The organism is Bradyrhizobium sp. GW821-FHT13H06, assembly GCF_058803975.1.
Genome location: NZ_JBXAPN010000004.1, coordinates 627,263 through 684,578, shown reverse-complemented (window position 1 = coordinate 684,578; position 57,316 = coordinate 627,263). Strand labels below are relative to the sequence as shown.

Sequence of the window (57,316 nt, the reverse complement as noted above, 5' to 3'; positions counted from 1 at the left end):
CCGAAGCGAGCGAAGCCAACCGCGCCGCCGGTGAGTTGCCGGCATTGGGTGCCGACCATCACGAAGCAGTCCGTGTCGGTGACGATCAAAAGATACATCACCTGCGCGACCGCAAGTGTCAGCAGCGCGGTATAGGCGCCGCTCAGCCGCAGGCAGGCCGCCCCGATCACCAGGCTGAATAGCACGGTGGCAACAGCCGCGAGCGGCATCGCGGCCCAGATGTTGAGGCCGAAATAGAAGCACAGCATCGCGGTGGCGTAGCCACCGAAGCCGAACAGCGCCATCTGCGCCAGCGAGAAAACGCCGGAGAAACCGAACAGCAGGTTCCACTGCGAGGCGACGATGGCATAGAACAGGCCCAGCGTGACCTGGCCGATCACGTAACGGCTGTCGACATAGAACGGCAGCGCGATCGCCGCGGCGAGGACGACGAGGCCGACCAGGAGATGGGCGAGATCTTCGCGTTTCACATGGACCTCACAGACGCCGCACTTCAACCCGGCCGAACAATCCGCCCGGCCGGCGGATGAGCACCAGGATCACGATGGCGAGCAGAGCAGGGAAACCCCATCGCGCGCCGGCCAGGAACTGGACCAGCGCCTCGACGATCGCGAGACCGAACGAGGTGATGATCGCGCCCGGCAGATTGCCGAGCCCTGCCACCACGCACATGATGAAGGCCTTCAGCATCGGATCGGCGCCGAGCGAGGGAGAGAGCTGGGTAATCGATGACACCAAGACACCGCAGACACCGGCGAGCATCCCGGACAGGATCAAGACCTGCAGATAGACCCGCGCGACCGGCACGCCCATCAGCTTGGCGGCATCAGGGTTCTGTGCGGTGGCACGGATGGCGCGGCCCGTTTTGGTGCGGGTCAGGAACAGCGCGGTGGCGCCCATCAGTGCGATGGCGCTGACGACGATGATGAGGTTCTGCCAGGGTAGCGCGAAGCCGCCGAGATTGATCGCGCCGCCAACCGAGAGCGGTTGCCCCAGCGGCTGGCCGCCATAGAGCCGCAGCACGGCATTCTCAAGCGTGAGTGCGACGCCGAAGGTCGCGATCATGATGGTGGTCTCAAAGGTCTCCGGGCTGCGGCGCGACAGCGGGTAGGCGACCAGCGCGAAGATCAGCGCCCCGATCACGCCGCCGACCGCGGTAGCGGCAAGCACCGCAAGCGGCACCGGCAATCCGAGCTGGCTGGCTGCCGTGAAGGCCGCGTAACCGCCGAGCGTCAACAGTGTGCCATGCGCCATGTTGAGCATGCCGAGCGAGCCCCAGACCAGCGACAGACCGAGTGTCGCCAGCGCGTACAGAGCGCCGGTGGTGATGCCAGAGACGAGTACGGGTCCTATGATCTCCACGTCGTCAGCCCCCGAGATAGGTTGCGAGCAGCTCGTCGCGCTGCAGCAGCACGGCCGGCTCGCCCGACCAGACGAAGGCGCCGTTGTCGAGCAGATGGATGCGGTCGGCGATGTCGGCGACGCGGGCGGGGTTCTCCTCGACCAGCAGGATGGTGCGACCGCTCGCCTTCAGCCGCGCGATCACCTCGTAGATCTGCTCGATGATGATCGGCGCGAGGCCGAGCGACGGTTCGTCGATCAGCATCACCGAGCCGTTCATCATCAAGCCGCGGCCGATGCCGACCATGCGCCGTTCGCCTCCGGAGAGGCTGGCGGCAATCTGAGTCTGGCGCTCGGCAAGCTTGGGCAGCAGGGTGAACACCCCCTCGAGCCGCCGCGCCACTGCCGCCTGATCGGAATCGAGATAGGCGCCCATCAGCAGGTTCTCGAGCACGCTCATCCCTGCAAACAACAGATCGCCCTGCGGCACATGGATCACGCCGCTGGATGCCACGCGATGCGCCGGTTGGCCGGAGATCACGCGGCCGTTCAGCGATATCGATCCCTTGCGCACCGGAAGCAGGCCGGAGATCGCACGCAGCAGGGTGGATTTGCCGTGGCCGTTGGGGCCGACGACGGTGACGAGCTCACCCGGATCGACCGACAGCGATACGCCGGTGAGGACGTTACGGCCGTCGTAGCCGGTGACGAGCCCATCGACGACGAGACAGGGAGAGTTCGACGGTTCAACCATGTGCGCTCATCTCGGGCTGTTTGACGAAAAAGGCCTTCAACCGGCTGGTCGCGGCCTTGCCGAGATAGGTCTCGACCACGGTCTGGTCGTCGGCCACCGCCGCGGGCGCGCCTTCGAAGATCGATTTACCATGGTGCATGATCACGACGCGCGTCGACAGCGAGAGCAGGAAGCGCATGACGTGCTCGATCAGCAGGATCGCAATCCCCGAGGCCGAAAGCCGCTTCACGACGTCGGCGATCCGGTCGACCTCTGACGGGCTGAGGCCGCCGACCGGCTCGTCGAGCAGCAGCAATTGCGGCGAGGTCGCAACGGCGCCGGCAATCATCAGCAGCTTGCGGTCGAGCACCGGCAGGTCACGTGCGATGCGTTTGCGCCCTGCAAGGCCGACGAGATCGAGCGCTGTGGCGGCGCTCTGCCTGGCGACACGACTGATGGCAAAACCGGGAAAGCGGCGTTCGCTATGGCCGAAATGCGCGGCCACCTCGATATTCTCCTGCACCGACAGGCTGTCGAAGGCCGCATTGAGCTGAAAGGTACGGGCGATGCCGGCGCGGCACACCTCGTGCGCCGCAAGACCGGTGATGTCACGTCCCGCAAACAGGATGCGGCCGTCGGTGATCGGGGTGACGGCAGTGACGACGTCGAAGAAAGTCGTCTTGCCGGCGCCATTCGGCCCGCCGAGGCCGACCACCTCGCCGGGCCGGACGGTCAAGGAGAGACCGTCCACCGCGCGGAGCGACCCGAACGTCTTGGTCACGTCCTCGCAGACGAGCAGTGGATCGTTCGTCTGGTCAGGAGAGGTCACCGCGCCAGCCTCTCACGCCTTGATCCACGGCGGCAGCTTCATCGCGTCGATGGCGTAGAGCGAAGGCGCGATCAGCTTGGGATCGGTGCGATAATCCTGGTGTTGCAGGAACTGGTGCGCCATCCCGAGCGAGGGATCCTTGACCTGGGTCGGATAGCAGAACGCGGACTGACCCTTCGGATCGGCGTGATAGATGCCGTTGACGCCGCGATAGATCAGCCGCTTCATCGCTTCCGAAACCTTGCGGGTCTGCTCCTTGTTGTTGGGCTCGCTGGCGCCGCCGGCGATCGCTGCCGACAATGCGTAGTGCCAGAGCCCGTCATAGGTCTGCGAGCCCGTGATGAAGGCAGCTTTGGCGCCGAACTTCTCACGATAGGTCTTGCGGTAGGCCGCGGAGAATTCATCCGGCAGGCAGCCGATTACGGTGGAATAGATCACGCCGTTGACGGCTTCCTTGCCGATCTCGCGAAACGCCGGTAACGAAGGTCCGTACTGCATGTAGACCAGGCTCTGCGTCGGCTCGGGCAGGAACTGGGTCATGAACTGCGCCAGATCCTGCGGTAGGAAATGCGTCACCGCAATCGCAGCCGGCGGATTCTGGCGCAGCTTGGCGAGCGTAGGTCCCCACTGATTGGTCGGGAAGGGCACCGTCTCGTAGAGCCCGAGCTCGAAGCCGAACTCCGTGAGCCGGTCGCGGATCGCGTTGGCGATCACGATCGAATACTCGTTGGCCGAGGGGATGATCGCGATCTTGTTGTTCGGCGGATTCCACTGCTTGCTGTCGATCAGCGACTTCAGAAACAGCAGGAAGCCGGGGCCGTAATAGAATTCGGGCGGGTCGCCTTGGAAGCACGAATAATAACGCTGCGGGTCGCTGAGGAACTTGGTGTTGTGCGAGATCAGCGTGTTGTAGTGCACGAAGATGACGTCGTTGTCGGCGGCGACATCCATCTCCACCATGTTGGTGCCGACATTGTAGCCGTTGATGATGGCGCCGGCCGAATGGCGATCGATCAGGCGCTGCATCGCCTGGGTGACGATGTCGGCGCCCATCTCCTTGGTGTCCTCGATCTCGATCTGGATCGGGCGTCCGAGGATGCCGCCGGCGGCGTTAATTTCTTCGGCGGCGAGCGTGAGGCCGTTCTTGAACTCGATGCCATCTGCGGCGGCAAAGCCCGACATCGGCAGTGCCGAGCCGATCTTGACCGGTGCTCCCGCGGCGTGAGCTCCACCGTTCAGGCTCGCCAGCATTGCAATTGAACCTGCGCCGGCGGCAACGCCGCCGAGAAGTGAACGTCGGTCAATCATGATCGTCAGTACCCTTCGTCAATGGCGCGGACAATCCGACGCCTCCCTCTAAAGCAAGAGATGCACGGCGGTCGTTGCTGCACGAACCATGCCATGGCATCCGGCAATCCCGTTCATCGACAACACCATCGAGTGAACTCAGCGCGTGGCAGGAAGCTGCGCCACCAGTGCGGCGGCGGCCTCGATCACTGCGGCTTGATGCGGCTGCAGATCGTTACCGCCCCATGCGGCCATCAGCGGCTCCCAGGGATCGGCCATATGTGTCCGCACACCCGACAGCTCCTCGAGCACCGCAAGCCCGCAATACGGCGCATACATCTCGGAATAGCCGCCTTCATGTGTCATCAGGATGCGGCCGTTGCACAAGGTTTTGGCGGCGGCGAGCAGCATGCGCGTCATCTCGCGATAGGCCGCCGAGGACAGCATCATGCGGCCGAGCGGATCGACACCTGACGCATCGAAGCCCGATGCGACCACGATCATATCTGGCGCAAAGCGATGCAGCGCGGGCAGCACGACGCGCTCGAACGCCGCGCGATAGGCACCGATGCCCGATCCCGGCGGCAGCGGCACGTTGATGTTGTAGCCTTCGCCGGCACCAGCGCCGTTTTCAGCGAGCGCGCCCGAGTTCGGCGGAAATAGATTGTCCTGATGCAGCGAGACGGTGAGCACGCTGGGGTCTTCGTAGAAGATCGCCTGCGTCCCGTTGCCGTGATGCACATCCCAGTCGACGACTGCGACGCGGCCGACCTTGCCCGTCGCCTGCAGATGGCGGATTGCGACCGCTGCATTGCCGAACAGACAGAAACCCATGCCGAGCTCGGGGCGCGCATGATGTCCGGGAGGGCGGACCAGTGCATAGGCATTGGTCACAGCGCCGGATGCGACCGCTTCGCCCGCGACGATCGCGCCGCCGGCCGCGAGTAGCGCGATCTCGTAGCTGCCGGCGCCGAGCGGCGTCAGCTCGCTGGCATCGCCGCCGCCCGCATCGCTGAGGCGCTTGATATGCGCGATATGCTCTGACGTGTGGACGCGGGCGATCTCGGCGACCGTAGCCGAACGCGGCTTGATCTGCACGAGCTCATCGAGCAGGCCGCTGACCTCGACCAGATTGCGGATGCGGCGCTTGGTCTCCGGATTTTCTGCATGGGTCCCTGGCTGGATCGTCAATCCCGGCGGAAACACCTGAGCCCAGTTGCCGGTGTTGTGCCACATGTAAAGTTCATGGCAGACAAACCCAGTAGCCATGCATGCAATCCTTCGTCCTGGCGCGCCGCCCTCGTGTTGATCTATTCGACCGCGCTGATCGCCTCGTCGAACGTGTCCGCAATCTTATCGGCATGTTCGGTCGTAAAGGTGAGCGGCGGGGAGATGATGAACGTATCGGCGAGGTTGCGGATCAGGATGCCCTTGGCAACGCATCTCTCCCAGATCCGCTGGCCGAAATTCTCCGCCAGATCGAACGGCCGCTTGGTTTCAGGATCGGCGACCAGCTCGATGCCGATCATCAGTCCCTTGCCGCGCACGTCACCCATGTTGGGATGGCGCTTCTGGATGTCCTTCAGCCGAGCCAGCAGATAGGCGCCGACCTTGCCGGCATTGGCCGGCAGTTCTTCCTGCTCGACGATGCGCAGATTGGCGATCGCGGCCGCGCAGGCGAGGGGATGCCCGGCATAGGTGTTGCCGTGCATGAAGGCGCGCGGCGTGAACTGGGACTTGTCGTCGGACTGGAAGGCCGCTGCAACCTTCGCATTGATCAAGGTCGCGCCAAGCGGGATGTAGCCGCTGTTGATCCCCTTGGCGAACACCATGATGTCGGGCTTCACGCCCCAGGCGCGGCTGCCGAACATGCTGCCGGAGCGGCCGAAGCCGGTGACGACCTCGTCGGCGATCAGCAGCACGCCGTGGCGATCGCAGACCTCGCGCAGCAGCGGCCAGAAATTCGCAGGCGGCACGATCACGCCGCCGGCGCCTTGCACCGGTTCGGCCATGAAGGCCGCGACGCTGTCCGGACCCTGATAGATGATCTCGCGCTCCAGCAGCTCGGCGCAGAGCCGGCCGAGTGCCTCCGGATCCGACGTGAAGGGATTGCGATAGACGTGCGGTGTCTCGACCTGGAAGAAGCCCGGCAGCAGCGGCGTGAATTGCTCCTTGTAGACATTGACGCCGCCGGCCGACAACGCGCCGAGCGTCACGCCATGATAGGCGCCGCGCAGCGAGATGATCTTGGTGCGCAGCGGCTGGCCGGCGAGCCGCCAATACTGCTTGGCGAGCTTGATGGCAGCTTCATTCGCCTCCGAGCCGCCGGATGAGAAGAATGTACGGACCATGCCTTCCGGCTCGGCGAGCCGGCAGAGCCCGTCCGCGAGCGCGACCGACGGGCTGTTGGTGGTGTTGCCGAAGGTGGAATAGAAGCTGAGACGATCGAGCTGTTCGATGATTGCCTGTTTGATCTCGGGCCGGCCATGCCCGACATTGACGTTCCACAACCCGGCCTGTCCGTCGAGATAGAGAGCGCCCTGGCCGTCCGAGACATAGACACCGTCACCGCCCTCGATGCAGATTGGCGGGTTCGCGGCGAGGAAGTTAGCATTCGCGAAGGGGTAGACGACGTGACGAGTCAGCGTGTCGTTGTTGCGAGCGGCTGCTGTGGTCATGTTCTCGTTCCTTTTTTCCCCGCAGCTTCGATGTTCCCCTGCCTCAAGGATAAACACAGGAGCCAAAACTGGTCAAATGACCAATTTTGTGCAACATGCAAATTTGTGCGCCACGGGATAGACAATCGCGCGCGCATTGGAGAGACGGATGACAACTGCGGCACGTGAGCAGGTCGGCGCCAAGGGCGAACGGACGCGACGCCAGATCATCGTCGGCGCCTTGCAGGCGCTCGCGACCGGGGGCGTCGCGGCGACGACGACCCGCGACATTGCGGCCGGTGCCGGCGTTCGCCTCGCCACGCTGCACTACCATTTCGAGAGCAAGAGCGCGCTGCTGCTTGCGGTGCTCGAACATCTGATCGATGAGACGACCACGGCGCTGCGCGAGGAGACCGGCGAGGCGGCTGACATCGCAAGCTGCATCCGCGGGTCCCTGCGTGCCGGCTGGCGCTATCTGACGCGAACGCTCGAGCTGCAGATCGTGCAGTACGAGCTAACCTTGTACGCGCTCCGCCGCGACGATGCAGTCGGGCTCGCGGGTTATCAATATGATGCATATATCAAGGTCTATCAGGACATCCTGCAGGGCGTTGCTGGGCGCACCGGCGAGCTCGATGCGGCTGAGTGCGCCGACGTTGCGCGGTTCATGCTGGCCGGTATCGATGGACTATTGTTGCAGGAGCTGGCGAAGCCGAACAGGACCAGATCATCGCACGCGATCGAGACGCTGATCGCGGCGACTCAGGTATTCGCAAGCGGGCTGTCGAACAACCGTAAAGCGCGAAAGGCGCGGAGGCCCGCGACGCGGGGATGAGCGCTGCTGCATAAGTCGGCGGAGTCGGCTATCAGCGCAGCCTGGCGCACAACCGTCGCCCGCACCGGATGCGAGACGGGTATATCTGCCCGCTCGTCCACACGGACAAGCACTGGCGGAGTTTCTTCGCAGCTATCGGGCAGCCGGTTGTTTTCGAGAACGACAAGCGGTTCTCCTCGCAAAGCGAGCGGCTCGCTCACAAGTCTACGGATATCTGGCCGGCGTGCTGGCAACCCGCACGACGGCGGAGTGGATCGGCATTCTTGCCGAAGCTGACATTCCCGTGGCGCACATGAACTCTTTGGGGGATGTCGTGAGCGGCGAGCACCTGCTCGCCATCAACTATTTTCGAACGATCGAGCATCCATCGGAGGGACTGGCCGTCCGAATGGCAAGTGTCGCTCGGCGATCGAAAAACGAAGAGATGGTGCCATATTGATGCTAGCGGCGGAGCCGCCGCGCGGTCTTCGTGGGCTCGCGCCCAACGATCGCCTCGAAGATGCGATGGTGATCCTCGTGGCGGCGGCGAACGTCTCCTTCTTCAAACGCCACGACATTGCGTGGCGACGAGACCGGCACCTGCTGACACGGATAGACCATGTCGTTGAGGAGCCGCGAACCGGCAGACGCATGGATCGTGACGTGGAAAGATGCATTGATCCGGCTATACTCAGATCGATGCTCGTCGGTGATCTGCCCATTGCGAAGCAAATCGTCGCCGTCCCGGAGCGCCTGTTGTAAGGTCCCTATCTCGCCGACGTTAAGCCCGCGCTCGGCGCTGAGTCGCGCCGCAAGGCCCTCCAGCACGGCTCGCACTTCATAGGCGCTGATCACTTCGTCGATTGAGAATTCCCGCCGCGTATAGCCGCGGTTGGGCGTGTAATCGAGCAGTCCCTCCGATGCGAGCTTCTGAAGGGCCGCGCGGACGGGGGTGCGCGAGACGCCCAGCAGCGTCGTCAGCTTGACGAGAGGGACGAGCTCGTGCAGATGCTGGCGAACGCGTGGGGTCTCGCCGCCGCGTTCAGGGGCGTGAGCGGTATTATGCAGTCATGTTCGATCGCGTCGAGGGTGGCCGTGTGCGCCTGGTCAAGCGTGTGCACGACGAGATCGTGCTCGCCAGCGAGCCATTCGCTTGGCAACTCGACCGCAAATACAAAGTTGAGCTGCGCGTGGCCGGCACGTGTATCGAGACGTATGTCGACGGCAAGAAGATGTTCACCGTTAAAGACACTGGCGAACTGCCGCTGACCGGTGGAGCGGTCGCGCTTCTGGTTGACAGCGGTTCGATCTCGACTGAAGAAATACGCGTTTCCTCGAATGCGATGCGCGAAAGCTGGTGTCCTGAACCAGAAGTTCGGAATATTGCTCCGTTTTCTGCCGGGGCATTGTATCGGCAGAAGCGCTCGCTGGAAGCAAGGATGCCATCAGCGGACTTGGTCCATCGGAATGGTTTCGGATCGGCATCGTGTCGTTCGATGAACGAGGTGATATCCGCCCTGAGGGCAGCGACACTGCGATAGACGCCGCGCGGGGACAATCAGGGGCAACGCGCACCAAAGCGCGAGAGCAACTGTGATCGCCGGCCGGAGCGATCCTGCTTGTCGGATGCCCCGCTGTCGACTGAATGATTTCGCTCAGCACGATCCATACAGTGCAGGTGTCGTCCTCGAAGATCGCCAAAGCCTGGTCTTTTTGACAATTGCGAACCGCATGGGTAAATTCCGAACGGATGTTCGTTAGTCGAACAAGCAACTAGATGAGTTGGGGATGATGGATTTACGTGGCCATGGTGCCCGCGGCGCGAACCGCAGCGAGTCCATCGGCGCGCCCGATACGATTTACACCAACGGCAAGTTCCTCAAGGTTGACCCGCTGTTCGGCGTGGCGAGCGCGGTCGCCGTGAGAGACGGCCGCTTCGTCGCAGTCGGCAAGATCGATGAAATATCTGCGCTCGCGGGCCCGAACACGGCCGTTATTGATTTGGACGGTCGAACCGTCCTTCCGGGCCTGATCGATACCCATGCTCATGTCGAGCGGGCGGGATTGATCAAGTACACGGTGCAGCTGAACGACGTCACCACGGTCGAGCAGGCATTGACCCGTATCGGGGAGCACGCTGGCAGATTGCCCAAGGGGAAATGGGTTCGCGGTGCACAATGGCACCCGGTCTCGCAATTGGCCGAAAAGCGCTTCTTGACGCGCGAGGAACTCGATCGGGCGGCTCCCCACAATCCGGTGTGCTTGCCGATTGGCCACTTCACTCTCGTCAACTCGGAGGCATTGGCCCTCGCGAAAATAACGAAAGACACGCCTGATCCGGATGGCGGGATCATCCATCGCGACAAATCCACCGGCGAGCCGAACGGTACATTGGAGGAGGCCGCGGAGGACCTTGTTCACGACCTTTTGCCCGAATGGTCGGACGAGGATCGCGATGAGCAGATGAAGTTCGCGATGCGATACTTCAATCAATTTGGGCTGACCTCCGCAATTAGCGCGGCAGTCGATCCCGCAACTTTCCGCGCCCATCAGCGAGTCCGGCAAACCGGACAGGCGTCTTTGCGCATCAGCGCCATGTACGCGCCGACGGGCGGCCTCAATCCCAGCATGACGATCGAAGAATGGGAGCTGTTCTTCTCTCGCATCGGCGCAGCTTCAGACTTCGGCGACGATTGGTTGAGCTATTCCGGTGTCAAGCTTCAGATCGACGGCGGGATGACATTGCGAACAGCCGCGATGCGGGACGGTTACCCCGACGATCGCGAATACAAGGGGACCATCGTTATCGAGCCATCCAGGTTCAATGCCCTGGTTGCAGCGGCCAATCGCTATGGCTGGCGCGTCGGTGTTCACGCCGTTGGGGACGCCGCCATCGATCGTGTCTTGGACGCCTACGAGCTTGCGGATGCTGAGAGATCTATCAAGGGAAGGCGCTTTATCGTCATCCATGGCAGTCTGATGCAACCAGATCAAATGCAGCGTGCCAAGAAATTAGACGTGCGTGTCGATGCGCAGACCTCGTTCCTCTGGGACAAGGCGGCTGTCGTGGCGAAATTTCTCGGCAAAGATACCGCCGACCGGGCCTTCCCCATGCGAACCATGATCGACATCATGGGCTTGAAGTTGATTGGGCAAGGTACCGACTATCCGATCAACCTCCTAAATCCATTCGTCAATATGTATGTCATGGTGACCCGCCGCGACAAGAATGGCGACGTGTATGGAGAAGGCGAACGGATCAGCCGGAAGGAAGCTATCCAGCTCTACACGAGCGCAGCATCTCGATACTCGTTTTCAGAGGACAAAGTCGGATCAATAGAACCGGGCAAGTATGCCGACATGGTTGTTCTGTCCGACGATATCATGACGATCCCGGAAGAAAGCATCAAGGACATCACGGCTGTACGGACCATCGTTGGGGGGCGAACGGTCTACGACGGTGAGGCCATCTCATGAGCGCGACCTAAAAACGAGAACAACGTCATGCCGCACTTGGTGATCGAATACTCGGAAGGGGCGCTCGCTCGCGACGACGTAACAGGCTTGATGGAAGCGCTCTTTGAAGCCGCTTGGCGAACGGGGATCATGAAGGCGGAGGACGTCAAGGTGCGGGCGTGCGTCTACAACGATTTCCTGGTTGCCGGGAAGCGTGACAGCTTCGTGCATCTGTCGGTCTACTTGCTCGAAGGTCGATCGCCCGACCAGAAGGTTGAGCTGAGTACGAGCCTTCGACGGACGATGACAGAGCGATGCCCGGATGTGGTCAGCATAAGCGTGGATGTCCGTGACATGGACCCGGTCGCCTACAAGAAACGGCTGAAATGACGGGTGCTCGCCAAAAGGCGGCAGCTTCTCAGACGAGCAGGGGCTGCGCGGCGAGGGACATCTCTTTGAGGAGAGGCAGGAAGCGATCGATCATCTCACCGGTCGTGATGCGATCGACATGAGCGCCAATATTTGCGGCTGCGATGACGGCGCCATCGTAGCGGCGAATTGGCACCGATATGGAGCGAAAGCCCTCTTCGGCTTCCTGATCGACAAGGCTATACCCCTTGGTGCGGTCGGCAATGATTGTCGCAATCACTGCCGATTTGTCGAGCAGCGTCCACTGGGTCTGAGCCGCCAGCTTCATGCCGTCGACCGTTCTCGTCAGCTCGTCGTTTGCCAATCTGCCCAGCAGAACGCGTCCCACTGACGTGCAGAAAGCCGGCAGCCGATATCCTATGTCCAGTCCGCTCGAGAATACCCGCGCCGGACTCGAGCGGGCGATAAAAACGACCTCTTCGCCATCAAGGATCGCAAGGGAGCAGACCTCCTTGGCCTTGCCGGCGACCTCGTCCATCAACGGCTGCATCACGGTGCTGATTTGGTTCGACGTCAAATAGGCTGAAGCCAAAAGCAGTACCCTGGGCGTCAGCGAAAACAACCGCTCGTCGCTCACGACGAATCCGGATTTTACGAGGGTCATCAGGATCCGGCGCACCGTCGCACGCGGAAGATTCGCGCTCTTGGACAGGTCGCTGAGGGTCATTGGACGGCGATCGATGCCAAAAGACTGTATCACGCGAAGACCCCGATCCAGGGTCTCGATGAACTCGCTTCCCTCCCGCGCCTTTTCCTCTTCTTCCGTACGCTTCAGCCTCGGCATTTTATTGGGCGGTCCCTGTCGGCGGCCTCTCGGATGTGAGAACCATCACAAATCCGCGCGTCAGGCGCCAGCCTTGTCTCCGGCTGTCACCAGGGATTTGAGGTCAAAGGAAGCGTCTGCGGCCTGCTCCGGTGCAGGGGAGATCCCCGCGGCAATCAGGCGTCTGGCTGCCATTTGCTCGCCTGGCCGGTTGACGCTGTCCACCGCGACCAATCGGCCCTGGCGATAGTAGAAGACCGAGAACCTTCCGTCGTCGACCGAACCTCGGACCGCCTGCCGATCATACTGTCCGGCCAGCCCGACGATCTGCAGCTTGACGTCATATTGGTCGGACCAGAATCTCGGCACACTCTCATAGGGCGCTCGAGCGCCGGCGATCGCCAGTCCAGCGGCCTTCGCTTGATCCTGGGCGTTTTGCACCGATTCCAATCTGACCCAGTTTTCGCAAAAGCGGTTGAAGTGGTTGGCGCAGTCACCGGCCGCGAAAATGTCCGATGTTTCGGATTGTCCGTGCTCGTCAACAACAATTCCATTCGTGCATCTAAGCCCCGCCGAGCGCGCGATCTCGTCATTGGCGACACCACCAATTCCCACCAGCACCAGGTCGGCGCGGACATTGGCACCGTTGCCCAGCACGACAGCGGAAACTTTTCGATCGTTTCCTTTGAAGGAGGTAACCGTTTCGTCGAGCTTCACGTCGACGCCAGCCCGCAAATGCGTATCAAGAAGAAAGGTCGACAAGACCGGCGAGACCGCACGCTCAAGCAGGCGGCTGCTCGCTTCTACGACAGTGACCTTCTTGCCCAGCTTTGCCGCGGAGGCCGCAACTTCCAGCCCTATAAAGCCGCCCCCGACAATGACGATCTCCGCGGCATCGGCCAGCCGTGCTTTCAGGTCGATCGCATCGGTCACCGAACGCAGATAGAAAATTCCATCGAAGTCCGCGCCCTCGACCGCGATGCGCCGCGCGCGCGAGCCTGTGGCGATGAGGAGTTTTTCAAACTCCAGAGCGTTGTCGCCGGCCAGAGTGACCTGCCGCGCGCGCAAGTCAAGCAGCGTGGCGCGCTGCCCAAGAACGAGATTGATCTGCTTGCCTTCGAAGAAAGTCTCGTCGCGCAAGATCAGGTTTTGCTCGCTGATGCGCCCGAGAAGGAAGTCCTTGGATAGCGGCGGCCTCTGATACGGCAACCACTCTTCGTCGCACACAATGGTGATGGGCTGAGAATAGCCGGCGTCACGAGCAGTGAGAGCGGCTTGAATCCCGGCATATGAGGCGCCGATGATGACCAGCCCGGTCATGACCGCCTCGCCGGCACATGGACCACCAGCTCGTCGAGAGGGGCCAACACCTTCAGCTGGCAACTCAGCCGACTGTTCGGCTTTCGCTCTCCCGAGACGGCGGATAGCAACTCGAGCTCTTCTTCGCTCGGCTGAGGGAGAGAGCTTGTTTGTTCTTCGTCGACGTAGACGTGGCAGGTCGCGCAATCGAGGGAGCCGCCGCATTCGCCGTCAATACCGGGAATACCGTTGCGAACGGCCGCGAGCATCACGCTCAGGTCGCGTCCGACCTCGACGGATTTTTCGCTGCCGTCCTGCTGGACAAATCTCACTCGCGGCATTCGACCTCCGTTCTTGGTCTCTGTTCTGTCTACGAACATAAGTTCGTTAATCGGTTACAGTAAATCTAGGAGCCCCTCAATATCGATGTGGCCGCCGCCGTTGCGGTTCCATTAGGCACAGTTTGCGGAAATATTTTGCTTGCTCGCTCGTCACATTGGAGTCATTCTGAAACAAATCGAACCGTTGTTCGTCTACCGAACATGTAGGAAGACCGCAATGAAGCTGACGACAGCGATCGTGGGAGTGGTGCTGACATCGAGCGCGGCGTTTGCCCAGCAGCAGGAGGCCAATGCTCCCTCGCTTGCCCTGATCAACGGCAAGATTTTCACCATGGACGGTCAGTCAAAGGTTGCGGAAGCGCTTGCCGTTCGCGACGGAAAAATCTTGGCCGTCGGAGACACGGCGACGATCAAGGCGTTGGCCGGAAATCGCACCCGCACGATCGACTTGCAGGGCAAGACTGTCGTTCCCGGGCTGATCGACACGCACGCGCATTTCAGGGCCGCCGGTCTGTCGGACTACGTCGTAAATATGAGTGGCGCCAAGACTGTTGCGGATGCCCTCGCAAGCATCAAGCAGTTCGTGGCGAAGAAAAAGCCCGGCGAGTGGATCATCGGAAGCGCCTGGCATCCCCCGTCACAGCTCGCGGAAAAGCGCTACCTGACACGTCAGGAGATCGATGGCGTCGCGCCGAACAATCCGGTCTATCTCCGGACCGTTGGCCACTTCTCGATGGCCAATTCGATGGCGCTCGAGAAGGCCGGCGTAACCAAGGCCACCCCAAACCCAAGCGGCGGATCGTTTGAGCGCGACAGTGCTGGTGAGCTGACCGGCGTTCTGGTCGAGACGGCGATCGACAAGGTCGAAAAGGCCGTTCCGGAGTGGACAGCGGACGACGAGTTTCGCCAATTCAAGCTCGCGGAAGGTGTGCTAAACTCGTTCGGGATCACCAGCGCCGTAGAAGGGGCCACCTCGCCCAGAGACATCGCGGCCCTGCAGCGAGTGGCGCAGGCCGGTGAAGCAACGCTACGGGTCGGTCTCATGTGGCGCCCGGAGCCCCCCGCCGAGAACGCAGCCTGGGAGGACATCATGCGCGGCAACGGCGCCTCGTCGGGCTTTGGCGATGACTGGCTGAAGTTCGCCGGAATCAAGATCCTTTACGATGGCGGCATGACGCTCAAGACGGCGCTCATGCGCGAGGCCTATCCGGACTCGCATGATGACTACCACGGCATTGCCCAGCAATCGCCGCAACGTCTCAAGGAGCTGGTGTCCATTTGCAATCGCCACAATTGGCGCGTGGGTGTTCATGCCGTCGGCGACAAGGGCATCGACCAGGTCCTTGATGCCTTCGAAGCAGCCGACAAGGAAAAATCGATCAAGGATCGTCGTTTCGTTCTGATCCATGGAAGCTTGATCGTGCCCGAGCAAATGGAGCGCGCGAAGCGCCTCGGCGTCAGAGTCGACTTCCAGAACGTGTTCATGTGGGACAAGGCGACCGCCGTCGAGCGTTTCCTGGGTGCGGCGGTCGCCAATCGGGCTGTGCCCACGAAAACTCTCATCGAGAAGGTGGGGCTGAACAGCCTCGGCGCAGGCACCGACTTCCCGGTGAACACGATCAATCCCTTCATCAACATGTACATCATGGTGACCCGCAAGGATCCTGCCGGACGCGTTTATGGAGCGAACGAAGCCGTCAGCCGCGAGCAGGCGCTGCGCCTCTACACCAGCGCGGCATCGCACTACATGTTCGAAGAGAACGAGAAGGGGACGATCGAGGCCGGAAAACTCGCGGATCTGACCGCGTTGTCGGCGGACCTCATGACGGTCCCCGAGGAACAGATCAAAGACATCAAAGCCGACCTGACAATTGTCGGCGGCAAGATCGTGTTTCAGCGTTAGTCTGCGTCCCGATAGCAAGAGGACGCATCTCGAAGCCGGAGAGAGGAGACCCAAGTCATGATGAGCCAAGAGCAGAACGACCTCATTACCCGCGTCGGACCAAAGGCGCCTGCGGGAAAGCTGATGCGGATGTATTGGCAGCCTGCTGCACTTGTCGACGAACTCGAGGAGGGACGCCCCATCAAGGCCGTCAAGCTTCTCGGTGAGAACCTCGTTCTGTTCAAGGACGAAACGGGGCGCTATGGTCTGCTCGATCGCGACTGCCCGCATCGGGGCGCCGACCTTGCCTTCGGCCGGCTCGAGAACGGTGGCCTGCGCTGCGCCTTCCACGGGTGGCTGTTTGACACCACGGGACAGTGTCTCGAGACGCCCGCCGAGCCTGCAAACTCCTCGCTCTGCAAGAACATCAAGCAGCGGTCCTACCCCGTCCTGGAGAAGGGTGGAATCCTGTGGGCGTATTTGGGTGAAGGCGAGCCGCCGGCGTTTCCGGAGATCGACTGCTTCGCGGCGCCGGGCGAATACACCTTCGCCTTCAAGGGCCTGATCGAATGCAATTGGCTGCAGGCCCTGGAAGTCGGCATCGACCCGGCTCATGCCTCGTTCCTTCACCGGTTCTTCGAGGATGAGGATACATCGGCGGCCTACGGCAAGCAGTTTCGCGGTGCGTCGGCCGACTCGGAAATGCCCATGACGAAGGTCCTGCGCGAGTACGACCGGCCGATCATCAACGTCGAGCACACCGAATACGGCCTGCGGCTCATCGCCTTGCGAGAAATCGACGAGCAGCGCACCCACGTTCGCGTCACCAACCAGCTGTTCCCGCATGCGTTCGTCATTCCGATGAGCACGGAGATGACGATTACCCAGTGGCATGTGCCCGTCGACGACGAGAATTGCTATTGGTATGCGATTTTCACCAGCTACGCCGCGCCCGTCGACAAGGCGAAAATGCGCGCGCAGCGCCTCGAGCTTTACGAGTTGCCGGAATACCGCTCGCGGAAGAACAAGTCGAACGACTACGGCTTCGACCCGCACGAGCAGGCGACCGAGACTTACACCGGCATGGGCGCGGACATCAACGTCCATGACCAGTGGGCCGTCGAGTCGATGGGCGCCATTCAGGACCGGACGCGTGAGCATCTCGGGCAATCCGACAAGGCGATCGTTCAGTACCGCCGGCTGCTTCGCCAGGAGATCGAGAAGGTGGCTGCCGGGGGCAAGCCGCTGTTGTTCCTCGACGCTGCCAGCGCGCGCAGCATCCAGGGGCCGGCCACAATGGACGGCATCGGTCCGACGAAGGGCTGGGAAACCTACTGGATGGAAGTGGACGTCAGGCGTCGTCGGGGCGCTCCCTGGGCCGCGCCGGTGCCCGCCGAGCTCGCCAAGAAGGTGCCTCACCTGACCGCCGCCGAATAACCCAGGCCGGCCCAGCTCAGCAAAGGAGATGTCGTTGAGTTTCGTCGAAAAGCACGGTCTCTGGTCGGCCGAACAGAAGGAGGCTGCCATCCGCATGCGGCGGATGGCGGAGGAGCAGGAGCTGCATACGATCCGGCTCTCCTTTCCGGACCAGCACGGCATCTTGCGCGGCAAGGCGCTGGTCGCTTCCGAGGCGCTCTCGTCGATCGAGAGCGGCTGCTCGATAACGACGACATTGCTCGCGAAAGATACCTCTCACCGCACGGTGTTTCCCGTCTTCACCGCCGGCGGCGGGTTTGGGATGAACGAAATGCAGGGGGGAGGCGACGTCATGATGGTCGCCGATCCCACCACCTTCAAGGTTCTCCCCTGGGCACCAAAAACGGGGTGGGTGCTTTGCGACCTCTACTTCTCCGACGGACGACCCGTGCCCTTCGCTACCAGGGGCCTGTACAAATCCGTGCTGGGGCAGCTCAAGGACCGGGGCTATGATTTCAAGGCGGGCCTCGAGGTCGAATGCCACATCTTCAAAGTCGAGAATGCCCGGCTAGCACCTAGGGACGCCGGCAGTCCCGGCCAACCGGGTGAGCCTCCGGAGGTCAGCCTGCTTTCGCAGGGCTATCAGTACCTGACGGAGCAACGTTATGACCAGATGGAGCCTGCGCTCGAGCTGATCAGGCAAAACATCGTGGCGCTGGGCTTGCCGCTTCGGTCGATCGAGGTGGAATACGGGCCGAGCCAGTGCGAGTTCGTGTTTCAGCCCACCGTCGGCATTGAGCCGGCGGACACGATGGTACTGTTTCGCACGGCAGTGAAGCAGATCTGCAACCGCCACGGCTATCACGCGACCTTCATGTGTCGGCCGCGGATACCGAACGTGATGTCATCGGGGTGGCACCTTCACCAATCGCTGGTCTCCCGAACAGACGGCGCCAACGTGTTCATGACGAGCGAACCGGCCGGTCTGTCGAAACTTGGCAAGCACTATATGGCGGGGCTGCTGGAGCATGCCAGGGCATCCGCGGTCTTCTCGACACCGACGATCAATGGCTACAAGCGCTACCGTTCCTATTCGCTGGCTCCGGATCGGGCGATCTGGGGACGCGACAACAGGGGCGTCATGATCCGCGTGCTGGGCGGTCCCGACGATAAAGCCACCCGGCTCGAAAACAGGATCGGCGAGCCGGCCGCAAACCCCTATCTGTACATGGCGTCGCAGATTCTGGCCGGCCTCAACGGCATTGATCGCCAGCTCGATCCCGGTCCGTCGGCGGACACCCCCTACGAGACCAAGGCGAACCTCCTACCGACCTCCTTGCGCGAGGCGGTGTTCGCGTTGCGCGATGACCCCTTCTTCCGCGAGGCTCTGGGAGAGAAATTCGTCGACTACTACGTTTTCATCAAGAACGCGGAAATCGAGCGCTTCCAATCGACGGTCACCGAGTGGGAGCAGCGAGAATATTTCGAAATGTTCTGAAATGGCATCACCGAAGCAGGAGAAGAGAGACATGGGCTTGAGGTTTGGACTTGTTGGGGCCGTCGCGATTGCCACCGCCTGGATCTCGCCGGCACAGTGCGACACGATCAAGGTGGGGATCATTGGCACCATGTCCGGTCCGTATGCCTTGTTCGGCCAGAATTTCAAGTACGGCATTGACGCCTGGGTGGCCAAGCATGGATCGAAAGTCGGCGATCATCAGATCGAGTTCGTCTATCGCGACGAAGAATCGCCGAACCCTGCCAAGTCGAAATCATTGGCTCAGGAGTTGATCGTCAAGGAGAAGGTTCAATACGTCGCGGGACTGTACTTCACTCCGGACGCGCTGGCCGTCGCTCCACTTCTCGAGGAAGCGAAGGTACCTATGATCGTCATGAACGCCGCTACGTCCGCGATCGTCGAGAAGAGCCCCTACATCGTGCGGACGTCCTTTACGATGTGGCAGAACACGGTCCCCGCGGCAAAGGTGGCGAAGGCGAGAGCGGCCAAGAAGGTGGCGATCGCCGTCAGCGATTACGGTCCGGGCGTTGATGCCGAAGCAGCCTTCAAAAAGACGTTCGAGGCAGATGGAGGCACCATTGTCCAATCGGTCCGGATGCCGCTCAATACGACCGATTTCGGCCCAATCATGCAAAGGATCAAGGATTCCGGCGCTGACATGATCTTCACGTTCTTGCCGGCCGGTCCGCCGACCCTGGGGTTCGTCAAGGCCTATATCGACAACGGACTGAAAGCGTCCGGCGTGAAGTTGCTGTCCACCGGTGATGTCGTGACCGAGCCAGATCTTCCGAACATTGGTGACAGCGGCGAAGGCATCCTGTCGACTTACCACTACGCGGTCTCGCACGACTCTCCAGAGAACAAGGCCTTCCTGGCCGATATGATCAAGGCGGGCGCCAAGCCTGACGACATCACCATGGCGTCGGTCGCGGCCTATGACGGTGCTCGGCTCATTTACAAGATGGTCGAGGCCACGAACGGTCAAAAGGATCCGGACAAAGCCCTTGCGGCCGTGAAGGGCATGAAATGGGTCAGTCCGCGCGGCCCCGTGTCGATCGACCCGGATACCCGGCATATTCGTCAGAACGTTTATCTGCGCGAAGTCGTGAAGCAGGACGGCAAGTTCCTCAACAAGGAACTGCAAACGTTCGATGCGCAGCCGGACTGGGGCCTGGCGAAGAACTAGAGCGGATTGCTCGCGAAGTAAATCTCGCGAGCAATCTCTTCATCGTGTCGGAGAAGGGCCCAGAATGAGTGGTCGGCCGCAGTCTATTCGCTTCGTCGCCGGTCCCACCAATCGCGATGCCAGCGACCGAATTCCAGACGATGCGCTGGTGACGCAAAATGGCTCCATTGTCGGCGTTCAGGACGAGGCCCTCTCACGCAGCCAGACGATCGCGAGCTACACGCAGGGCGGCGCGTATGTGATGCGACAGGAGAGCTGGCGGGGCACTCTTCGCGCCGGTCGCGCCGCGGACCTGATCGCCTTGGAACAGGACCCGTTCGACTCGTCAGTCGACCTGCGGTCGGTCAAGACCTTGATGACGGTGGTCCGCGGGACCATTCAGCATGACGCGTTGGGGTCGCAACATTTCAAAGCCGCGGAAGTATTCAACTAATGGCGTGGACGGTTCTCAGCATCGGGCTGGATGCCCTCTCGTACGGCATGGTGCTTTTCATCATCTCCATCGGGCTGTCCATCATGATGGGCCTGATGAGGGTAGTGAACCTTGCTCATGGCGCATTTGCGATGATCGGGGGATATCTCGCGTCTTTTGCGCTCAAGAGCGCAGGAGTTGGATATCCGCTCGCGATTGTCCTGGCGGTCCTCGGCACCATCGTGATCGCCTTTCCGCTTGAGTTTCTTCTCTACCGCCGGATTTATCGCAAGTCCGATGAGCTGACCCAGATCTTGCTCACGATCGGCATTGCGTTCGTCATCATCGGCGTTGCCAACTACATTCTTGGCCCGACAACCAAATCCATTCCGCTGCCTCCGCTGCTGAGCGGTCCCGTCGATCTCGGCTTCCGAATGATCCCAGCTCATCGGATTTTCGTGATGATTTGCGGAGTGTGCACCGCAGGCTTGCTCTGGCTGCTGATCGACCGCACCGAGTTCGGGATCCGGCTGCGTGCCGCGGTCGACAACGGTGATATGGCCGAGTCGCTTGGAATCAAGACGCAGATCCTTTTTTCCGCGACATTCGCGCTTGCGGTCGGCCTGGCGGCGTTCGGGGGTGTGGTGGGCGCCGAACTCTTGCCCGTCGAACCATTTTACGCGCTCAGATATATGGTGACTTTCCTTGTCGTCGTCTCGGTCGGCGGGGCAGGATCGATACCAGGCGCCGTGGCGGCATCGATATTGCTTGGTCTTGCGGACACGACCGGCAAGTACCTTGCACCCGAATATGGTGAGTTCTTCTTCTATCTTGCGGTCATCCTGGTCGTGTTTCTGTTTCCGAACGGCCTTTTGGGCAGGAGGCACTGACGTGACCGATCGAATCATGGTCGATGGCATGAGCGCGCCTCGTTTCTCCGTCCCGCTCGAGCTGCGCGCTGTCGTGATCACGCTGGTGCTCGGAGCGCTCGGCTATACGCTTTTTCCGGACGACCTCGCGTTTCTGACAAGGCTGATCAGCATCACGCTTCTGGTGCTGTCGCTCGATCTGGTCACGGGATATTGCGGTGTCGCCACCCTGGGGCATGCGGCGATCTACGGTGTGAGCGCCTACGTCGTTGGTAACGCCTGCCTTGCCGGGCATTCCGACCCCCTGCTGCTGTTGCTCGTGGGGGCGGTGGCCGGTGCTCTGATGGGGTTGGTCTCAGGGCTCCTTGTCACGAGGTTCAAGGGTCTCCCCCAGCTCGTGCTATCCATTGCCGTCGGACAGCTCATCGCGGCGCTAGCCAACAAACTGTCCAGCCTGACGGGCGGAAGCGACGGATTGTCCGGCATTTCGCCTGGACGAATCTTCGGGGTCTATGCTTTCGACATGTACGGGCGCACCGGCTACGTATTCTCCGTTGCGGTGCTCATGGTCGTGTTCGTGGTGCTGCTTCGAATCGTGCGCTCTCCCTTCGGCCTTCTCTGTCAGGCAATCAAGGATGACAGCCTTCGGGCACGGATGATCGGTGCCCGCGTGTATCCCCGGCTCGTGCTGATGTATGGCGTGTCGGGGGTTGTTGGCGGAATTGGTGGCGCTCTCAACGCCATCAATACAGGCGTCGTGGGACTTGATAGCGTCGGATTTGAGCGGTCGGCTGAAGCTCTCGTTATGCTCGTCCTGGGTGGCGCGGGCAGTCTCTGGGGCGCGCTGATCGGATCCATCGTCTTCCAGGTGTTCGAGCACTATGTCTCGGCTGCAAATCCATTCCATTGGATGACCATGGTCGGTGCGTTGCTGATTGCGGTCGTGTTGTTCGCCCCCAAAGGCCTGGTATCCCTGGGGGGCTTGCTTGCTGGTCGCACCGCGTCGCTGCTGAGGAGGCGCCCGTGAGCCAGTCCCTGCTTGAACTGCGAAACGTTTCGATGTCCTTCGGCGGGATGAGGGTCAACGATGATATCTCCTTCAGTATCGGGAAGGGAGAAAGGGTCGCATTGATTGGCCCGAACGGCGCGGGCAAAACCACGCTCGTCAACGTTATCTCCGGTGACTTGACCCCTTCACAAGGGGCCGTACACCTCGCCGGTGTTGATGTGACCGCGCTACCGATTTCCGATCGCGTCGATGCCGGCTTGATCCGGACATTTCAGATTACGAGGCTCTTCAAGAGCCTGACGGTCGCACAGAACGTCGCGCTCGCCGTGATGCAAAGGAAGGGGCTCACGAGACATATGTTCTCCTCCCCGATTGATCGGCCGGACGTTCGCCTGGAGTGGGAACGGGCCCTTGGAACGCTCGGTATCGCACATCTAGCCGACAGGCAGGTCTCGCAACTGGCGTACGGTCAGCAGCGCCTTCTTGACCTGGCAATCGGGCTTGCTCTTGAGCCGAAGGTCCTGCTCCTGGATGAGCCCGCGGCAGGGGTGCCGTCAGAGGAGTCTTCCAAGATCATCGAGGCGATCGACAGATTGCCTTCTGATATTGCGGTTTTGATGATCGAGCATGACATGGACCTGGTCTTCAGATTTGCCCGCCGTGTGCTCGTTCTCGCCAACGGAAAGCTGATCTTCCAGGGCGATCCGACAGAAGTCACGAACCATCAGGAAGTCCGTCGAGCCTATCTAGGTAGCTACGCAGATGCCCGCCACGCGTCTTGAAGTCAAAGGTCTCAGTGCTGGGTATGGCCTCACGCGTGTCGTGGATGACATGTCTTTCGAGGTCTTGCCTGGAGGTCGTCTCAGCGTCCTTGGTCGAAACGGAGTCGGCAAGACGACCTTGCTCGCATCGCTAATGGGTCTGACAACCCATCATGGCGGGAAAGTATTCCTGGGCGAAGCAGATCTCACGGATTCCAAGGCATCTACACGTGCTCAGCGAGGTCTCGGCTACGTACCGCAGACACGCGACATTTTTCGGTCGCTGACGGTGGAAGAAAACCTGGTCGCAGGTCTCAAAGATCGAGGTCGAGAGGCGCTTGAAGAGGTCTACGTGATGTTCCCGAGGCTGGCTGAACGCCGGCGCCACTTCGGGACGCAGTTATCGGGCGGCGAGCAACAGATGCTTTCGCTTGCCAGAACGCTGCTAGGAAGGCCCTCGGTTCTCCTCTTGGACGAACCGCTTGAGGGTCTCGCCCCGGTGATCTGCGATCAGATCATGGACATCATCACGGCGTTAGCAAGCTCTGGCGAGATGACCATCGTTTTGGTCGAGCAGCAGATCGAACGAGCACTACGGTTTGCCGATCAGGTCATGGTGGTTGAACGGGGCAAGGCGGTCTGGAGTGGGGAGTGCGCGCACTTGCGCGACGACCCTAAGATGGTCGAGCGCCTGCTCGGTGTCGGATTACATTAAAGCGGGCGGTGTTCCTGCTGACCCAATATGACGGTTCGGCATCATCGCCGACACGATGCGACAAGCAGAACTCAAGCACTTCGCGGCGAAAATTCTGTTTGGGCTCTAGGTCGCCCTTTATCTTCATCTTCTCAGCTGGAACCATCCACGTCTTTGCTTCGAAGTCGAGCTCGGTCCATTCCATGAGCCGGATTTCTTGGCTGCGCGACACGGTGAGGATGCCGACTTCTGTGCAGCGCGCGGCATTGCCGGGATCAGAGCGCAGCCCTGTCATCATTTGCGGCATCTTCGTGTAAGGCTCGGACCGATGTCCCTTTTTGCGATTCAGCTTGCGGGGCGACGGCAGCAGGTATTTGAGGTTGCCGCGCCATGCGGCCTTCTCGTGCAAGCTCGGCACGTCGCGGATGGAGAGCTGCCATTGAGTTTACTCCTCTTTGACGCGCGGATCGATGCCCTGGCGCTTCAATGCAACCTTGTATTCGCGTGCCTTCTCGCGCGCTGCTTAGGGTCAGAACGTCACCCCCTGCGCTGTCGCGGTCGCCAGCCTTGGCGAACTCCATCTGCGCCCGTTTGCCCTCGGGGTCGGTGAAACGGAAGGCCCACACCCGATCACCGCTTCCGCGCACGACCAGGTGGAGCCCGCCAGTGCCGCATGAACGCCAGCTTGCAGGGATTTAACTTGGTTCGAATTGAGCGCCGCTTTAACGTTCCCCTTTCGCTTACCACTTACCGGCGCGGATGCTTTGCCCGTCATGGTCAGTCGTTCCACAAGCACCAGTCGGATGTGTGACCGTCACGGATACTTTCAAAGAGGCGGATGTGCCGCCTTACCACTTTTTGCAAAGACCGGCCGGCGTTCGGCGATTTTAGGCGAAGACAGACGATAGCCTATGAACCCAAGGTACTGTAAATAAAGCAGAATACGAAGGGTGACGATGCTCGGTGATAGCAGACGCGACACTGAAATTGGATACATGATCCGTGACGGCATTCGGTAAACTCGTCCGCACCACGGCGTTCCGGCTGACGCTGGTCTATCTGCTGCTGTTCGCGATGTTCGCGGCCTCGCTGCTGGCCTATTTCGCCTGGAACACGCGGCGGCTGATCACCGAGGAGATCACGCAGACGGTCAATGCCGAAACCTCGGAGATCAACGAGATCTACGGGCGCCGCGGCCTGTTTGGCCTCGTGCGGACGATCGAATATCGGGCGCTGCGCCCGGGCGCGAACCTCTACCTCGTGACCACCCCGACCGGGCAGGCGGTCGCCGGCAATGTCGGCTCGCTGGCCCCGGGCGTGATGGCGACGCGCGGCTGGTCCGAAACCGCCTACCGGCGGATCGAGGACGCCGATGACCGCGATCATCGCGCGCTGGTGCGCGTCACCGAATTGGAGAACGGCTTCCGCCTGCTGATAGGTCGCGACCTCGCCGAGCGGCGGCGTCTGTTCGGCATCGTCGCCAAGGCGGCGCAATGGTCGGTCCTCATCGTGGTCGTGCTTGGCCTCGCCGGCGGTATTTTCGTCGCGCGGAGGGTGCTGAGGCGCATCGACGCCATGACCGGCACGGCGCAGCGGATCATGACCGGAGATCTCAGCGAGCGCCTGCCCGTGGGGCGCAGCGGCGACGAGATCGATCGTCTCGCCGAGAACCTCAACGCCATGCTCGAGCGGATCGAGGCGCTGATGGCGGGGCTGAAGGAGGTTTCGGACAACATCGCCCACGACCTCAAGACGCCGTTGACGCGGCTGCGCAATCGCGCCGAGGAGGCGCTGGCGAGATCAGGCTGCGAGGCCGATTACCGCGCCGCGCTGGAGCGGACCATCGAGGAATCCGACGGGCTGATTCGTACTTTCAACGCGCTTCTGATGATCGCGCGCGCCGAGTCCGGACAGGCGCGCGGCAACATGGATGATTTCGACGCCGCCGAGGTCGCCAATGGCATCCACGAGCTCTACGAGCCCCTGGCGGAGGACGACGGCATGACCTTGAAGGTGAAGGCCGATCCGACACCGGTTCATGCCAACCGCGAGTTGATCAGCCAGGCGCTCGCCAATCTGGTCGAGAATGCGATCAAATACGGCAAGCCCGCTTCGCAGCCCGCGGGAACCGTGGTCAGCATGGATAGCCGGCAGATTACGATCGAGGCCCGGCGCGAGGGCGATCAGGTGCTGCTCAGCGTCACCGATCGCGGCCCCGGTATCCCCGAAAGCGACCGCAAGCATGTCGTCGAGCGATTCGTCCGCCTGGAGGCGAGCCGCACGCTGCCGGGCTCCGGTCTCGGCCTCAGCCTCGCCTCGGCTGTTGCCACGCTGCATGGCGGAGAATTGCGGCTGGGCGATGCCCATCCCGGTCTTGTCGCCACGCTGGCGCTGCCGGCGCGCGCGGGCGACAGGGTTGCTCCGCCAATGCCGGATGTGCCACAGAAGGTGGCATGAACCACTCCGCGCCGGGAAACGCGGACAAGCATGGTGAGAGGCTGGCCGCACGCTTCGCGGAAGCTCCCCATATTGCCGCTTCCACAACCGACGAACGACGTTTGGAAAGCTGGCTGGCCGAGCTTGAGCCGGCCCACTCGGCGCGTCTGGAAGCGCTCCTGGGCCACCCCTTCGCCCGCGACATCCTGGCCGGGATCGCGGAATTCTCGCCCTATCTGTTCGATCTGGTGCGCGCCGATGCCCTGCGCCTGATCCGGCTACTCGAATGCGATCCGGATACGCATCTCGCCGCACTGATCGCTGAGGCGAGGGGCGCGGTGCTCGCGGCACCTGACGAGGCCGAGGTGATGCGGCTGCTTCGCCGGATGAAGGCGGAGGCCGCGCTGCTGATCGCGCTGTGCGACATTGGCGGTGTCTGGCCCGTGATGCGGGTGACGGCGGCGCTCACCGATGTTGCCGTGTCCTCCGTGCAGGCGGCGCTGCAATATTTGCTGCGGCAGGAAGCCGCACGCGGCAAGCTCTCGCCGCCCAATCCGGAGGCACCCGAAGAGGGCTGCGGGCTGATCGTGCTCGCGATGGGCAAGATGGGCGCGGGCGAGCTGAACTATTCCAGCGACATCGATCTGATCGTGTTCTTCGATCCCGATGCGACAACGCTGGCGGCGGACATCGAGCCGCAGCCGTTCTTCGTCCGTGTCACCCAGGGGATGGCGCGCATCCTCCAGCAGCGCACCTATGACGGTTACGTCTTCCGCGTCGATCTGCGCCTGCGGCCCGATCCGTCCTCGACACAGGTGGCGATCTCGCGGGACGCCGCGCTGCATTACTACGAGCGGGAAGGCCGCACCTGGGAGCGCGCTGCGATGATCAAGGCGCGGGCCTGCGCCGGCGATCCCAGGGCGGGCGAAGCGCTTCTGGCAGAGATCGCGCCCTTCGTCTGGCGCAAGCATCTCGACTTCGCCGCGCTCGCCGACGTTCACGACATGAAGCGGCAGATGCAAACCTATCGTGGCCAGAGCGAGGTCGCGGTCGAGGGACATAACGTCAAGGTCGGGCGCGGCGGCATCCGCGAGATCGAGTTCTTCGCGCAGACTCAGCAGCTGATTGCGGGCGGCCGCCATCCGGAATTGCGGGTGCGGCCGACGCTCGAGGCGCTCGATGTACTCGCCTCCAGCAAGTGGATCACCTCTGCGGCGCGCGACGAGTTGACGACGGCCTACGAATTCCTGCGCCGGGTCGAGCATCGCCTCCAGATGATCGCGGACGAGCAGACCCATACGCTGCCTGAGGACAGGCAAGCGGTCGATCGCTTCGCCTGGTTCTTCGGCTATCAGGATCGCGAAGCCTTTGCGCGCGACCTGTTGCACCAGCTCCAGATCGTCCAGGGTCACTACGAAAAACTGTTCGAGGGCGACGATCCGACCGGGACGGCCAAGCTGCCGGCGCTCGACTACGGTGCAGGTCCCGACGATCCGCGTCTGCTCCAGCACCTGGTGACGCTGGGCTTCAAGAAGCCGGCCGCGGTCGCGCAGACCGTGCGCGACTGGATCACCGGTGACTACCGCGTATTCCGCAATGAGGCGACGCGAAGCGCCTTCGTCGAATTCGTGCCGGCCTTGATCGACGGTCTTGCCCACGCCGAGGAGCCGGATCGCGCCGTCGTGGCGTTCGATCATTTCCTCGGGGCACTGCAGCGCGGCGGCCGGCTGATCACGCTGCTCGGCCAGAACCGCGATCTCGTCGCGCTGGTGGCGCTGGTGCTGGGGGCGGCGCCGCGGCTCGGCGAGATGCTGGCGCGGCAGCCGCAGCTCATGGATGGTCTGATCGACCCGCGCTTCTTCGGCGCCATGCCCGACAGGCAGGAATTGTCGGGCCGGCTCGCGGCCACCGTGCGAGACGCGGACTCCTACGAGGAATTTCTCGATCGCCTGCGCCTGTTCGGCCAGGAGAGCCTGTTCCTGATCGGCACGCGCATCCTGTCCGGCACGGTTTCGGCGCAGCAGGCGAGCACCGCCTTTGCCGATGTCGCCGAAGGAATCGTGCACACCGTGCATGGCCTCGTCGCCGATCGCTTTGCCGCCCAGCACGGCCGGATCAAGGGGCAGGAGACCGCGATCATCGCGATGGGCCGGCTCGGCAGCCGCGAGATGACGGCCTCGTCCGATCTCGACCTGATCCTGCTCTACGATTTCGACAGCGGCGATCCGGACTCCGATGGACCGAAATCGCTTCACGGCGCGCATTATTTCGCGCGGTTCACCCAGCGCCTGATCAGCGCTTTCACGACGCGCACCAATTACGGCGTGCTCTATGAGATCGACATGCGCCTGCGGCCGTCGGGACGCGCCGGCCCGGTGGCCTCGAGTCTCGTTTCATTCGCGGACTACCAGGCCACCGAGGCCTGGACCTGGGAGCACATGGCGTTGACGCGCGCGCGCGTGGTGTCGGCATCGCCCGAATTCCGGGAACGGATCGAGCGTGTCATCCGCGATGTCCTGACCCGCCGACGCGATCCCGCAATCACGGCCAACGACGTCGCCGACATGCGGCGCGCGATCGCGCAGGAGAAGGGCGAGGCCGATTGCTGGGATATCAAGCATGCGGCCGGCGGCATGGTCGACATCGACTTCATTGCGCAATATCTCCAGCTCGTGCATGCCCACGAGAAGCCGGACATTCTCGATGTCGGCACCATGCAGGTGCTGGAAAATGCATGCCGGCTCGGCGTGCTCGCACAGTCCGAGACCGAGATCTTGCGTGCCGCGGCGCGGCTCTATCACGACCTGACGCAGATCCTGCGGCTTTGCGTCAGCGAGCGCTTCAAGCCTGAGACCGCCGGCACCGACCTCCTGCGCGTGATGGCGCGCGCGGGCGACGCGCCGGACTTCTCGTCGCTGGAGGCGCGGGTGAAGGAGACCCAGACCGAGGTGCGGCGCGTGTTCAGGGCGCTGCTGGAAGGGACGTCGCCTGCTTCAACGAGGTGATGGCCTCGCGCACATCAGGTTCGAGGCCCGCACCGCCGGCATCGAGATGAGCGAAGATCGCGCGCTTCATGCGGGGATCCCAGAATTTCTTGATGTGCTCGGCAATCCCCGGCACGGACTTGTCATGGCCCTGGCTCCGGAAGAATCTGCCGATCTGGTTGGCCATGTAGATCAGGCGGTCAGGCGACATCGGCAACCTCCGTGGCATGGCGCGCGACGATCCGGTTGCCATGCGAGAATATCTCGAACCCGTCCTGCCGCGCGATCGCGATCAGCGTGATACCGGCGGCTTCCGCCGTGCGTACCGCGAGCGCGGTCGGTGCGGACACGGCGATCATCACGGGGGCGCCGATTGCGGCCGTCTTCTGCACCATCTCCACCGAGACCCGGCTCGTCAGCAGCACCATGCCGCCGCGCGCATCCGCGCGGCTGCGCGCCAGGGCCCCGGCGAGCTTGTCGAGCGCGTTGTGACGGCCGACATCCTCGCGCAGCGCGACGATGCCGTGTGCAGGGGACCAGAACGCGGCGGCGTGAACGGCGCGGGTTTGCATGTTGATCGATTGCAGGGGCGCGATCGCCTGCATCGCCGCCATGATTTGCTCCGGCGTGACGGTCTGCCCCTGCGGCACCACGGCCGCCGGCCGCACCGCCTCGGCAATGGACTCGATGCCGCAGATGCCGCAGCCCGTGGGTCCTGCGACGTGGCGGCGGCGCTCGTTGATGCGGGCTGCATCCTCCGATGCCAGCCACATCCGCAGCTCGATGCCGTCGTCGAGACGGACCACGTCGAGAGAGCGAATGTCGTCGACCGACCCGACGATGCCTTCGTTCACGCTGAAGCCGACCGCAAAATCCTCGAGGTTCTGCGGTGTCCCCATCATGACGGCGTAGGTGCCGCCATTATAGGTCAGCGCCAGCGGAGTTTCCTCCGGGATCAGCCGTGTGCCCTCTGATGCGATGCCATCACGCCAGATCTCGCGGTCGGTGGCCTGGACCGGAACGTGCATGCGGTTACTCCGCGGCCTCGGCCGGTGCGATGCGGCGGGAGTGCCGCGCCTGCGCGTCATAGGCCTTCTGCCAGTCGGACGGGCCGTTCGAGGGCGAGATCTGCACCGCCGTGACCTTGTATTCGGGACAATTGGTGGCCCAGTCCGAATAGTCGGTCGTGATGACGTTGGCCTGCGTGTCCGGATGGTGGAAGGTGGTGTAGACGACGCCCGGCGCGACGCGGTCGGTGATCTCCGCGCGCAACGTGGTCTCGCCGGCGCGGCTCTTCAGTCGCACCCAGTCGCCGTCGCGCACGCCGCGCTGCTCGGCGTCGTGCGGATGGATCTCGAGGCGGTCCTCGGAATGCCAGACGACGTTCTCGGTGCGCCGGGTCTGCGCGCCGACATTGTACTGGCTGAGGATGCGCCCCGTCGTGAGCAGCAGGGGATAGCGCGGGCCGGTGCGCTCGTCGGTCGCGACATATTCGGTCACGACGAACTTGCCCTTGCCGCGGACGAAGCCGTCGATGTGCATCACCGGTGTGCCCTCGGGCGCCTTCTCGTTGCAGGGCCACTGCACCGAGCCGAGCTCGTCGAGCCTGGCATAGGAGACGCCGGCGAAGGTCGGCGTCAGCGCCGCGATCTCGTCCATGATCTCGGACGGATGGCTGTATTTCATCTCGAAGCCCATGGCCTTGGCGAGGCCGATGGTGACCTCCCAGTCCGCCATGCCGTTCTTCGGCGTCATCACCTTGCGCACGCGCTGGATGCGGCGCTCGGCGTTGGTGAAGGTGCCGTCCTTCTCGAGGAAGCTCGAGCCGGGCAGGAAGACGTGGGCGTAGTTCGCGGTCTCGTTCAGGAAGAGATCGTGGACGATGACGCATTCCATCGCCGACAGCGCCGCCACCACGTGCGAGGTGTTGGGATCGGATTGCAGGATGTCCTCGCCCTGCACGTAGATGCCCATGAAGGTGCCTTCGACCGCGGCATCGAACATGTTGGGAATGCGCAGACCGGGCTCCGGGTTGAGCCTGACGTTCCACAGCGCCTCGAACTGCTCGCGTACCGCATCGCCCGAGATGTGGCGATAGCCGGGCAGCTCGTGCGGGAACGAGCCCATGTCGCAGGAGCCTTGAACGTTGTTCTGGCCGCGCAGCGGGTTCACGCCGACGCCGGGACGGCCGATATTGCCCGTTGCCATCGCGAGATTGGCGATCGCGATCACGGTGGTCGAGCCCTGGCTGTGCTCGGTGACGCCGAGGCCGTAATAGATCGCGCCGTTGCCGCCGGTGGCGTAGGTGCGGGCTGCCTCGCGCAGGTCCTTCGGATCGACGCCGGTGAGGATGGCGGTGGCTTCCGGGCTGTTCTGCGGTTGGGCGACGTAGGCGGCCCATTCCTCGAACTCGCTCCAGTCGCAGCGCTCGCGCACGAAGGCTTCGTTGACGAGTCCTTCGGTGACGATGACGTGCGCCAGCGCCGTCATGACCGCGACGTTGGTGCCGGGCATCAGGGGCAAATGCAGCGCCTTCACATGCGGCGATTCCACCATCTCGGTGCGGCGCGGATCGATCACGATCAGCTTGGCGCCCTGGCGCAGCCGCTTCTTCAGGCGCGAGGCGAAGACGGGGTGAGCGGAGGCCGGGTTGGCGCCGATGACGACCACGACATCGGTCTCCTCGACCGAGTCGAAATCCTGCGTGCCGGCGGAGGTGCCGAAGGTGGTGGCGAGGCCGTAGCCGGTGGGGGAGTGGCAGACGCGGGCGCAGGTGTCGACGTTGTTGTTGCCGAAGCCGGCGCGGATCAGCTTCTGCACCAGATAGGTCTCTTCATTGGTGCAGCGGGACGAGGTGATGCCGCCGATGGCGTCGCGGCCGTATTTCTTCTGGATGCCGCGCATCCTGGCGGCGGCGAACGAGAACGCCTCGTCCCAGGACACTTCGCGCCAGGGATCCTCGATGCGCTCGCGGATCATCGGCTTGAGAATGCGTTCCTTGTGGTTGGTGTAGCCCCAGGCGAAGCGGCCCTTGACGCAGGAATGGCCGCGATTGGCCTTGCCGTCCTTGTAGGGCACCATGCGCACCACTTCCTCGCCGCGCATCTCGGCCTTGAAGGCGCAGCCGACGCCGCAATAGGCGCAGGTGGTGACGACGGAGTGCTCGGGCTGGCCGATCTCGATCACGGACTTTTCCGTCAGCGTCGCGGTCGGACAGGCCTGGACGCAGGCGCCGCAGGAGACGCATTCCGAGCCGAGGAAGCTTTCGCTCATGCCGGGCGAGACGCGGCTGTCGAAGCCGCGGCCGGAGATGGTCAGCGCGAAAGTGCCTTGCACCTCCTCGCAGGCGCGGACGCAGCGCGAGCAGACGATGCACTTGGAGGGATCGTAGGTGAAGTACGGGTTGGACTCGTCCTTCGGCATCCAATTGTCGTTGGTGCAGCCGTCCGTTTTGGCGAAAACGTGGTTTTCGCCCTCATAGCCATAGCGCACGTCGCGCAGGCCCACTGCGCCGGCCATGTCCTGCAACTCGCAATCGCCGTTGGCGCCGCAGGTGAGGCAGTCGAGCGGATGGTCGGAGATATAGAGTTCCATCACCCCCTTGCGCAGCCGCTTCAGCCGCTCGGTCTGGGTGTGCACGACGAGGCCGGGCATCACAGGCGTGGTGCAGGACGCCGGCGTGCCGGCGCGGCCCTCGATCTCGACGAGGCAGAGACGGCAGGAACCGAACGCGTCGACCATATCGGTCGCGCAGAGCTTTGGAATCTGGTGGCCTGCATCCATCGCGGCACGCATGATGGAAGTGCCCTCGGGCACCGTCACCTCCTTGCCGTCGATGGTCAGCGTCACCATCGTTTCCGATTTGGAAGCCGGCGTGCCGAAGTCGATTTCTTCGATCAGAGACATTGTCGTTCTCCTATTCCGCGGCCTGAAGCGTGGTCGGTACCGGCGCGAAATCCTCCCGGAAGTGCTTCAACGCACTGAGCACAGGGTAGGGCGTGAAGCCGCCGAGCGCGCAGAGCGAGCCGAATTTCATGGTGTTGCAGAGGTCCTCGACGAGCGCGAGGTTTTCGCTCACCCGCTCGCCCCTGATGATCTTCTCGATGGTCTCGACGCCGCGGGTCGAGCCGATCCGGCACGGCGTGCACTTGCCGCAGGATTCGATGGCGCAGAACTCCATGGCAAAGCGCGCCTGCCTGCGCATGTCGACGCTGTCGTCGAACACGACGATGCCGCCATGGCCGATCAGGCCGTCGCGCGCGGCAAAGGCTTCGTAGTCGAACGGCGTGTCGAACAGGGCGCGGGGGAAGTAGGCGCCGAGCGGGCCGCCGACCTGTACCGCGCGGACCGGGCGGCCCGTGAACGTGCCGCCGCCGATGTCGTCGACGAGTTCGCCGAGCGTCACGCCGAAGGCGGTCTCGAACAGTCCGCCGTAACGGATGTTGCCGGCGAGCTGGATCGGCATCGTGCCGCGCGAGCGGCCCATGCCGAAATCGGCATAGGCCTTGGCCCCCTCGGCGAGGATGAAGGGAATGGCGGCGAACGACAGCACGTTGTTGATCACGGTCGGCTTGCCGAAGAGGCCGTGATGCGCCGGCAGCGGAGGCTTGGCGCGCACGATGCCGCGGCGGCCTTCGAGGCTTTCCAGCAGCGAGGTCTCCTCGCCGCAGACGTAAGCGCCGGCGCCGACGCGCACTTCGAGATCGAAGGCTTGGTTCGAGCCGCCGATATTCGCGCCGAGGTAGCCGCCGCGCCTGGCCGCCACGATGGCCGCGTTCATCGCCTCCACCGCGTGCGGATATTCGCTGCGGATGTAGATGTAACCCTTGGACGCGCCGACGGTGATGCCGGCGATAGTCATGCCCTCGATCACCAGGAACGGATCGCCTTCCATGATCATGCGGTCGGCAAAAGTGCCGCTGTCGCCTTCGTCGGCGTTGCAGACGATGAATTTGCGGTCGGCCTTGGCCTGGGCAACCGTCTTCCACTTGATGCCGGTGGGGAAGCCTGCGCCGCCGCGGCCGCGCAGGCCGGACGCGGTGACTTCGTCGAGGATTGCGTCCGATCCAAGCGAGAGCGCGCGCGCGAGGCCCTTGTAGCCGCCATGGGCGCGGTAGTCGTCAAGCGAGCGCGGGTCGATCACGCCGCAACGGGCGAAGGTGAGGCGGGTCTGGCGCTTGAGCCAGGGGATCTCGTCGGTCGCTCCCAGCCGCAAGAGATGCGGCGTGTTGCCGGCGAGCGCGTCGAACAGCGAGGGCACGTCGGTCTCGGTGACAGGCCCGAAGGCGATCCGGCCCTGGGGCGTCGCCACCTCGACCAGCGGCTCCAGCCAGTAGAGGCCGCGCGAGCCGGTCCTGACGATCTCCACTGCAACGCCGCGCTTGGCGGCGGCCTGCTCCAGCGCAAGGGCAACCTCGTCGGCGCCGACGGAAACCGCACCGGCATCGCGCGAGACGTACAGGCGGATGCTCATCGCTGCGCCTCCGCAACCAGCGCATCGAGGCGCTTCTGATCGAGCCGCCCGACGAGGCGGCCATCGAGCATCGCAGACGGCGCAGTCGCGCACAGGCCAAGGCAGTAGATCGGTTCCAGCGTGACGCGATCGTCGGCCGTGGTGTTGCCGAGCGAGACGCCGAGCCTTGCCTCGGCGCGCGCAGCCAGCGCATCGCCGCCCGCGGCCTGACAGGCTTCCGCACGGCACAGCTTCAGCACATGGCGGCCGGCCGGCTTGTGGCGGAAATCATGGTAGAACGTGAACACGCCGTGGACCTCGGCCCGCGACAGATTGAGTGCCTTCGCCACCATGGGAATTGCCGCCTCCGGCACATGGCCGAACGCCTCTTGAAGCGCATGCAGGATGACGAGCGTCGCGCCTTCCTGCCCGGCATGTTCGGCGATGATCTCGGCGCCGCGCGTCTCGTCCCAATCATAAACCGCTGTCATTCGTCATTCTCAACCAGAGCGTTTCCTGCTCCCAAACTATTTGGAATCATTCGAAGATCAATAAAGCTGTCCCGTGCTGCGATTGCGAATTCAGATCGATTGGCGGGCGCGATCACTCGATTTCAAATTGCAATCGAAGCCGTTCCCGCAGGCGGTTTTTGCGTGTTGCGGAGGAGTGGGCGTGCTAGCTTGCATGCCACCACAGAATCCGAAGGGATAACCGGTTGATCGACAAGCTTGAACTGCTGCTGGCGCTGGCGAAGGAGCGGCATTTCGGACGCGCGGCGGAAGCCTGCGGCGTGACGCAACCGACGATGTCGACCGGGCTCAAGCAGCTCGAGGAGATCCTCGGCGTGATGCTGGTCCAGCGCGGGTCTCGCTTCCAGGGATTTACCCCGGAAGGCGAGCGGGCGCTCGACTGGGCGCGGCGGATCGTGGGTGATGCCCGCGCGATGCGCGACGAGATCAACGGGCTGAAGCATCAGCTCTCCGGCGAGATCCGCATCGCCGCGATCCCGACCGTGCTCGGCATGGTCGCCTCGCTGACGACGCCGTATCGCGCCAAGCATCCCGAGGTGCGCTTCCGCATCCAGTCCACCACCTCATCCGAGGTGCTGGGGCTGCTCGAAAATCTCGAGGTCGATGCGGGGCTCACCTACATCGAGAACGAGCCGATCGGCAAGGTGCGCACCATTCCGCTCTACAACGAGAGCTACCGCCTGCTGACCGCGCCGGATGCGATGTTCGGCGACCGCGAGACGGTGACCTGGAAGGAGGTCGGCCAGGTGCCGCTATGCCTGCTGACGCCCGACATGCAGAACCGCCGCATCATCGACCGCGCATTGCGCTCGGTCGGCGCGGAGGCGACGCCGACGCTGACCTCGAACTCGCTGCTGGTGCTGTTCACGCATGTGAAGACGGGGCGTTGGGCGAGCGTGATGCCGGCCAAGCTCGCCGAGACGCTCGGCCTCTCCGATACGGTGCGTTCGATCCCGATCGTCGACCCCGAGGTCAATTACAGCATCGGCATGGTGATCCCCCAGCGCGATCCGATGACGCCGCTGATCGCTGCGCTGGTCAATGTGGCGCGGGAAGTGGCGCCGACGCTGCAATTGTAGATTCGAGCAAGCGCCTCGTCCTTCGAGACGCCCGCTTCGCGGGCTCCTCAGGATGAGGCTCCGTTGTATCGGTGTTCGCTGAAGCTGCTGCCGCGCACGCAGACCTCATCCTGAGGGCCCGCCGCAGGCGGGCGTCTCGAAGGATGGCCTCAGGCGAACGTCCCGCCGTGCGCTAAGCCGCGGCCGATATTCCGGACGCCGCCTTGATCGCGTCGCGCGGCAGGGTCACGCGCACGACGGTGCCGACCTCGAGCTTGGAGCGCAGCCGCATCGAGCCGCCGTGGAGCTGCGCCAGCGAGCGGGCGATCGCGAGGCCAAGGCCCGAGCCGTGATAGGTCTTGGTGAGCTGGCTCTCGACCTGCTCGAACGGGCGGCCGAGCCGCGCCAGCGAATGTGGCGCGATCCCGATGCCGGTATCGGCGATCATCAGCACGATCCTGTCCTCGAGCTGCCGGCTGCGCACCACGACGCGCCCGCCCTCGGGCGTGAACTTCACGGCGTTGGAGAGCAGGTTGACGATGATCTGCTTGGTCGCGCGGCGGTCGGCGACGACGGAGATGGGTTTTGCGATGTCGGCGTCGAGCGTCAGGCGCTTGTCCTGCGCACGGCCGGTGACGACCCGCAGGGACTCCACCAGCGTCTTCGAGAGGTCGAGCTCTTCCATGTCGAGCTTCATGCGGCCGGCTTCGATCTTGGACATGTCGAGGATGTCGTTGATGACCTCGAGCAGATAGTGGCCGCTGGTCAGGATGTCCTGGCAGTATTCCTGGTATCTCTCGCTTCCGAGCTCGCCGAACATGCCCGAGCCCATGATCTCGGAGAAGCCGATGATGGCATTGAGCGGCGTGCGCAGCTCGTGGCTCATATTGGCCAGGAATTTCGACTTGGTCTGGTTGGCTTCCTCGGCGCGGGTCTTCTCGCGCTGGTACTTCTCGGCGAGATCGGCGAGCTCGATCGCCTGGCGCTCCAGCGCGGCCTGTGAGCGCTTCAGGTCGATGACGGTGGCACGCAGGCGCAGGTCGTTGTCGACCAGCTTCTGCTCGTGTTCCTTGATGCGGGTGATGTCGGTGCCGACGGAGACGTAGCCGCCGTCCTTGGTGCGGCGTTCGCTGATGTGCAGCCAGCTGCCGTCGTCGAGCTGCGCCTCGAAGGTGCGCGCCCCCGGGCCTTGGGCAGCGGTCTCGTTGTGGCGGGTGCGCACCTCCGGCATGCGGCCGACCTCGAGCACGGTCTCGTAGGAGGTGCCGGGAATGACGGCCGTATCGGGCAGCCTGTGCAGGCGCTGGAAGTGCGAGTTGCAGAGCACGAGCCGATCGCTCGCATCCCACAGCACGAAGGCTTCCGGAATCGTCTCGATCGCATCGCGCAGGCGGAGGTCGGCTTCCACGGTCTTCTCCGCGAGGCTCTTCTGCTCGGTGATGTCGACGGCGATCCCGATCAGGTGCACGCTGTCATCGGTCGCGCCGCGCGTCTTCTCGCAGCGCACGCGGAGCCAGATCCAGTGGCCGTCGACATGCTGCATGCGGAAGGTCTGGTCGATGTGGTCGATCTCGTCGGAGATGAGCTGGTCGGCGATCGCGAACAGGTCGATGTCGTCGGACTTCACCAGCGCGTTGACCTCGCCGAAGGTGAGGAGCTCGTGGCGGCCGTCGAGGCCGAGCATCGAGAACATCGACTGCGACCAGAAGATCCGGCCGCGCGACAGATCCCAGTCCCACAGCCCGCAGCGGCCGCGGTTGAGCGCGGTGTCGATGCGGCCGCGCACGGCGTCGTTGATGATGTCGCCCTCGCGGGCGCGGGTCGACTGCCAGTGGAAGGCGAAGCCGAGGATCAGGACGACGAAGCCGGTGGTCGCCGACAGCGTGACCGAGAGCGCGGCGTCCGAGCCCCAGATCGGCTCGTTGCGCTCCTGGATCACGGTGACGAAGCCCGGCAGCGACTTGATCTGGCGCGAGGTCGCCATCGCTGCGTTGCCGCTCGGCAGCGTCAAGTCGGAGACGTTGCCGTCGCGTGGCGGCGCCGCCATCAATTGCGCGGCCGTGATCGCGTCGAGCAGGCGGTCGTTGCCGACGGAGTCGTTGTCGGCCGGGATGCGGGCGAGGATACGGCGGTCGACGCCGGCCGAGGTGACGATGACATGGCGGCCCGAGGCCGTGCCCCAGGACGGGATCAGATCCGGCAACAGCGCCGGCAGGCTCTCGATGTTCTTCAGCCGTTCCTGCCGCACCGTGGTGAGGCGGTCGATGCGCTCGGCGAGCAGGTCGGCGAGTGCCGAAATGTCGTGGCTGATCACCAGCCGCTTCTGCCGCGTCTGGTCGACCACCTGCACGAACGCGCCGAGGCAGATCGTGATCAGGAATGCGATGATGAGTGTCGGCACGGCGCGGCGCAGCGCCGGCTCCGCGATCAGGAGCCGATGATAGGCAGGTTTCGCGATCGATTGCGCCAATCCCTTGATCGAATCGGATTGGACGCATGCGTTCGCGGCGTCTGCACGCGACATGCCTTCGGCCCCCTGAAAACCTGCTTGCAACTGAAGTTCGGAAGCAGCCCCACGTCGCTTCCGAATCACACTGATTTGAATCCAGTTTTCGCGGGCTGTCGAGAGTCAACGAATCGTTAACGCGAAATTATTCTTATCCAACGCGCAGTTTGTGCATGGTGTGGCCGCAAACTCGCGCGCGCGAGGAGTCCGAAACGAGAACGTGCGACTCCCCGTGCGTTCTGCGTCACGCACGCGGCGGTTCGGCGTGACTGATCACGCGCTTCACGCTCGGAAACGCACGCCGCAACGCGCGCTCGATCGCATCGACATGCTCGTGCACCTTGATCACGCTCATCGACGGTGCCGCGCGGCAGTGGAAATTGACGATCTCGCCAGCGTCGGTGTTGCGGACACGCACATTATGGATGTCGTGGATCTCGCCTTCGCCGGCGAATTCGGCCAGCGCGGCGGCGATGGTCTGCACCCGTTCCGGTGCGGCATCGACGCCGAACGGCAATTCCGGTTCCAACGGCTCGATGTGAACGTCGACCTCGACGTCCTCGCCGAACTCCTCTTGGATGTTGCGCTCCAGCGTGTTGGCGACGTCATGGGCGGCCTCGAGCTGCATGTCGGCGTCAACCTCGAGGTCGATGCTGACGGTCAGCTTGGCGCCGAGATCGTGCACCGTGACATGGTGAACGGCGAGGCCCGAATTGTGCGCGATCACCATGATGCGGTCGCGCACGGTCTCGTTGTTGCGTGCGACGGGGACGGCGGTGAAGGTGAGGTCGGCGTCGCCGAACGCCTTGTCCACGGCGATTTGCGCGCTGCGCTTGATCTCCTCGACGCGGTCGATCGGATAGGTTCGCGGCACCTTTGCGATGGTGTCGATGAACGTGGTCGCTCCGACCATGCGCACGCGCAGCCGGTCGACGTCGATCACGCCCGGCACGCTCCGGATCGCGGCGGTGGCCTTCTCCTGCGCGCCTTCCGGGGCGCGGTCGACCAGCGTCTGCACGGTGGAGCCGGCCATGCGCAGCCCGAGCAGGGCGATCATCACGGCAACCGCCGCGGCCGCCGCCGCGTCGCCCCACCAGAAGCCGAGGCCGGCGAGGATCAGGCCCACGATCACGGCGAACGAGCCCATCACGTCGGAGGCGAAATGCAGCGCATCCGCCGCCAGCGCCTGGCTCCGGGTCTCCAGCGCGGCGCGATGCAGGGCGCGGGCGCGCCAGAGATTGACGGCGATGTCGAGCACCAGCACCACGAACGGCACGGCCGAAATGGTCGGCGGCGGGGTTCCCTCGCTCAGCCGGCTATAGGCCTCGACCAGGATGCCGCCGGCAAGCACGTAGAGCAGGGCGGTGACGCCAAGTGCGGAGACGCTTTCCAGCTTGCCGTGGCCGTAATGGTGCTCGTCGTCTGCGGGCTTGTCGGACACCCGCACCACCGCCCAGGTGATGATGGTCGCGACCAGGTCGATCGAGGAATGCAGGGCCTCGGAGATCAGCGCCAGCGAGCCGATCGCGATCCCGACCGCGAACTTCGCCGCCGCCATGCCGCCACTGGCGAAGATCGAGATCGCGGCGACCGAGGTTTTGTTGTGCTGAGAGGCCATGGCGGGGATTTAGCAGGGCGTGGGTGAACATCAAGCGACGATCCACAGCCGTAGTCGCGAGTGACTTGCAGGAGCGGGGGTGCCGTCATTCCGGGGCGCCCAGAGGGCGAACCCGGAATCTCGAAATTCCGGGTTCGATGCTGCGCATCGTCCCGGAATGACGGTCGCAAAGTTCTAAGCGTCGCTCACAGCGTCACCACGATCTTCCCCAGATGCCTGTTCGCCTCCATGTGCTCGAACGCCTGATCGATATCGTCGAACGCGAACACCTTGTCGATCGGCAGCTGCAGCTTGCGCGATTCCACCGCGCCCCAGACGTCCTTGCGGACCTCCTCGAAGATCTCGCGGACCTCCTCGATGGTGCGGGTGCGGAAGGTGACGCCGACATAGTCGATGCGGCGGGCCGCATGCAGGTCGAAATTGAAGTCGGCGTGGGTGCCGCCGAGCCGGCCGACATTGACGATGCGGCCCTTGATCTTCGTCGCGGCGAGGTTCTGGCTCGCGACCTTGCCCGAGACCTGGTCGACGATCAGATCGACGCCTTCCCCGTTCGTCGCCTTCAGCACCTCGTCGACCCATTGGGGATCGGAGCTATCGACGGCGAGATCGGCGCCATGGTCCATCAGCCGGCTGCGACGAGCGGCATCGGTCGACGAGCCGATCACGAGCTTTGCGCCCTTGAGCCTGGCGATCTGCATCGCCATCAGGCCGACCCCGGAGCTCGCGCCCTGAATCAGCACGCTCTGGCCCACCTGCACCCCACCAACGGTGACGACGGCGTTGTGCATGGTCGTGAGCGCGACGGGCAGGGTGGCCGCCTCCTCGAAATTCATGTTTGAGGGGGCGTGGAATAGCCGTCCGTGATCGGCCAGCGTATATTCGGCAAAGGCCGCGCCGCCCGAGCCCATGATGCGGTCGCCGACCTTGACGCCTTTGGCATTCGGTCCAAGCTCGGCGACTTCACCGGCCCATTCCATGCCGAGCACGGTGCCGACGCCGCCGGCCGCCCCATGGGCGTGCCCCTTGCGCATGGCGGTGTCGGCGCGGTTCAGGGCGCTGGCGCGGACGCGGACCAGCACCTGCGTGCCCTCTGGCTTTGGTTGAGCGACATCGGAAATCGTAGCGCCACCAGGGCCGTAGACGTAAGCCTTCATGAATTGCTCTCGCTTCCTGCGGTGACTATTCCGCGGCTTCACGTTGCGGATGAACGATCATGCCTTCGAGCCGGCCGCGGATGATCGCTTCCGCCTCGCGCACGATGCGGGAGACCAGTTCGGCGCAGCTCGGGATGTCCTGGATCAGGCCCTGCACCTGGCCGGCCGACCAGATGCCTTCGTCGGAATCGCCGGTGGCATAGACCATCTTGCCGCGGGCGCCGGCGACGAGCTCGCGGATGTCCTCGAATTTCGCGCCCTCCTTCTCCATGGCGACGACCTTGCTCGAGATCGCGTTTTTCGCCACACGCGAGGTGTTGCGCATGGTGCGGAAGATCAGCTCGGTCTCGCGCTCGTCATTGGCGACGATCTTCTCCTTAATGAGCTGGTGGATCGGGCTTTCCTTGGTGGCCATGAAGCGCGTGCCCATGTTGATGCCGTCCGCGCCCAGGGCCAGCGCCGCGACGAGGCCGCGGGCATCGGCAAAGCCGCCCGAGGCGATCATCGGGATCCTGATCTTGTTGGCGGCGGCCGGGATCAGGATCAGGCCGGGGGTGTCGTCCTCGCCGGGGTGGCCGGCGCATTCGAATCCATCGATCGAGATGGCATCGACGCCCATCCTTTCGGCCGAAAGCGCGTGGCGCACGCTGGTGCATTTGTGCACGACCTTGACGCCGTGCCTCCTGAACTCGTCGACATGCTCCTGCGGCTTGTTGCCGGCGGTCTCGACCACCTTGACGCCGCTCTCGATGATGGCGGCGCGGTATTCGGCATAGGGCGGCGGCTTGATCGCGGGCAGGATGGTGAGATTGACGCCGAACGGCTTGTCGGTGAGGTCGCGACAGCGCGCGATCTCCCTGGTCAGGTCCTCCGGCGTCGGCTGGGTCAGCGCGGTGATGAACCCGAGCGCGCCGGCATTGGCGACGGCAGCGACGAGCTCGGCTCGGCCGACCCACTGCATGCCGCCCTGGACGATCGGGTGCTCGACGCCGACGAGTTTGGTGAACCGTGTCTGCAACATGATGTGTTTCCCCCGCCTGCGTGGCGCTCTGTTATCGGTTGATGGCGGGAGGATGCCGCTGGGGGTGGCAAAAGTCTATTGTTAGGGTGTGCGGTATGGGCGGGGTGGTATGCGAAGGACGGGGCAGATTCCGCAGCGCGGATAATTCGAGGTGCGGGGCCTTCGTCGGGACAACGATGAGGCTGTCGAGATGCGCTGCCTCAACCGCGTCATTGCGAGCGCAGCGAAGCAATCCAGATTGTCTCCGCAGAGGGATTTTGGATTGCTTCGCTGCGCTCGCAATGACGGTAGAGCTACTCCGCCGACAGCCGCACCATCTGACGGCCGCCGTTCATTTCCTTGAGGCGGTTGACGAAGTTTTCCGGGCGTTGCCAGCGGTTGGGGACCTGCAATCCCATGAATTCGGCGATATCGCCGATGAAGCCGGTGCAGTTGGCGGTCTCCGCGTTCCACACCGGTGAGTTCGCCTGCAATTTCTTGATGTAGGCGAATACTCGCTTTGCGTCCGCTTCGTTCAGGTAGACGCGATAGCTCGCGGTCAGATATTCCGGATCGAGATCGCCGTAGCTCGCGCCGGTCTCGGACGGCACAAAGGTGAGGTGACCGAGCACGTAAGCGAGCGTGTCGCCGGCCGGTGTGAGCCCTGCGACCTCCACGGCGCGCTCGCTGGTCTTGCCGTACCAGACGAAGGCATGGCCCCAGCTCGCGGCGGTACGCGCGCGGAAGTCGACGTAGTAGGGGCCTGTCTCCGCGCGCGCGACGGAGCGCCGCGTCGATTGCGGCTGAGGTCGCGAGGCGGTGTCGGTCGTGGCAAGCGCGTTCGCATCGGCAGCGCGCTTGTTTGCCTGGTGGGCCGAGGCCGAGGGCGTCGTGCACGAGAGCATAGCCGCAAGAGCGAAGCCCGCGAGGATGCAGGATCCCGATCGATCAGCTTTGTTCGTCACGCGACACCCCTTGACTGTCGGCTGCTACGCAGATCTGCGCGTATTCCGCTGCGCGTCAGTAGCGCGCTGCGACCGGGCCGGGCGCCTTGCCGATCGGGGCTTTTCCAACGGGGCTCTTGCCAATCGGCATCTTGCCAATCGGCGCCTGTTCGGCCGGATAGGCCGGCACGGGCTGCCGGCGCGGCAGATCCGCAGCGTTCGCAGCCGTCGCCAGAGCAAGCGTAGCACCGAGAGCAAATACAATCTTCTTCACAGTCATATACCCCTGAAGGTTTGGTCCAAACACGGCAGCGCCGTGCCCCCAGACACGCCACACAAAAGGGCGACCGAATGCGTCCAAGTTGCGGCAAGCGCGCGACATGTTGGCGGCATATGTCAAGCGCGCGCAGATGTGATGTGTCCGAATGCTTCGGAAATGTAGACGCGCCTCGGACTATCGTTTCCGAGAGATGTTCGAGCGCATCTTGTCGGCGAACCAAACGACGAAGATCGCAACGAACGAGAGAGCGAAGTAAAGGGCCGTCCACAAAAGCGCATTGCCGGCATTCGTCATGGCGTCCTCCCTTGCATCAGACATTGATTTCTTGCGGAAGGATAGCGGTGGCGGCGACGTCGCGGTTTGCGCCGGATCAATTTTGCTGCGCTGCGGGGCAATTAGCCGGCGAGCCGCCAATGACGGAGCAGAGGTCGTAGCCCGCATGAGCGCAGCGACATGCGGGGTGTCACACGACAGTCCTCCCGGATGTCGCTTCGCTCATCCGGGCTACTGCACCGTGTTGGTGGTTACAGCCGAAACTCGTTGGTCAGCTCGCCGATGCCGTCGATCGCGACGGTGACCGTGTTTACCGGCTCCTTCATCACGCCGACGCCGACGGAGGTGCCGACGGCGATGAGGTCGCCGGGCAGCAGGGTCATGTCATGGGAGATCCTGCTGACCAACTCCTGAGCGCTGAAGATCATGTCCGAGATCGGATAGTTCTGCCGCTCCGCGCCATTGAGGATGGTACGGACCACGAGCCCGGCCGGATCGATGCCAGTCGCGATGACAGGGCCGAACGGGCCGTAATCGTCGATGCCCTTGGCGCGGGCCCATTGCGGGAAAGTGGGATCCCTGGTCAGGATGTCGTTGGCGGTGATGTCGTTGACGCAGGTGTAGCCGAAGATGAAGCTGTCGGCTTCGTCAGGCGAGACGCGCGCGCAGGCCTTGCCGATGACGATGCCGAGCTCGCCCTCATAGGTCGTCTTGCCGTCGTAGGAGGACGGGCGGCGGATCACCGCACCGGGGGCGGCGATGCTGGTGGTGGCCTTCAGCAGATAGAGCGGCTCCGGCGGCTCGGGTTGGTTGAGCTTGGCCGCGAGCGCGTGGAAATTGTTCCAGAGCGCGACGATCTTGCTGGGCGCACAGGGCGCGAGCAGCTCGACCTCCGACAGCGACAGCGTCTTGCCGGTAGCGGTGCTGCGGCCGAACATCTCGCCTTCATGCACGCTGATGCCTGATGGGCTCAGCGTGCCGAAGCCGGTCGTGCCATTGCTCCGAAAGCGGAGCCACTTCTTGATCTCGCTCGCCATCATGCCACCGCCAGTGCGCGCGGATCTGATGGCGTCGAGACCCCGTCATAGAGGCCGGCGATGCGGGCGCGCTGGGTCACCATCGCCAGCACTGAATCGAGCGCGGGCGTGGCGATCCCGGTAAGGCGGCCCATCTCCTGCACCACCGTGACGAGCGGATCGATCTCCATCGGGCGGCCGCGCTCGAGATCCTGGAGCATCGAGGTCTTGTGCGCGCCGACCTTGCGGGCGCCCTCGATGCGGCGCTCGACGTCAACGCGGAACTTGACCCCGAACGTCTCGGCGATGGCTTGCGTCTCCACCATGATCGCGCGGGACAGTGCGCGCGTCGCCGGATCGGTGCAGATCACGTCGAGCGTGGCGTGGGTCAGCGCACTGATCGGATTGAAGCAGACGTTACCCCACAGCTTGAGCCAGATCTCGTCCCGGATGCGGTCGAGCACCGGCGCCTTCAGCCCGGCGGCGACGAACAGGTCGGCGAGACGCTGCACGTCATCAGTGATCTCGCCGGAAGGCTCGCCGAGCGGAAAGTTGCTGCCGTAGACGTGGCGGATCACGCCGGGCGCCTCGATCTCGGTGGCGGGATAGACGATGCAGCCGATGGCGCGCTCGGCGCCGATTTCGCGCCACTGCCGCCCGCCGGGGTCGATGCTCTCCAGCGTCGAGTTCTCGTATTGCCCGCCGTGCTTGTAGAAGTACCAATAGGGGATGCCGTTGACGGCCGTGACGATGCGGGTCCGAGGCCCGAGCAGCGGCTGCATCTTCTCGATCACGCCGGTGATCGAATGCGCCTTCAGCGTGATGATGATGTAGTCCTGCACGCCGAGCTCGGCGGGATCGTCGGTGCAGCGCGGGTGCACGGTGTGCTTCTCTTCGCCCGCGAGCAGCGTCAGGCCGCGCTCGCGCATCGCGGCAAGGTGCGGGCCGCGTGCGACCAGGCTGACATCGGCGCCCGCGCGCGCGAGCTGAACCCCGAGATATCCGCCGATTGCGCCGGCGCCGTAGATGCAGATCTTCATGAAATCCTCGCGGGACCAAGATTGGCAGTCAGTTGGATCGATCAGGCAACGGGCTCCCTGCACCTCTCCCGCTTGCGGGAGAGGTCGGCGGGTTCGGAGAACTCGGCGGGTGAGGCTCTATCCTCTTGGGGAGTCTCCCCAGCGGATGCAGCCCTCTCCCCAATCCTCTCCCGCAAGCAGGAGAGGAGGCGCAGCTCTTCCGTGGCTGGACGTGAGGGGGGGCTTTAGGCTGCGGCTTGCGGCGTGCCGTTGAGGGCCTCGTCGACGGCCGCGGCGATGTCGCGCATGCTGATGACGGAGATGAGGCTGTAATCGTCGATCACGGGCAGATGGCGGATGTGATGACGGTTCATCAGATGGCGGACGTGCTCGATCGGATCCGAGGAGGTGCAGGACACGAGCTGCTGCACCGAGACGAGCTGCGAGACCTTGACATTGACGGCGTTCGCGCCGTGCTCGGCGACGGCGCGCACCACGTCGCGCTCGGTGAACATGCCGACCGCGGTGTTGCCCTCGGAGCGGACCACGTCCTTCACCACCAGCGCGCTGATGTTGTTGGCGCGCATCAGCTTGGCCGCGATACCCACCGTTTCGTTCATACGCACCGTGACAACGCGCGGCGTCTTCTTGCGCAGTATGTCTCCGACCAGCATTGCAACCTCCCTGGGTGAGTGACGGGAGAAGTGTGGTATACATAATGCCAATCGTCAAGCGCTGGATTTGGCTGATCCGAAAAATCTTGCGACAGCCATACTGACCGTTTGTCCTGAGCCAAAGAGACCAAAGAAAAAGGGGCGCATCGCTGCGCCCCTTCTCACGCATGCGATCTGTGTGGTGCTTACGCCGTCTCGGTTTTGGCAGTGCCGGTGGCGGCGCCGGTGCTCTCGGCTTCCTTGCCGAGGATGAAGGAGCGGCGCAGCGGCTTGATCACGAGCAGCGCCATCAGCGCCGCCGTTGCGTTCAGCGCCACCGCGACCACGAACACGGCCTTCCAGCCATAGGCGGTGGAGATCACGCTTGCGAGCGGGACGAGCAGCGAGGCCGTGCCCTTGGCGGTGTAGAGCATGCCGTTGTTGGTGGTCGCGAACTTCGCACCGAAGGTGTCGCCGCAGGTCGCGGGGAACAGCGAGTAGATCTCGCCGAACACGCCGAAATAGACCGCGGTCGCGAGCACGAAGATGGTCGGCAGGTGGCCATAGGCCGACAGCGTCAGCAACATCAAGGCAGCCGTGCCGAAGGCGATGAACATGGTGGGCTCGCGGCCGATCGTGTCGGAGACCCAGCCGAAGAACGGACGCCCGAAACCGTCGAAGATGCGGTCGAGCGAGATCGCGAACGTCAAGGCCGCCATCTGGAAGCCGGCGAGCGTTACCGGACTATTCGCGATCTTGTAGTCGTGCGCGATCGGACCGATCTGCGCCGCGGTCATCAGGCCGCCCGAGGCAACCATCACGAAAACGAGATACATCACCCAGAAAACGGGGGTGCGCAGCACCTGCGGCGGGGTGAAGTCGATCTTGGTCTGCGGCAGATTGAGCTGCTTCCTCTTCGGCGGAATCGAGATCCGCGGCGGCTGGATGAAGAAGGCGAGCACGAACACGACGACGCCCTGGGCGATGCCGAAGGAGAGGAAGGCGTGCTGGTAGCCGCTCGAGGCGATCATGCTCGCGATCGGCACGATCGTGAGCGCGGCGCCCGCGCCGAAGCCGGCGGCGGTCGCACCTGCCGCGAGACCGCGACGGTCGGGAAACCATTTCAGCGCGTTGCCGACGCAGGTGCCGTACACTGCGCCCGCGCCCAGGCCGCCGATGATCGCGGCCGCATAGAGCAGGGTGAGGCTGTCGGCGTAGGAGTTGAGGATCCAGGACAGCGCGATCATCGCGCCGCCGAACATGACGACGATGCGCGGGCCGTATTTGTCGACGAACCAGGCCTCGACCGGCACCAGCCAGGTCTCGGTGACCACGAAGATCGTGAAAGCGAGCTGGATCGCGGCGCGCCCCCAATGATGGGCGGCGTCGATCGGATCGACGAACAGCGTCCAGCCATATTGCAGATTGGCGATCATCGCCATGCAGACGATGCCCATGCCGAGCTGGAGCCAACGGAAGCCGGTGCGAAGCGGCGCGGCGGTGGCGGCGCCATCCGGGCTGGAAATCATCAGAACCTCCCAACGCGCCTGTCTTGCGTACATCAGATTGCCAAGGTGACCTGATGTCGCAAATGTTGTGTCTTATCGTCGCAGGCGTCGCCCGGAGATTGGTATACGATATTCCAGAATGCAAGCCCTATCTTGGCTCCGCGCTCACAAAATGCGGCGGGGGTTCGGGCCGCATCCCGCCAATCGCGGCGGTCTTCTGCCAAACGAAAACGCCCGGCCGTGAGGCCGGGCGTCGTATCCGCGCGAACTGCGGTGGAGCGGTCAGATGGTCGATTTCGCGACCACGACCTTGCGCCAGGGTTTCAGCACCGCGATCGCCAGCAGCGAGGCCAGGATGTTGGCGCCGGCCGCGATGATGAACACGCTGTCCCAGGTGCCCGACGATTGCTGCATGTAGTTGCCGATCGGCACCAGCAGCGCGGCGGTGCCCTTCGCGGTGTAGAGCAGGCCGGCATTGGTGGTCGCGAACTTGGCGCCGAACGTGTCGGTGCAGGTCGAGGGGAACAGCGAGTAGATCTCACCCCAGGCGAAGAACACGAAGCCCGAGAGCAGCACGAACCAGATCGGATCGTGGCCCCAGAGGTAGAGCATCCAGATGCCGAACCCTTCCATGCCGAAGGCGATGAACATGGTGTTCTCGCGGCCGATCATGTCGGAGATCCAGCCGAAGAACGGACGCGTCAGGCCGTTGAGCACGCGGTCGATGGTGGCCGCGAAGGTCACCGCCGTCATCGTCACCGCCATCAGCGTCACCGGCACGCTGTCGACTTTCCAGTCAACCGCGATCGGCTTCAGGTTCGCGGTGACCATCAGTCCACCCGCGCCGACGATCACGAACATGAAGTACATCAGCCAGAAGATCGGCTGGCGCAGCACCTCGGTCGGCTGATAGTTGCGGCGGGTCTGGATGATATTGGCATTCGCCACCACGTTCGGCACCTGGCCCGCTTTCGGCGCGAGCAGGAAGAAGGCGAGGATGCAGATGATGATGCCTTGCCCGAGGCCGAAATAGAGGAAGGTGGTCTGGAAGCCGCTGTCCTTGATCATGGCCTGGATCGGCGCGACGGTCAGCGCAGAGCCTGCACCGAAGCCCGCCGCGGTGATGCCGGCGGCAAGACCGCGCTTGTCCGGAAACCATTTCAGCGCATTGCCGACGCAGGTGCCGTAGACGCCGCCGGCGCCGATGCCTGCGATGATCATGCCGAGATAGTAGCCGTTGAGCGAGGTGGCCTGCGCGTTGATCGCCCAGCCGATGGCGCAGAGCACGCCGCCGACCAGCACGACGATGCGCGGGCCGTATTTGTCGACGAACCATCCTTCGATCGGCACCAGCCAGGTCTCGAACAAGACGAAAAGGGTGAAGGCCCACTGGATCGAGGCGCGATCCCAGCCGAACGTCTTCTGGATGTCGGGGACGAAGAACGTCCAGCCATATTGGTAATTGGCGATCATCACCATCGCCATCACACCGATCGCCAACTGCGCCCAGCGATACGCATCGCTTACGCGTGCGGCACTGGGGGCCGCTGCCGACTGCACCATGTCCGTCATTAAAAACCCTCCCGAATGCGCCGATCATTTTTATGCATGCGCTGTCCGCATCCTGGTATTCATTATGCCAAGATTCAAGCGGCGGACGGGAGGTGCGGCGAAATAACGCGGGCCTGTTCAGATGCGCCATGAGGGCTGGATTGTAAAGCCCCAATCGCTGCCGGCATGCGCGCGGAAGTGGCGATTGATCCTGTCCAAGTGATTGATTCCGCGTATATTTTCGCGTCGTTCCGACGCCGCAAGACCGCTGTTGAAAGCCCGCGCGTTTGGGGATTCTCCACGCGCGCGCTGCCGACGCGCGGTCCGTCGCTGACCACGCCATTCCTGGAATTCTATATTCCAGAAGTCCGGCCTGCGGCAATTTGGCGAGGGAAGCGGCGCCGACTCGCGGCGCCTCACGCCATCGACGTGCGCAGCCGGCTATAGCCTTCCTGGATCGCGGACCAGAACAAGGCGACCAGACCGAGCGCCATGATCGTGCTGACGAGGCCGTTGGAGAAGAACACCCCGAGCGATCCCTGCGATCCCAGCAGCGATTGGCGGAAGGCTTCCTCGGCCTTGTCGCCGAGCACGATGGCGAGCACCAGCGGGGCGAGCGGGTAGTTGCACTTCTTCAGGAGATAGCCGAGCACGCCGAACACCAGCATCAGCATCACGTCGAAGGTGCTGTTGTGCACCGAATAGGCGCCGATCGCGCAGAGCACCAGGATGAGCGGCGCGATGATGCCGAAGGGCACGCGGAGGATCGCGGCGAAGATCGGCACGCAGGTGAGCACGACGATGAGGCCGGCGAGGTTGCCGAGATACATCGACGCGATCAGGCCCCAGACGAATTCCTTCTGCTCGACGAACAGCATCGGGCCCGGCTGCAGGCCCCAGATCAGCAAGCCGCCGAGCAGGACGGCGGCGGTCGGCGAGCCCGGCACGCCGAGCGAGAGCATCGGCAGCAGCGCGGCGGTGCCCGCGGCATGTGCCGCCGTCTCCGGCGCGATCACGCCTTCGATCTCGCCCTTGCCGAAATTGTTGCCGCGTCGCGACAGGCGCTTGGCGATGCCGTAGCTCATGAAGGAGGCCGGCGTTGCGCCGGCGGGCGTGACGCCCATCCAGCAGCCGATCAGGCACGAGCGCAGCGAGGTCATCCAATAGGCGGGCAATTCCCGCCAGGTCTGCAGCACCACCCGAAGATTGATGCTGGCGTTGCCGCCGCGGAACGCCAGCCCTTCCTCCATGGTCAGCAGGATCTCGCCGATGCCGAACAGGCCGATCACGGCGATCAGGAAGTCGAATCCGTTGAGCAGCTCCGTGATGCCGAAGGTCAGCCGCAACTGTCCGGTGATCGAATCGAGGCCGACCGCCGCGAGCGCAAAGCCCATCATCATCGCCGCGATGGTCTTGAACGGCGGCTCCTTGCTGAGGCCGACGAAGCTGCAGAAAGCGAGGAAGTACACCGCGAACTTCTCCGCCGGACCAAATCGCAGTGCGAAGCCCGCAACGAGCGGCGCGACGAGCGTGATCATGATGACGGCAAACAGCGCGCCCACGAAGGAGGAGGTGAAGGCGGCGGTCAGGGCTTCGCCGGGTCTGCCCTGTTGCGCCATCGGATAGCCGTCGAAAGTGGTCGCCACGGACCAGGGCTCGCCGGGTATGTTGAACAGGATCGAGGTGATGGCGCCGCCGAACAATGCGCCCCAATAGATGCAGGACAACATGATGATCGCCGATGTCGGCGGCATGCTGAAGGTCAGGGGAAGCAGGATCGCGACGCCGTTGGCGCCCCCCAGCCCCGGCAGCACGCCGATGATGACCCCGAGCGTGATGCCGATGATCATCAGCATGATGTTGTAGGGCTGCAGGGCGACCGCGAAGCCGTGAAACAGATTGGCCAACTCTTCCATATCGATACGTCCTGCAGCAGTGACGGAAATGACGGCGCGGCCCTTACAGGCCGAGCCATTCCTCGAACGGACCCTTGGGAAGCGGGACGAGGAACCAGCGCTCGAAAACGAGATAGGTCAGGACCGGCATTCCGACCGCGATCGCGATGGTCGTCAGCCAGCGATAGCCGCCGAGCCAGCGCATGAACCAGGCGATGAAAACCATCGAGGCGACGTAGAGGCCGATGAACGGCATCGAGCCGACATAGATCGCGGTCGGCACGACGACGCTCATGACCTGGCGCAGCTGTCCCCATTCCGCGAACAGCCGGCCGTCGTCGTCGCGTTGCGCATGCCAGAGGTTGATGGCGCTCGCCACGACGATGGCGGCGCCGATATAGAAGGGGAAGAAGCCGGCACGCGGGCCCTCCGCGCCCCAGTTGATGCCGGCCTTCAGGCTGCCGAAGATGACGACGAGGCCGAAGACGCCGATCAGCAGCGCCATCCCGATTTCCAGCGTCTTGTGGGCCGGGCCGGATGCGGATCCGGATCGTTCAGTCATGGGATCGTTCAGTCATGGGGCCTCCAGGCGGAAACGCAGTCTTTCGCGGTCGCGGCGGGCGTGAGGACGAGCAGCGTCCTCAGCCATCGTCGATGCCGCGGCTCAATTCCCCGATGCGAGGAAGCCGGCTTCCTTCATCAAGCCTTCGTGGCGCTTCTCCTCCGCCTCGACCCATTTGGCGTAGTCGGCTCCGGTCATGAAGGTCGTGTTGAAGGCGCCGCTCTTCATGAAGTCCTGCCATTCCGGCGTGGCGCGCACCTTCTTGAACAGCTCGACATAGTATTCGATCTGGTCCTTCGTGGCCTTGGGCGACATGAAGATGCCGCGCAGCATGAGATATTCCATCGCAAGGCCCTGCGACTTGCAGGTCGGAATATCCTTCCAGGCCTTGCCGTCGGCGATCGGTTCGTCATAGGCCATCGGCTGGGCGTCGAACACGCACAGCGGGCGCAGCTTGCCGCCGCGCCATTGCGCGACCGCCTCGATCGGATTGTTGACGGTCGAATCGACGTGATTGCCGACGAGTTGGACGGCGACTTCGCCGCCGCCCTTGTAGGGAATGTAGGTGAACTTCGCGTCGATCGCCTTCTCGATGCCGACCGTGATGATCTGGTCTTCCTGCTTGGAGCCGGTGCCGCCCATCTTGAACGAGCCGCTTGGTGCCTTCTTCGCGGCGTCGACGTAATCCTTGACGCTGTTGTACGGCTTCTCGGCATTCACCCAGAGCACGAATTCGTCGAGCGCCAGCATCGCCACCGGCGTCAAATCCTTCCAGTTGAACGGAATGCCGGTGGCCAGCGGCGTCGTGAACAGGTTCGACAGCGTGATGATGATCTTGTGCGGATTGCCCGACGACGTCTTCAGGTCGAGGAAGCCTTCACCGCCCGCGCCGCCCGCCTTGTTGATGACGACCATCGGCTGCTTCATCAGGTTGTGCTTGGTGACGATGCCCTGAATGGTGCGCGCCATCTGATCGGCGCCGCCGCCGGTGCCCGCGGGCACGATGAACTCGACCGGACGGACCGGCTCCCAGGCAGCCCGGCTTGCGGTGCTGCTGGCGCACGACATCGCGATTGCCGCCAAAGCGACACTCAGAACGGATGGCTTCATTTGTTTCTCTCCCTGTCGAACCCTCAACGCAGCCGCTCTTTGTCGACTTGCGTCAGCCCATCTCGATTCAGATGCCTGGTGTCACCATTGCGGTCGATGTCTCCTGGCAGTCCCGATAGAAACTGTATGAGGAGGGACAGCGCGCGGCATCCGCTCCTTTCGGCTAAGGTTCCGCCAAGGTTCGCGGTGCGTGTGCCCTCGGCTGTTCCCGTCCTGCGTTACGTTTCCCCGCCTTACACCTTGGATTGTGCAATCGCTCTTGCTTGTCCAATGGTATGCGCGATGCCAGCGAACAAACAATCGGCTCGGCGGAGGTCCGGAGGGACGAATCGTCGCAGTTGCGGTCACAAGCCCAGGCAAGGCGGCAAAAGAAAATGGCCCCGAACATGCGGGGCCATTTGACCGAACCTGGCGTCTTGCGGGGTCCGTCAGCCCGCCGTTCGGCGGGAGGACAAGGCCTTCTTACAGGCCGAAACGCGGCAGGTCGCCGTTGTGATTGGAAATCTCGGCGCTCGCCATCAGGAAGCTGTCGATCGCGGCCATCAGGCGGGCGAACAGCGAGGCGGAGGGGGCGAGGGCAACGGAAGCGGCGGTCTTGGACATCGGAAATCCCTTTCTTGAGACAGTCAGTCTTGCTGCCTCATTTCGAAAGGCAGTTTATGTATACCAGATGCCAGCGTCCATGCTCTTGTTTGCATAGCAGCATTCGTTCTTCCGCATTGCGGCATAGCCGGTGAGGCGCCCAGGGCGGGCACCTTGACATCGCCCGCCGAACCAAGAATGTTATGTTATAACATAACATAGTGAGATGCCGTGTCTCGCCGTCCTCGACCCATCCCGCTCAAAAGGCTGTTCGATCTCCATGCCCAAACTCCCCGTCACCGTCTTGTCCGGCTTCCTCGGGGCTGGAAAGACCACTTTGCTGAACCACGTCCTGAACAACCGGCACGGCCTGAAAGTAGCGGTGATCGTGAACGACATGAGCGAGGTGAACATCGATGCGGACCTGGTCCGCGATGGTGGTGCCAACCTCTCGCGGACTGATGAGAAACTGGTGGAGATGACCAATGGCTGCATCTGCTGCACCCTGCGCGACGATCTCCTGAGGGAGGTACGTGCGCTCGCCGAAAGCGGGCGCTTCGATTATCTGCTGATCGAATCGACGGGCATTTCGGAGCCGCTCCCGGTCGCAGCGACGTTCGATTTCCGCTCGGAGGACGGCGAAAGCCTCTCCGACATCGCCCACCTGGACACGATGGTGACGGTGGTCGACGCCGCCAACCTGCTGAAGGACTATTCCTCGACCGAGTTCCTCGGCGAGCGCGGCGAGGCGTTGGACGGTGACAAGCGGACGCTGGTCGATCTCCTCGTGGAGCAGATCGAGTTCGCCGACGTGATCATCCTCAACAAGGTGGACGATGCCTCGCCGCAACAGCGCGAGGCGGCACGGCGGATCATCCGCTCGTTGAATCCCGAAGCCGACATCATCGAAGCCAATCACAGCCGCGTGCCCTTCGACCGCGTGCTCAACACCGGCCGGTTCGACTTCGAGAAGGCCCAGCAGCACCCGCTCTGGTACAAGGAACTCTACGGTTTCGCCGACCACGTTCCTGAAACGCAGGAATATGACCTGAGGAACTTCGTCTACCGTGCCCGCCGGCCGTTCGATCCGTCGAAGTTCGACAAGTTCGTCAAAGGGGCCTGGCCCGGCGTGATCCGGGCGAAGGGTCATTTCTGGCTGGCGACGCGGCCGCAATGGCTAGGCGAGATCAGCCAGGCCGGAGCGATCGTGAGGACCGAAGCGCTGGGTTCCTGGTGGGCGAGCGTCCCAAAGGAGCGCTGGCCGAACGATGAGTCCTTTCGCAAGCGGCTCGGCCAGTATTGGGACAAGGTCTACGGCGATCGCCGCCAGGAGATCGTGTTCATCGGCACCGGCATGGACGAAGCCGAGATCCGCCGCAGGCTCGACGCATGTCTTGTCCCGGAAACGTCCGCCATGGACATCGCCGCATGGTCCGCTCTCGCCGATCCGTTTCCGGCCTGGCGTCGAGGCGATCAATCCAGCTGATCGACGTGAATATCAAAAGCCTTGGCGTAAGGTCCGGGCGCGACCATCTCCGGCCAGGTCTTGCTCCGACCAGGTCTTGCAAGGGGACGGCAAAGCCGTTAGTGCTCTGCCCCCTTCCAATCCTTCATCAGAGTGGTTCATGTCGAGCGCCTCGCCCGCCGTCTCGATCGGCATCGATTTTGGGACCAGCAATACGGTCGTCGCGATTGCGGCGGACGACCGCCGGGTCGAGGCCATCCGCTTCGATCATGGCGGACAGCGCCACAGCGTCTACGTGTCGGCCCTGTGCTTCTGGGAGGACCGGCCCGGCGCCGGCGCCCAGGCCGAGGGTGGTCCGTGGGCGATCGAGCAGTTCCTCGAAGGCCGCCACGTCTACCGCTTCCTTCAGTCGTTCAAGACGTTTGCAGCGAGCAGCAGCTTCAACACCACGCAGGTGTTCCGGCAGCGCTACAAGTTCGAGGATATTCTGGCGGCGTTCCTGCGGACGCTGGCGCGCCATGGCGGTGGGAAGTTCGGCTTCGAGGCGGCCAACATCACGGTCGGTCGCCCGGTGCGCTTCGCCGGCGGCAATCCCGACGAGGCGCTGGCGATGCAGCGCTACCGGGCCGCGTTCGAACGGCTCGGCGCCGGTCACGCGCGCTATGTCTACGAGCCCGTCGGCGCGGCGTTCTCCTTCGCGCGCCGGCTGGAGCGGGATGCCACCGTGCTGGTTGCCGATTTCGGCGGCGGCACCAGCGATTTCTCCGTGATGCGTTTCTCGCGTGCCGGCGGCAGCCTTCGCGCCGAGCCGCTCGGCCATGCCGGCATCGGCATCGCCGGCGACACCTTCGACTATCGCATCGTCGACCACGTCGTCTCGCCGCGGCTCGGCAAAGGCTCCAGCTTTCGCTCATTCGACAAGGTGCTGCCGGTTCCGAGCGGCCACTACACCAACCTCGCGCGCTGGCATCAGCTCGCGATGATGAAGAGCAACGGCGATCTGCGCGAACTCCGCGAGCTCCAGCGCACTGCGCTGAAGCCTGATCTGCTCGAGGATTTCATCACCATTGTCGATCTCGACCTCGGCTTTTCGCTCTACCGCGCCGTGTCCGACACCAAGGTCGCGCTGTCGGCGCAGGACGAGGTGGACTTCCGCTTCAAGGGCGGCGGCGTCGATATCGGCGCGGCCATCACACGGAAGAATTTCGAAGCCTGGATCGCCGACGATATCGCGCGGTTGGGGGCGACGGTCGACAAGGTGCTGGGCGAGGCCGGCATCACCGCGCGCGAGATCGAGAAAGTGTTCTTGACCGGCGGCACGTCCTTTGTGCCGGCCGTCCGGAAACTGTTTGCTGAACGGTTCGGCAACGAACGGCTGATGTCAGGCGATCAGTTCGAGTCGATCGCCTATGGGCTTGCGCTGATCGGGCATAGTCCCGATCCGGATCGCTGGGCGGCAAGTCAGGTCGCGTAGCAGGCGGCGAGCGGCGCTATTTGGTCGCTATTTCTGCTGAATTCGGTTCAGGTAATCGATCACGGCGAGAATGCGAGTCCGCACGACGACCTCCGGGTTTTGCTGCGGCCCGGCCTTTTGCCAATAAGTGGGATCGACAGCGTGAGGCAGGCTGACGATGGGGTTGAACCGCTCGCCCCAGACCGGCATTTCACGCGTTCCGTGAGCCGGGACTGATTTCGACCCATACAAGGTCTCGTAAACGGCGTTGGTGGGAAACACCCCGTTGTTGTTCTTGGCCAACATGGTCAGGTCGGAAGGCGGTGTCTTGAGCTGGCCGCTGATCGGGCCTTTGCCCTTTGCGTCGGCGCCATGACAACTCGCGCATGAAGACAGAAATTCTGCCTTCCCGATGTCAACTTCTTCGGCCTTGGCGGCAGCGGCGAAACCAGCGGCAAGACCGGCAATGATCAACCATCCGATAGCAGATCTCATCATCTCGCCTCCGAGGCCGGCAGGGAAGACTCCTGCTCCTAGCCGTTTTGCCCTTTAGACAGTTTGACGCACATC

General features: G+C 63.4%; 49 protein-coding genes and 4 pseudogenes (1 of these 53 only partly in view). 18 read left to right on the top strand and 35 right to left on the bottom strand.

The window, feature by feature from the left end; translation table 11 throughout:
* The 7 genes and pseudogenes from AC1RQP_RS20550 to AC1RQP_RS20520 form a co-directional block, all read right to left on the bottom strand.
* On the bottom strand, window positions 1-470 hold the start of the coding sequence (locus AC1RQP_RS20550; RefSeq protein ID WP_239622466.1) for a branched-chain amino acid ABC transporter permease. It extends 559 nt beyond the left edge of the window; 470 of the gene's 1,029 nt are visible here — the first part of the coding sequence; the start codon lies at window positions 468-470; its stop codon lies beyond the left edge, outside the window.
* A 7-nt stretch (window positions 471-477) separates the two neighbouring features.
* Window positions 478-1,362 (bottom strand): branched-chain amino acid ABC transporter permease, encoded by an 885-nt coding sequence (locus AC1RQP_RS20545; protein WP_035676140.1) that lies wholly within the window; start codon window positions 1,360-1,362, stop codon window positions 478-480.
* 4 nt (window positions 1,363-1,366) lie between these two features.
* Entirely contained in the window at window positions 1,367-2,095 is a 729-nt protein-coding gene (locus tag AC1RQP_RS20540) for an ABC transporter ATP-binding protein (protein WP_239622467.1), read from the bottom strand.
* Window positions 2,088-2,828, bottom strand: a pseudogene (locus AC1RQP_RS20535) (ABC transporter ATP-binding protein); the annotation flags it as partial. The gene AC1RQP_RS20540 and the pseudogene AC1RQP_RS20535, both read right to left, overlap by 8 nt.
* 87 nt (window positions 2,829-2,915) lie before the next feature.
* Window positions 2,916-4,211, bottom strand: coding sequence for an ABC transporter substrate-binding protein (locus AC1RQP_RS20530; RefSeq protein ID WP_492938305.1), 1,296 nt, complete (start codon window positions 4,209-4,211; stop codon window positions 2,916-2,918).
* A gap of 138 nt (window positions 4,212-4,349) precedes the next feature.
* Window positions 4,350-5,459, bottom strand: a complete 1,110-nt coding sequence (locus AC1RQP_RS20525; RefSeq protein ID WP_492938304.1) for a class II histone deacetylase — start codon at window positions 5,457-5,459, stop codon at window positions 4,350-4,352.
* 41 nt (window positions 5,460-5,500) lie between these two features.
* The gene (locus AC1RQP_RS20520; protein ID WP_239622471.1) at window positions 5,501-6,868 is read right to left on the bottom strand and encodes an aminotransferase class III-fold pyridoxal phosphate-dependent enzyme; all 1,368 of its coding nucleotides are present in this window, start codon (window positions 6,866-6,868) and stop codon (window positions 5,501-5,503) included.
* Between the two features lie 148 nt (window positions 6,869-7,016).
* Here AC1RQP_RS20520 and AC1RQP_RS20515 point away from each other — a divergent pair, with 148 nt between their 5' ends.
* Window positions 7,017-7,682, top strand: a complete 666-nt coding sequence (locus AC1RQP_RS20515) for a TetR/AcrR family transcriptional regulator (protein WP_239622472.1) — start codon at window positions 7,017-7,019, stop codon at window positions 7,680-7,682.
* A 68-nt stretch (window positions 7,683-7,750) separates the two neighbouring features.
* A pseudogene (locus tag AC1RQP_RS20510) lies at window positions 7,751-8,121 on the top strand (CoA transferase).
* A gap of 2 nt (window positions 8,122-8,123) precedes the next feature.
* Here AC1RQP_RS20510 and AC1RQP_RS20505 read toward each other — a convergent pair.
* The 3 genes and pseudogenes from AC1RQP_RS20505 to AC1RQP_RS20495 all read right to left on the bottom strand — a co-directional run.
* Window positions 8,124-8,516 carry an FCD domain-containing protein gene (locus AC1RQP_RS20505; RefSeq protein WP_492938303.1) on the bottom strand — a complete coding sequence of 131 codons (393 nt, stop codon included), beginning with the start codon at window positions 8,514-8,516 and terminating at the stop codon, window positions 8,124-8,126.
* A gap of 42 nt (window positions 8,517-8,558) precedes the next feature.
* A pseudogene (locus tag AC1RQP_RS20500) lies at window positions 8,559-8,642 on the bottom strand (GntR family transcriptional regulator); the annotation flags it as partial.
* Window positions 8,643-9,075: 433 nt separating this feature from the next.
* Window positions 9,076-9,210, bottom strand: a pseudogene (locus AC1RQP_RS20495) (IS630 family transposase); the annotation flags it as partial.
* A 239-nt stretch (window positions 9,211-9,449) separates the two neighbouring features.
* On the opposite strand from AC1RQP_RS20495, the gene AC1RQP_RS20490 reads away from it, so the two are divergent.
* Both AC1RQP_RS20490 and AC1RQP_RS20485 read left to right on the top strand, forming a co-directional pair.
* Window positions 9,450-11,138 (top strand): amidohydrolase, encoded by a 1,689-nt coding sequence (locus AC1RQP_RS20490; RefSeq protein WP_492938302.1) that lies wholly within the window; start codon window positions 9,450-9,452, stop codon window positions 11,136-11,138.
* Between the two features lie 27 nt (window positions 11,139-11,165).
* Window positions 11,166-11,507: a 5-carboxymethyl-2-hydroxymuconate Delta-isomerase gene (locus AC1RQP_RS20485; protein ID WP_028182201.1), complete on the top strand. Its 342-nt coding sequence runs from the start codon at window positions 11,166-11,168 to the stop codon at window positions 11,505-11,507.
* Between the two features lie 28 nt (window positions 11,508-11,535).
* On the opposite strand, the gene AC1RQP_RS20480 is transcribed toward AC1RQP_RS20485, so the two are convergent.
* The 3 genes from AC1RQP_RS20480 to AC1RQP_RS20470 are packed head-to-tail and all read right to left on the bottom strand — an operon-like array spanning window position 11,536 to window position 13,988.
* Window positions 11,536-12,330, bottom strand: coding sequence for an IclR family transcriptional regulator domain-containing protein (locus AC1RQP_RS20480; protein WP_492938301.1), 795 nt, complete (start codon window positions 12,328-12,330; stop codon window positions 11,536-11,538).
* Between the two features lie 60 nt (window positions 12,331-12,390).
* Complete coding sequence (locus AC1RQP_RS20475; protein ID WP_492938300.1) at window positions 12,391-13,629, bottom strand: NAD(P)/FAD-dependent oxidoreductase; 1,239 nt, start codon at window positions 13,627-13,629, stop codon at window positions 12,391-12,393.
* The gene (locus AC1RQP_RS20470) at window positions 13,626-13,988 is read right to left on the bottom strand and encodes a 2Fe-2S iron-sulfur cluster-binding protein (RefSeq protein ID WP_492938299.1); all 363 of its coding nucleotides are present in this window, start codon (window positions 13,986-13,988) and stop codon (window positions 13,626-13,628) included. Before AC1RQP_RS20470 ends, AC1RQP_RS20475 begins: the two co-directional genes overlap by 4 nt.
* Window positions 13,989-14,166: 178 nt before the next feature.
* On the opposite strand from AC1RQP_RS20470, the gene AC1RQP_RS20465 reads away from it, so the two are divergent.
* The 9 genes from AC1RQP_RS20465 (at window position 14,167) to AC1RQP_RS20425 (ending at window position 23,718) form a co-directional block, all read left to right on the top strand.
* Window positions 14,167-15,852, top strand: a complete 1,686-nt coding sequence (locus AC1RQP_RS20465) for an amidohydrolase (RefSeq protein WP_492938298.1) — start codon at window positions 14,167-14,169, stop codon at window positions 15,850-15,852.
* 57 nt (window positions 15,853-15,909) lie between these two features.
* Window positions 15,910-17,268, top strand: a complete 1,359-nt coding sequence (locus AC1RQP_RS20460) for an aromatic ring-hydroxylating dioxygenase subunit alpha (protein ID WP_239622480.1) — start codon at window positions 15,910-15,912, stop codon at window positions 17,266-17,268.
* Between the two features lie 34 nt (window positions 17,269-17,302).
* On the top strand, window positions 17,303-18,745 hold the full coding sequence (locus AC1RQP_RS20455) for a glutamine synthetase family protein (protein WP_239622481.1): 1,443 nt from the start codon (window positions 17,303-17,305) through the stop codon (window positions 18,743-18,745).
* A gap of 31 nt (window positions 18,746-18,776) precedes the next feature.
* Window positions 18,777-19,952: an ABC transporter substrate-binding protein gene (locus AC1RQP_RS20450; RefSeq protein ID WP_492938297.1), complete on the top strand. Its 1,176-nt coding sequence runs from the start codon at window positions 18,777-18,779 to the stop codon at window positions 19,950-19,952.
* Between the two features lie 64 nt (window positions 19,953-20,016).
* On the top strand, window positions 20,017-20,385 hold the full coding sequence (locus AC1RQP_RS20445; RefSeq protein ID WP_492938296.1) for an amidohydrolase family protein: 369 nt from the start codon (window positions 20,017-20,019) through the stop codon (window positions 20,383-20,385).
* Complete coding sequence (locus tag AC1RQP_RS20440) at window positions 20,385-21,254, top strand: branched-chain amino acid ABC transporter permease (protein WP_492938295.1); 870 nt, start codon at window positions 20,385-20,387, stop codon at window positions 21,252-21,254. Before AC1RQP_RS20445 ends, AC1RQP_RS20440 begins: the two co-directional genes overlap by 1 nt.
* Before the next feature lie 28 nt (window positions 21,255-21,282).
* Complete coding sequence (locus tag AC1RQP_RS20435; RefSeq protein ID WP_492938428.1) at window positions 21,283-22,260, top strand: branched-chain amino acid ABC transporter permease; 978 nt, start codon at window positions 21,283-21,285, stop codon at window positions 22,258-22,260.
* 32 nt (window positions 22,261-22,292) lie between these two features.
* A complete protein-coding gene (locus AC1RQP_RS20430) occupies window positions 22,293-23,024 on the top strand; it encodes an ABC transporter ATP-binding protein (protein WP_492938427.1) in 732 nt (243 codons plus the stop codon).
* Complete coding sequence (locus AC1RQP_RS20425) at window positions 23,005-23,718, top strand: ABC transporter ATP-binding protein (protein WP_239622485.1); 714 nt, start codon at window positions 23,005-23,007, stop codon at window positions 23,716-23,718. The genes AC1RQP_RS20430 and AC1RQP_RS20425 overlap by 20 nt, the downstream gene beginning before the upstream one ends.
* Here the strand turns inward: AC1RQP_RS20425 and AC1RQP_RS20420 are convergent.
* Complete coding sequence (locus tag AC1RQP_RS20420) at window positions 23,678-24,106, bottom strand: site-specific integrase (protein WP_239622486.1); 429 nt, start codon at window positions 24,104-24,106, stop codon at window positions 23,678-23,680. The genes AC1RQP_RS20425 and AC1RQP_RS20420 overlap by 41 nt on opposite strands.
* A 593-nt stretch (window positions 24,107-24,699) precedes the next feature.
* Here AC1RQP_RS20420 and AC1RQP_RS20415 point away from each other — a divergent pair.
* Window positions 24,700-26,154: a sensor histidine kinase gene (locus AC1RQP_RS20415; RefSeq protein ID WP_239622487.1), complete on the top strand. Its 1,455-nt coding sequence runs from the start codon at window positions 24,700-24,702 to the stop codon at window positions 26,152-26,154.
* On the top strand, window positions 26,151-29,138 hold the full coding sequence (locus AC1RQP_RS20410) for a bifunctional [glutamine synthetase] adenylyltransferase/[glutamine synthetase]-adenylyl-L-tyrosine phosphorylase (RefSeq protein ID WP_492938294.1): 2,988 nt from the start codon (window positions 26,151-26,153) through the stop codon (window positions 29,136-29,138). The genes AC1RQP_RS20415 and AC1RQP_RS20410 overlap by 4 nt, the downstream gene beginning before the upstream one ends.
* Here the strand turns inward: AC1RQP_RS20410 and AC1RQP_RS20405 are convergent.
* The 5 genes from AC1RQP_RS20405 to AC1RQP_RS20385 are packed head-to-tail and all read right to left on the bottom strand — an operon-like array spanning window position 29,095 to window position 35,060.
* Window positions 29,095-29,328, bottom strand: coding sequence for a formate dehydrogenase subunit delta (locus tag AC1RQP_RS20405; protein ID WP_239622489.1), 234 nt, complete (start codon window positions 29,326-29,328; stop codon window positions 29,095-29,097). The two genes, AC1RQP_RS20410 and AC1RQP_RS20405, sit on opposite strands and share 44 nt — an antisense overlap.
* Window positions 29,318-30,145, bottom strand: a complete 828-nt coding sequence (gene fdhD / locus AC1RQP_RS20400) for a formate dehydrogenase accessory sulfurtransferase FdhD (protein ID WP_492938293.1) — start codon at window positions 30,143-30,145, stop codon at window positions 29,318-29,320. The genes AC1RQP_RS20405 and fdhD overlap by 11 nt, the downstream gene beginning before the upstream one ends.
* A 4-nt stretch (window positions 30,146-30,149) precedes the next feature.
* Entirely contained in the window at window positions 30,150-33,023 is a 2,874-nt protein-coding gene (gene fdhF / locus AC1RQP_RS20395) for a formate dehydrogenase subunit alpha (RefSeq protein WP_492938292.1), read from the bottom strand.
* Between the two features lie 10 nt (window positions 33,024-33,033).
* Complete coding sequence (locus tag AC1RQP_RS20390) at window positions 33,034-34,590, bottom strand: formate dehydrogenase beta subunit (protein WP_492938291.1); 1,557 nt, start codon at window positions 34,588-34,590, stop codon at window positions 33,034-33,036.
* On the bottom strand, window positions 34,587-35,060 hold the full coding sequence (locus tag AC1RQP_RS20385; protein WP_239622493.1) for a formate dehydrogenase subunit gamma: 474 nt from the start codon (window positions 35,058-35,060) through the stop codon (window positions 34,587-34,589). The genes AC1RQP_RS20390 and AC1RQP_RS20385 overlap by 4 nt, the downstream gene beginning before the upstream one ends.
* A gap of 224 nt (window positions 35,061-35,284) precedes the next feature.
* On the opposite strand from AC1RQP_RS20385, the gene AC1RQP_RS20380 reads away from it, so the two are divergent.
* Complete coding sequence (locus AC1RQP_RS20380; protein WP_061883324.1) at window positions 35,285-36,178, top strand: LysR family transcriptional regulator; 894 nt, start codon at window positions 35,285-35,287, stop codon at window positions 36,176-36,178.
* Window positions 36,179-36,350: 172 nt separating this feature from the next.
* Here AC1RQP_RS20380 and AC1RQP_RS20375 read toward each other — a convergent pair whose 3' ends face one another.
* The 15 genes from AC1RQP_RS20375 to AC1RQP_RS20305 form a co-directional block, all read right to left on the bottom strand.
* Window positions 36,351-38,681, bottom strand: a complete 2,331-nt coding sequence (locus AC1RQP_RS20375) for a PAS domain-containing sensor histidine kinase (RefSeq protein WP_492938290.1) — start codon at window positions 38,679-38,681, stop codon at window positions 36,351-36,353.
* A 226-nt stretch (window positions 38,682-38,907) separates the two neighbouring features.
* Window positions 38,908-40,281: a cation-efflux pump gene (locus AC1RQP_RS20370; RefSeq protein WP_492938289.1), complete on the bottom strand. Its 1,374-nt coding sequence runs from the start codon at window positions 40,279-40,281 to the stop codon at window positions 38,908-38,910.
* 185 nt (window positions 40,282-40,466) lie between these two features.
* On the bottom strand, window positions 40,467-41,435 hold the full coding sequence (locus tag AC1RQP_RS20365) for a zinc-binding dehydrogenase (protein ID WP_492938288.1): 969 nt from the start codon (window positions 41,433-41,435) through the stop codon (window positions 40,467-40,469).
* 25 nt (window positions 41,436-41,460) lie between these two features.
* Window positions 41,461-42,456, bottom strand: a complete 996-nt coding sequence (locus AC1RQP_RS20360; RefSeq protein ID WP_239622497.1) for an NAD(P)H-dependent flavin oxidoreductase — start codon at window positions 42,454-42,456, stop codon at window positions 41,461-41,463.
* Between the two features lie 293 nt (window positions 42,457-42,749).
* Window positions 42,750-43,400 carry a hypothetical protein gene (locus tag AC1RQP_RS20355; RefSeq protein WP_492938287.1) on the bottom strand — a complete coding sequence of 217 codons (651 nt, stop codon included), beginning with the start codon at window positions 43,398-43,400 and terminating at the stop codon, window positions 42,750-42,752.
* A gap of 55 nt (window positions 43,401-43,455) precedes the next feature.
* The gene (locus AC1RQP_RS20350; RefSeq protein WP_035718272.1) at window positions 43,456-43,659 is read right to left on the bottom strand and encodes a hypothetical protein; all 204 of its coding nucleotides are present in this window, start codon (window positions 43,657-43,659) and stop codon (window positions 43,456-43,458) included.
* A 524-nt stretch (window positions 43,660-44,183) separates the two neighbouring features.
* Window positions 44,184-44,972 (bottom strand): fumarylacetoacetate hydrolase family protein, encoded by a 789-nt coding sequence (locus AC1RQP_RS20345; protein WP_492938286.1) that lies wholly within the window; start codon window positions 44,970-44,972, stop codon window positions 44,184-44,186.
* Window positions 44,969-45,988 carry a 2-dehydropantoate 2-reductase gene (locus tag AC1RQP_RS20340; protein ID WP_492938285.1) on the bottom strand — a complete coding sequence of 340 codons (1,020 nt, stop codon included), beginning with the start codon at window positions 45,986-45,988 and terminating at the stop codon, window positions 44,969-44,971. Before AC1RQP_RS20340 ends, AC1RQP_RS20345 begins: the two co-directional genes overlap by 4 nt.
* Before the next feature lie 224 nt (window positions 45,989-46,212).
* Window positions 46,213-46,641 (bottom strand): CBS domain-containing protein, encoded by a 429-nt coding sequence (locus AC1RQP_RS20335; RefSeq protein ID WP_028180493.1) that lies wholly within the window; start codon window positions 46,639-46,641, stop codon window positions 46,213-46,215.
* 185 nt (window positions 46,642-46,826) lie between these two features.
* Window positions 46,827-48,149, bottom strand: coding sequence for an oxalate/formate MFS antiporter (gene oxlT, locus AC1RQP_RS20330; protein ID WP_492938284.1), 1,323 nt, complete (start codon window positions 48,147-48,149; stop codon window positions 46,827-46,829).
* Between the two features lie 261 nt (window positions 48,150-48,410).
* The gene (gene oxlT / locus AC1RQP_RS20325) at window positions 48,411-49,700 is read right to left on the bottom strand and encodes an oxalate/formate MFS antiporter (protein WP_492938283.1); all 1,290 of its coding nucleotides are present in this window, start codon (window positions 49,698-49,700) and stop codon (window positions 48,411-48,413) included.
* Window positions 49,701-50,095: 395 nt separating this feature from the next.
* Window positions 50,096-51,595 (bottom strand): tripartite tricarboxylate transporter permease, encoded by a 1,500-nt coding sequence (locus AC1RQP_RS20320; protein WP_035676542.1) that lies wholly within the window; start codon window positions 51,593-51,595, stop codon window positions 50,096-50,098.
* A 43-nt stretch (window positions 51,596-51,638) separates the two neighbouring features.
* Complete coding sequence (locus AC1RQP_RS20315; RefSeq protein WP_492938282.1) at window positions 51,639-52,136, bottom strand: tripartite tricarboxylate transporter TctB family protein; 498 nt, start codon at window positions 52,134-52,136, stop codon at window positions 51,639-51,641.
* A 102-nt stretch (window positions 52,137-52,238) separates the two neighbouring features.
* The gene (locus AC1RQP_RS20310) at window positions 52,239-53,246 is read right to left on the bottom strand and encodes a Bug family tripartite tricarboxylate transporter substrate binding protein (protein ID WP_492938281.1); all 1,008 of its coding nucleotides are present in this window, start codon (window positions 53,244-53,246) and stop codon (window positions 52,239-52,241) included.
* A 462-nt stretch (window positions 53,247-53,708) separates the two neighbouring features.
* Window positions 53,709-53,849, bottom strand: a complete 141-nt coding sequence (locus tag AC1RQP_RS20305) for a hypothetical protein (RefSeq protein ID WP_492938280.1) — start codon at window positions 53,847-53,849, stop codon at window positions 53,709-53,711.
* Between the two features lie 259 nt (window positions 53,850-54,108).
* Between AC1RQP_RS20305 and zigA the strand changes: the two genes are divergently transcribed.
* On the top strand, window positions 54,109-55,314 hold the full coding sequence (gene zigA / locus AC1RQP_RS20300; RefSeq protein WP_492938279.1) for a zinc metallochaperone GTPase ZigA: 1,206 nt from the start codon (window positions 54,109-54,111) through the stop codon (window positions 55,312-55,314).
* 139 nt (window positions 55,315-55,453) lie between these two features.
* On the top strand, window positions 55,454-56,767 hold the full coding sequence (locus tag AC1RQP_RS20295) for an Hsp70 family protein (protein WP_239622505.1): 1,314 nt from the start codon (window positions 55,454-55,456) through the stop codon (window positions 56,765-56,767).
* A 27-nt stretch (window positions 56,768-56,794) separates the two neighbouring features.
* Here the strand turns inward: AC1RQP_RS20295 and AC1RQP_RS20290 are convergent, their stop codons facing one another.
* Window positions 56,795-57,244 carry a c-type cytochrome gene (locus AC1RQP_RS20290; protein WP_239622506.1) on the bottom strand — a complete coding sequence of 150 codons (450 nt, stop codon included), beginning with the start codon at window positions 57,242-57,244 and terminating at the stop codon, window positions 56,795-56,797.
* Between the last annotated feature and the right edge of the window lie 72 nt (window positions 57,245-57,316).

Bases quoted from the DNA above. Each gene is read 5' to 3' on its own strand.
- zigA (WP_492938279.1), top strand. From the start codon at position 54,109: ATGCCCAAACTCCCCGTCACCGTCTTGTCCGGCTTCCTCGGGGCTGGA.
- AC1RQP_RS20430 (WP_492938427.1), top strand. From the start codon at position 22,293: ATGTCCTTCGGCGGGATGAGGGTCAACGATGATATCTCCTTCAGTATC.
- AC1RQP_RS20405 (WP_239622489.1), bottom strand. From the start codon at position 29,328: ATGTCGCCTGACCGCCTGATCTACATGGCCAACCAGATCGGCAGATTC.
- oxlT (WP_492938283.1), bottom strand. From the start codon at position 49,700: ATGACGGACATGGTGCAGTCGGCAGCGGCCCCCAGTGCCGCACGCGTA.
- AC1RQP_RS20370 (WP_492938289.1), bottom strand. From the start codon at position 40,281: ATGGCCTCTCAGCACAACAAAACCTCGGTCGCCGCGATCTCGATCTTC.
- AC1RQP_RS20410 (WP_492938294.1), top strand. From the start codon at position 26,151: ATGAACCACTCCGCGCCGGGAAACGCGGACAAGCATGGTGAGAGGCTG.
- AC1RQP_RS20305 (WP_492938280.1), bottom strand. From the start codon at position 53,849: ATGTCCAAGACCGCCGCTTCCGTTGCCCTCGCCCCCTCCGCCTCGCTG.
- AC1RQP_RS20315 (WP_492938282.1), bottom strand. From the start codon at position 52,136: ATGACTGAACGATCCGGATCCGCATCCGGCCCGGCCCACAAGACGCTG.
- AC1RQP_RS20480 (WP_492938301.1), bottom strand. From the start codon at position 12,330: ATGCCGAGGCTGAAGCGTACGGAAGAAGAGGAAAAGGCGCGGGAGGGA.
- AC1RQP_RS20290 (WP_239622506.1), bottom strand. From the start codon at position 57,244: ATGATGAGATCTGCTATCGGATGGTTGATCATTGCCGGTCTTGCCGCT.
- AC1RQP_RS20360 (WP_239622497.1), bottom strand. From the start codon at position 42,456: ATGTTGCAGACACGGTTCACCAAACTCGTCGGCGTCGAGCACCCGATC.
- fdhD (WP_492938293.1), bottom strand. From the start codon at position 30,145: ATGCACGTTCCGGTCCAGGCCACCGACCGCGAGATCTGGCGTGATGGC.
- AC1RQP_RS20540 (WP_239622467.1), bottom strand. From the start codon at position 2,095: ATGGTTGAACCGTCGAACTCTCCCTGTCTCGTCGTCGATGGGCTCGTC.
- AC1RQP_RS20520 (WP_239622471.1), bottom strand. From the start codon at position 6,868: ATGACCACAGCAGCCGCTCGCAACAACGACACGCTGACTCGTCACGTC.
- AC1RQP_RS20385 (WP_239622493.1), bottom strand. From the start codon at position 35,060: ATGACAGCGGTTTATGATTGGGACGAGACGCGCGGCGCCGAGATCATC.
- AC1RQP_RS20470 (WP_492938299.1), bottom strand. From the start codon at position 13,988: ATGTTCGTAGACAGAACAGAGACCAAGAACGGAGGTCGAATGCCGCGA.
- AC1RQP_RS20490 (WP_492938302.1), top strand. From the start codon at position 9,450: ATGATGGATTTACGTGGCCATGGTGCCCGCGGCGCGAACCGCAGCGAG.
- fdhF (WP_492938292.1), bottom strand. From the start codon at position 33,023: ATGTCTCTGATCGAAGAAATCGACTTCGGCACGCCGGCTTCCAAATCG.
- AC1RQP_RS20460 (WP_239622480.1), top strand. From the start codon at position 15,910: ATGATGAGCCAAGAGCAGAACGACCTCATTACCCGCGTCGGACCAAAG.
- AC1RQP_RS20530 (WP_492938305.1), bottom strand. From the start codon at position 4,211: ATGATTGACCGACGTTCACTTCTCGGCGGCGTTGCCGCCGGCGCAGGT.
- oxlT (WP_492938284.1), bottom strand. From the start codon at position 48,149: ATGATTTCCAGCCCGGATGGCGCCGCCACCGCCGCGCCGCTTCGCACC.
- AC1RQP_RS20340 (WP_492938285.1), bottom strand. From the start codon at position 45,988: ATGAAGATCTGCATCTACGGCGCCGGCGCAATCGGCGGATATCTCGGG.
- AC1RQP_RS20450 (WP_492938297.1), top strand. From the start codon at position 18,777: ATGGGCTTGAGGTTTGGACTTGTTGGGGCCGTCGCGATTGCCACCGCC.
- AC1RQP_RS20390 (WP_492938291.1), bottom strand. From the start codon at position 34,590: ATGAGCATCCGCCTGTACGTCTCGCGCGATGCCGGTGCGGTTTCCGTC.
- AC1RQP_RS20320 (WP_035676542.1), bottom strand. From the start codon at position 51,595: ATGGAAGAGTTGGCCAATCTGTTTCACGGCTTCGCGGTCGCCCTGCAG.
- AC1RQP_RS20350 (WP_035718272.1), bottom strand. From the start codon at position 43,659: ATGACTGTGAAGAAGATTGTATTTGCTCTCGGTGCTACGCTTGCTCTG.
- AC1RQP_RS20435 (WP_492938428.1), top strand. From the start codon at position 21,283: ATGAGCGCGCCTCGTTTCTCCGTCCCGCTCGAGCTGCGCGCTGTCGTG.
- AC1RQP_RS20375 (WP_492938290.1), bottom strand. From the start codon at position 38,681: ATGTCGCGTGCAGACGCCGCGAACGCATGCGTCCAATCCGATTCGATC.
- AC1RQP_RS20485 (WP_028182201.1), top strand. From the start codon at position 11,166: ATGCCGCACTTGGTGATCGAATACTCGGAAGGGGCGCTCGCTCGCGAC.
- AC1RQP_RS20425 (WP_239622485.1), top strand. From the start codon at position 23,005: ATGCCCGCCACGCGTCTTGAAGTCAAAGGTCTCAGTGCTGGGTATGGC.
- AC1RQP_RS20365 (WP_492938288.1), bottom strand. From the start codon at position 41,435: ATGAAGGCTTACGTCTACGGCCCTGGTGGCGCTACGATTTCCGATGTC.
- AC1RQP_RS20310 (WP_492938281.1), bottom strand. From the start codon at position 53,246: ATGAAGCCATCCGTTCTGAGTGTCGCTTTGGCGGCAATCGCGATGTCG.
- AC1RQP_RS20445 (WP_492938296.1), top strand. From the start codon at position 20,017: ATGAGTGGTCGGCCGCAGTCTATTCGCTTCGTCGCCGGTCCCACCAAT.
- AC1RQP_RS20475 (WP_492938300.1), bottom strand. From the start codon at position 13,629: ATGACCGGGCTGGTCATCATCGGCGCCTCATATGCCGGGATTCAAGCC.
- AC1RQP_RS20345 (WP_492938286.1), bottom strand. From the start codon at position 44,972: ATGATGGCGAGCGAGATCAAGAAGTGGCTCCGCTTTCGGAGCAATGGC.
- AC1RQP_RS20295 (WP_239622505.1), top strand. From the start codon at position 55,454: ATGTCGAGCGCCTCGCCCGCCGTCTCGATCGGCATCGATTTTGGGACC.
- AC1RQP_RS20465 (WP_492938298.1), top strand. From the start codon at position 14,167: ATGAAGCTGACGACAGCGATCGTGGGAGTGGTGCTGACATCGAGCGCG.
- AC1RQP_RS20525 (WP_492938304.1), bottom strand. From the start codon at position 5,459: ATGGCTACTGGGTTTGTCTGCCATGAACTTTACATGTGGCACAACACC.
- AC1RQP_RS20515 (WP_239622472.1), top strand. From the start codon at position 7,017: ATGACAACTGCGGCACGTGAGCAGGTCGGCGCCAAGGGCGAACGGACG.
- AC1RQP_RS20335 (WP_028180493.1), bottom strand. From the start codon at position 46,641: ATGCTGGTCGGAGACATACTGCGCAAGAAGACGCCGCGCGTTGTCACG.
- AC1RQP_RS20440 (WP_492938295.1), top strand. From the start codon at position 20,385: ATGGCGTGGACGGTTCTCAGCATCGGGCTGGATGCCCTCTCGTACGGC.